Genomic DNA, 57,671 nt, shown 5'->3' with positions numbered 1-57,671 from the left:
CAGTCCTCCGCCGCGGTGCGCGAGGTCTTCGTCCGGCTGTACGAAGAGGGCCTGATGTACCGGGCCCAGAAGCTCATCAACTGGTGTCCTTCGTGCCACACGGCGCTCAGCGACCTGGAAGTGGAACACCAGGAGAAGAACGGCTCCATCTGGCACATCCGCTACCCGGTGAAGGACACCGACCGCACGCTCACCGTGGCCACCACGCGCCCGGAGACGATGCTGGGCGACACCGCCGTGGCCGTCCATCCGGAGGACGAGCGCTACCAGGACCTGATTGGCAAGCACGTGGTGCTGCCGCTCAGCGGCCGCGAGATTCCCATCATCGCGGACGCCGAACTGGTGGATCCGAAGTTCGGCACCGGCGTGGTGAAGGTCACGCCCGCGCACGACTTCAACGACTACCAGACGGGCCTGCGTCACAAGTTGCCGATGCTGTCCATCTTGGACGAATCGGCCCGGATGACGAAGGAGACCGGCAAGTACGCCGGCCTGGATCGCTTCGAGGCGCGCAAGCAGGTGCTGGCGGACCTCCTGGAACTCGGGCTGCTGGAGAAGGAGGAGCCGCACAAGCTGTCCGTCGGCACGTGTCAGCGCAGCACCACGGTGGTGGAGCCGCGCCTGTCGCCGCAGTGGTTCGTGAAGATTGAACCGCTGGCGAAGCCGGCCATCGAGGCGGTGGAGCAGGGCCGCACGAAGTTCGTCCCCGAGTCATGGACGAACACCTACTTCCACTGGATGCGCAACATCCACGACTGGTGCGTCAGCCGCCAGCTCTGGTGGGGCCACCAGATTCCCGCGTACTACTGCACCGCGTGCAGCCCTCGGTTGGGGGACGACACCGACCTGCCGCTGGATTCCGCGACGGTGAAGGTGGGCGGCGTGGACTTCGCGCGCGCGGAGCCGATTGTCGCGCGTGAGCAGCCCACGTCCTGCCCGAAGTGCGGCGGCGCCACGTTCATCCAGGACCCGGACGTGCTGGACACGTGGTTCTCGTCCGCGCTGTGGCCGTTCTCCACGCTGGGCTGGCCTCGCAACACGCCGGAGCTCCAGACGTTCTACCCGACGTCCGTCATGGAGACGGGCCACGACATCATCTTCTTCTGGGTCGCCCGGATGATGATGATGGGCCTGCACTTCATGGGGGATGTGCCCTTCCGCACCGTGTACCTGCACGCGATGGTGCGCGACGAGAAGGGCGAGAAGATGTCGAAGACGAAGAAGAACGTCATCGACCCCTTGGACGTCATCCTCGGCGCCCCCGCGGACAAGCTTGAGCCGACGCTCAGGAACAAGTTCCCGCAGGGCATGCCTGCCTTCGGCGCGGACGCGCTGCGCTTCACGCTCGCGTCGCTCACCCAGCAGGGCCGGGACATCAAGCTGTCCATGGACCGGATGGCTGGCTACAAGGCCTTCTGCAACAAGCTGTGGAACGCCAGCCGCTTCGCCCTGATGAACATGGGCGAGTTCACGCTGGATGAGCGTCCGCTGAAGGAGCGTCCGTTGACGCTGGCGGACCGCTGGATTCTCTCGCGGCTCCAGCGCGCCACCACCGAGGCCCGCGCCTCGCTGGAGACGTACGGCTTCGCCGAGGCGGCGTCCACGCTGTACCAGTTCCTGTGGGCCGAGTTCTGCGACTGGTACATCGAACTGGCCAAGGGCTCGCTCTACGGCACCGATGAGCAGGCGAAGGACTCCGCGCGCGCGGTGCTGGTGTACTCGCTGGATCGCATCCTGCGGCTGCTCCACCCGTTCATGCCGTTCATCACCGAGGAGATCTGGCAGAAGCTGCCGATGTCCCGGTCGGTGGACAGCATCATGATCGCGTCGTACCCGGAGCCCGACGCGGACCTGGTGGACGAGGCCGCCGAGGCGGAGATGGCCCCGGTCATCGCCTCCATCGAGGGCCTGCGCACCATCCGCGGCGAGAGCAACCTGTCGCCCGCGACGAAGGTGAAGGCGGTGGTGCAGAGCCCGGACGCTCGCACGCGCGAGCTGCTGGAGCGCTGGCGCGCGTACCTGATGCCGCTGGCCGGCCTGTCCGACGTGGAGATTGGCGCGCCCGGCACCAAGCCGCCGCAGGCCGCCGCCTTCGTGGGCACGAACCTGGAAATCTACGTGCCGCTGGCGGGTCTCATCGACCTGGACGCGGAACGCGACCGCCTCCGCAAGGAGATTGCGCGCACCGAGCAGGAGGCCGCTGGTGTGCTGCGCAAGCTGGAGAACCCCAACTTCGTGGCCAAGGCGCCCCCGGACGTGGTCGAGAAGGACCGCGCCCGCGTGGAGGAGTTGAAGGAGCGCAAGGCCAAGCTTCAGGACCATCTGCAGCGCATTGCCCCGGAGCCCGCCATGCCCGCAGCGCCGCCGTCCGAGAGCCGCACGCCGACCGAAAGCGTTGAGCCGACCGAGGCCGACATCGCGACCGAAGCCGACGTCGCGACCGAGCCCGTCACGCCGCCCGAGAGCGCTGCTCGATTAGAGACGCCGCCTCCGGCCGAGGGGGGGGCTGAATACGAGACGCTCGCCGAGTCCACCGAGGAGGAGGAGGCTGCCGCCGCTCCGGCCGAGGTGAAGGCCGCGCCGGATGCGGAAGCCGAGGAGAACGTCGACCTGGCGGAGGAGTTGAAGGACGAGCTCGAGGCCGTGGGCGGCGTGCCCGAAGCCGCGGACCCCCAGGTGCAGGACGCCCTGGAGAAGCTGCGCGCGGGGACGAAGGAAGGCCTGTCTCCGGCCGACCATCATGACCTCGGCGTTGCGTACATGAGCATGGGCCTCGTCGACGACGCGATGCGGGAGTTCAACACGGCGCGCGCCGGTGGCGACGCCCGTGAGGTGCCCGCTGCCGCCGAGCAGACGGTGGCCTCCACCGCGAAGGCCGTGGTGAAGGCCACCCTGGCCGCCGTGAAGAAGGCGTCGTCCATCGCGAAGGACACGGTGGTGGCGGCTGTCTCCGCTTCCGACGAGGACGAGGAGCCTGCCGCTCCGGTGAAGGCGCGTCCCGCGAAGAAGGCCGCGGGCAAGAAGGCGCCTGCCGCTGCGAAGAAGGCTCCGGCCAAGGGCGCGAAGGGCGCTGCCAAGAAGGCCGCTGCGAAGAAGGCTCCGGCCAAGGGCGCGGCGAAGAAGGCCGCTGCGAAGAAGGCTCCGGCCAAGGGCGCGGCGAAGAAGGCCGCTGCGAAGAAGGCTCCGGCCAAGGGCGCCGCGAAGAAGGCTGCCACGAAGAAGTCCGCCGCGAAGAAGGCGCCTGCCAAGGGCGCGGCGAAGAAGGCCGCTGCGAAGAAGGCTCCGGCCAAGGTCGCCGCGAAGAAGGCTGCCACGAAGAAGGGGGCCGCGAAGAAGGTCGCTGCCGCCAGCAAGAAGCCGGTGAAGAAGGCGGCGGGCCGGAAGGCTCCCGCGAAGAAGGGCACCGGGGCGAAACCCAAGGCGCGGGCAAAGGCCCGGCGGTAGCAGGAGGAGACGTGCAGCAGCAGGATTACCTCGACCGGCTCATCGCGCTCGCACTCGATGAGGACCTGGGGGCGGCGGGTGACGTCACCTCGCAGGCCCTCATCCCTCCTGACTACGAGGGCAGCGCGGAACTGGTCGCCAAGGAGCAGTTGGTGCTCGCGGGACTGGACGCCTTCGTCCGTGTCTTCAAGACGGTCGACCCGAACGTCGAGGTGGAGCTGTTGCGCCGCGACGGTCAGGAGATCAAACCGAAGATGGTCGCCGCGCGGTGTTACGGCCGGATGCGCTCGCTGCTCGCGGCAGAGCGCACCGCGCTCAACATCGTGCAGCGGGCCGCGGGCATCGCGACGCTGGCGCAGCAGGCCGTCACGTCCGTGCGTGGCTCCAATCTGCGCGTCCTGGACACGCGGAAGACGCCGCCGGGAATGCGCACGGTGGCCAAGGAGGCCGTCCGCATGGGCGGTGCCTCCAACCACCGCTTCGGCCTCTTCGACGGCGTCCTCATCAAGGACAACCACATCGCCGCCGTGGGTGGTTCCATCGCGGAGGCGCTGCGCCGCGCGAAGCTCAACGGGCCTCGGCTGACAAAGGTCGAAATCGAGGTCACCAACCTCAAGCAGCTCGCGGAGGCCATCGAGCACGGCGCCGACGTGGTGATGCTCGACAACATGGACGACGCGCAGATTCGCGAGGCCGTGAAGCTGGCGGCGGGCCGCGTGCCGCTCGAGGTGTCGGGCGGCGTCACGCTGGACCGGCTGCCTCGGTTGGCGAAGCTGGGCATCGACTTCGTGTCCATGGGCGCGCTCACGCACTCCGCGCGGGCCATGGACCTGTCGCTGGAAATCACCGCCGCGGCGAAGCGGCCCGCGCGCAGCAAGCAGCCGAAGCCAGCGTAGCGTGCGGACACGGAGGCGCTCCTGGCTCCAGCGCCTCCGCGTCGAAGGGCGTCCCGGCATCCCGCCTGGACGCGCTGAGCCCTCCCTTCACGGCATACGGACCGCAGCGGACGGCGCCGTCAGAGCGCGTGTCCGCTGCGCTGACGCGTTCGCTCACTTGCCCGTGAGGACCTCCGCGCGGGGCTTGCCCTCCGCCGAAGCGGGCATGCCCATCTCCATCAGCGCCGACAGGGTCGGGGCGAAGTCCACGGGGTCGATCTCCTCCAGGTACAGGCCCGGCTTCACGCCCTTGCCCGCGAAGAGGACGGGCACTTGTGAATCATAGGAATGCGGCGTGCCGTGGCTGGTGCCGGTGGGGATGTAGTGGAGCATGTGGAAGGGCCGGAGCATGAAGAGCACGTCGCCGCTGCGCCCGGGGTAGTAGCTCTTGCGCATGAGCGTCAGGTAGCCCTCGGTGTCCGGCGCGGTGAACAGGTCATCATGGGCCACGGCCGTGATGACCGACGGGTGCTTCGCCAGCCACGCCGCCGCCGCGCGCCGCACCGCCACGTCCACCGCGCCCCCCTGGTGCGTCTTGCCGCCCAGGTACACGTCCAGTTGTTCGAGCGTGGCCGTCACGTCGCCGCCGAACTGCTGACGCAGCGCCTGCGTCAGGCTCTCCGCCAGCTCCCTCGAGCTCACCCGCTTCGCGGCCAGCCCCTTGGCGGCCCACTGCTCCGGCATCGCCGCGCCGCCGTGGTCCGCGGACAGCGCGATGACCAGGTTGCCGCGTCCACCCGCCGCGCGCTCGGCCGCGGCGATGAGGTTACCCATCGCCTTGTCCAGCCGCAGCAGCGTGTCCTGCATCTCCCACGAGTAGGGCCCGTACTCATGGAACACCAGGTCCGTGCCGCTGAAGCTCACGGCCAGCAGATCGGGCACGTCGTCCTGGCCCAGTCCCTCGCCGGCGATGGCCGCCTTGGCCGCCTCCACCAGCAGGTCATGCGAGTCCGGTGAGAGGGCGAACGCCTGGTAGAAGGTAGGGCCCGGCGACGGCAGCCCGCCGTCCAGCGGGTGGGGGAAGGTGCGGCCCAGGCCGTAGACGTCCGCCTCAGCGAGGCCTTCGTCCTCGCCCACGTACTCCGCGGCCGGCCGCATCAGCTCCCACTTCTTGCCGAAGGACGCCTCCGGCAGCTTCCGCGCGTTCAGCGCCTTCAGCCACGCCGGGAACTCCTTCGTGTACCAGGTGCCGGTGACGAACTTTCCCTCGCCCTTGTCGAACCACCACGCCTGTCCCGCACGCCCGGCCAGGGCGATGGACGCGTGGGGTTTGATGGACAACGCCACCGCCTTGCCGCGCTCCTGCGTCGTCACGCGCAGCCGGTCCGCCAGCGTCTCCACCATGAGGTGGGCGGGGCCGGAGTCCTGGCCCGGCTTCAGCGGCACCTCCAGCACGGGGTGGGCCGCGTCCGCGAAGGCCATCACGCGCTTCATCGTCGAGCGGTCCACCCACCGGTTGTCCACGATGCCGTGCCGCCAGGGGTTGGCGCCCGTGGAGAGGGTGGCGTGGCCGGGGGCGGTGCGGCATTCGGCGTAGCCGTAGCGCGCATAAGGAAAGTACGCGCCCTGGTTGATCAGCTGGTGCAAGCCGCCCTTCAGGCGCGGACGGTTGCGTAGCAACACGTCGCTGCCGAGCGCGTCCACGCTGATGACGAGCGTCAGCCTGGGAGGTCGGGCAAAAGCGGGCAGGGTGGCCAGCGCCACGGCAAGGGAAAGTGCACGAATCATTGGGATGAGAACCATCTCCGCCGGGATGGTGAGAAGCAACCAACAACGCGTGTCACTGCTTGGACGCCGCACATCGCGCTGTTAGGGTCGCTCGATTCATGGTCGAGGCCCGCCTTCGCGTCATCTACGGCGACACGGATCAGATGGGTGTCGTCTACTACGCGAATTACTTCCGCTATTTCGAGTTCGCGCGCAGTGAGTACTTCCGCGCCCGGGGTGGCAGCTACGCCGAGCTGGAGCGCTCTGGTGCCCTGCTACCCGTGGCCGAGGCGAGCTGTCAGTACAAGGCATCCGCGCGCTACGACGATCTGTTGGTCATCCAAACCACCGTGAGTGAGTTGCGCCGCGCGTCCATCGTGTTCACCTACGCGCTGTTTCGTGACGGTGCGCCACGCACGCTGCTCTGCACCGGTATGACCCGTCACGCCTGCGTGGGGCGGGACGGCAAGCCGACGCGGCTGCCGGACTCCCTCATCCGGCTGCTCGAAACGACCGGGCCTTCCCCGGGCTCTTCCCCTTCCACCTGAACCCTTCCGGCATACGCAAGGAGCACACACATGGATCGCAACCTGGCAATGGAGGTCGTGCGCGTCACCGAGATGGCGGCCATCGCCTCCGCACGACTGATGGGCCGCGGCAACAAGGACGAGTCGGATCAGGCCGCCGTGGACGCCATGCGCCGCGCCTTCGACGCGCTGCAGATTGATGGCACCGTCGTCATCGGCGAGGGCGAGCGCGACGAGGCGCCCATGCTCTACATCGGCGAGAAGGTGGGCAAGCGGGGCGAGGGTGCGCCCGAGGTGGACATCGCCCTGGACCCGCTGGAGGGCACCAACCTGTGCGCCTACGGCCGTCCGGGTTCCATCGCCGTGGTGGCCATGGCGGGCAAGGGCGGGCTGCTCAACGCCCCCGACACGTACATGGAGAAGATGGCCGTGGGCCCGCGCGCCCGGGGCGCCATCGACCTGCGCAAGACGCCCACGGAGAACCTCCGTTCCATCGCGGAGAAGATGAAGGTCTACGTGGAAGACCTCACGGTGGTGGTGCTGGACCGCGAGCGTCACACCGACCTCATCAAGGAGATTCGCGCGGCGGGTGCCCGCATCCGGCTCATCGAGGACGGTGACGTGGCCGGCGCCATCGCCACGTGTTTCGAGGACACGGGCGTGGAGGTGCTGATGGGCATCGGCGGCGCGCCCGAGGGCGTCATCGCCGCGGCGGCCATCCGCGCCACCGGCGGTGACATGCAGGGCCGGCTGGTTCCCCGCAACCAGGGCGAAATCGAACGCGCCAAGTCGATGGGCATCACCGACATCTCGAAGATCTACACCGCCGAGGAGCTGGCCAAGGGCGAGGTCATGTTCGCCGCCTCCGGCGTCACCACCGGCGACTTCCTCAAGGGCGTGCGCTTCTTCGGCGGCGGCTGCGAGACGCACTCCGTCGTCATGCGCAGCAAGACGGGCACCGTCCGCTTCATCCAGTCGGTGCACAAGTTCGACAAGAAGCCGGGGTACGCTTTCTAGGCCGCAGCTCCCACCCTGACTCACGTCCCCTGGAGACACCCATGCCTGGCGCCTCGCGAACCATCGTCGTCAACGCCCCCATCGAGAAGGTCTTCGACGTCATCACCCAGTACGAGCGGTACCCGGAGTTCCTCCCCGAGGTGAAGGGCATCCGGACCGAGAACCGCAAGGGCAATACGGTGGACGTCCACTACAAGGTGGATGTGGTGAAGACCATCAACTACTCCATCCACGTCACGGAGGAGCGGCCCACCCGCATGTCCTGGACCTACATCAAGGGTGAGTTCATGAAGGACAACCGGGGCAGCTGGGTCCTGGAGCCCGAGGGCGAAGGCAAGACGAAGGCCACCTACACCGTGGAGATGGCCCTGGGCGCGCTGGTGCCCAAGAGCGTCGTCTCCGCGCTGGTGGAGACCTCGTTGCCGAAGATGCTGGACGCCTTCAAGCGCCGCTTCGAGGCGCCCTGAATCACACCTCCGGGCGGCTTCTTGGCGGGCGACTCCACCATCGCCCGCCGGCCGTCAGGAGTCTTCGGAGACCCGGATGCTCCGCGCGCCGCAGCAGGCGGGCGGACGAGGCCAAATCGAAGGGGCTTGCGACGCCGGATACGAGGAGTATGCCCATGGGACGGTCCGCTTGCGGGCCGCTTCGAGGGCATTAAAATGAACACCATCCCGACGGATTTTCGGCCTCCACGACATTTCTGCCCTGGGTGCCCTGGCCCGGGTGTCGGGTGGCAGACGAGCAACCGTGCGAGATGGCTGCAACGTACCCAGCGCGGAACCGGGGTTCTTAATTTGCATCTGATATTGGTGGAAATGGTATTGGGGCGGGATGGGCGTACATCGGGGTACGTAGGCTGAGGGAGACGGAAGACCCATGCTCGACGCCTTCATCATCGAAGAAATCAAGCGCCGTGAGCGCCGCCGTGAGGAGCATGACAGGCCGGTGGTGGAGCTTCCGCTCCCCGTGCCGGATGACCGCCCGCGTCGCCGCACGGAGACCGAAGACGACAAGCCCCAGCGGGGCGTGGTGGTCATCGACCTGCTGTCCTGACCCTGGCGAGCGGCCTGACGGCCGCGCCAGTGTGTCCCCGAGCCCGCGGTGGCGGTCCTTCCCAGGACGGCCCCGCGGGCTTCGCGCATTCAGGAGCCCTCAGGCGTTGCTCAGGGCCAGCAGGTGCCGGGGGTGATAGACATCCCACAGTGGCCCCTTGACGGTGCTCAGGGCCTCCAGGACCTGCTTTCGCCACTCCTCGGGCAGGGCCTGCTCGCCATGGAAGGCGCCCACGAGCGCGCCGGTGATGGTGGCGTGGGCCTCCGTGTCGCCGCCCCGGTGGACGACGTCCAGGAGCGCGGCCTCGGCGCTGGGGGCGTGGAGCAGCTCCCAGAAGGCCAGCCGGAAGGCGACGCGCACCGCGTGCAGGGGGCGGTGGAGGTGCAGCTCCGGCCCGTACAGCATCGGGTCCTCTTGCTGGGCGATGGCCAGGTCCTCGCGCAGGAGCGACGCGGCGAAGGACACCTCCTGCACGTAGTCACTGGCGGAACGCCCGAGCGCCGCGCCGGCCAGCAGTAGGCCCGACTCCGCGGCGGGGATGAGGTCGGCGGCCTTGAGGCCCGCGCCATGGGTGACGGCGTGGCCGATGGCCGCGTTGAAGGCCGCGCAGGCGAGCTGACAGCGTGGGTCGAAGTGGGTGAGGGCGGAGTCCTCCAGCGAGGCCTGGGTGAGCGCGTGGGCGTCACCCGCCAGGTACACGCCCAGCGGCGCCGCGCGGGCCAGGCTCCCTGGGTCCGCGGGCTTCCGGTACGCACGCAGCCACACGCGCCTGCCCGCGCCCAGGGGCGGGAATCCCGACGTCTGGCAGTCCTCGAAGACCTCCGCCATGGGCTCGCTGACGTCGAAGGCGTGCGGCTGCCAGGCGCGGTAACGACGCAGTGCGTCCGCGGCATCGTAACGCTTCATGGCCCGGAGGCTGTGGCTCAGGCAGGCCGCGAGCTGGACCTCTTCTGTCACCTGGCCGCGACGCAGCTCATGCGGACCACCGCCCATCAGCTTCATGTAGGGCCCCTCCGCCTGCTTGGGAAAGGGAACGGCCATGAAGGGCCGGTGCGCGGTGGGGACGGACAGGGCATTGCCCACGGCCATGCCGAGCAGCGCGCCGCGGCGCCGTTGAGCGAGCAATGGGTCAGGCCCCTTCAAGGCGGGGCGGCGTTGGGGCGGAGGCATTCGACGGGTGGACACTGTAGCAGCGCGGGCCGCGAGCACGCTTGCCCGACCCGGAGGGCTCTTCTAGAAACGGCAACCTATGACCGAGATTTCTCAGATTCTGGCGCGCGAAGTGCTCGACTCCCGTGGCAACCCCACCGTGGAGGCGGAGGTCCAGCTTGCCGGAGGCGCTCGTGGCCGCGCCGCGGTGCCGTCCGGTGCGTCCACGGGTGAGCATGAGGCCATCGAGCTGCGCGACGGCGACAAGCATCGCTACCTGGGCAAGGGCGTGCAGAAGGCCGTGAAGAACGTGGTCGACGTGCTCGCGCCCGCGCTGGTGGGCATGGACGCGGCGGATCAGTTCGCGGTGGACCAGCGGATGCTGGAGCTGGACGGCACCGCCACCAAGGGCAAGCTGGGTGCCAACGCCATCCTCGCGGTGTCCATGGCGGCCGCTCGCGCCGCGGCGGACGCGCACGGGCTGCCGCTGTACCGCTACGTGGGCGGCGTGCAGGCGCGCACCCTGCCGGTGCCGCTGATGAACATCCTCAACGGCGGCGCGCACGCGGACACCCGCGTGGACGTGCAGGAGTTCATGGTGGTGCCCGCCGGTGCGTCCTCCTTCGCGGAGGGCCTGCGCTGGGGCGCCGAGGTGTTCCACGCGCTGAAGAAGATTCTCAAGGGCCGCAAGCTGGCCACGGGCGTGGGCGACGAGGGCGGCTACGCCCCGGACCTGCCGGCGAACGAAGAGGCGCTGAAGCTCATCATGGAGGCCATCGACCAGGCGGGCTTCAAGGCTGGTGAGCAGCTCTTCCTGGCCCTGGACGTGGCGGCCAGCGAGTTCTTCGACAAGGGCAGCAAGAAGTACAAGCTGAAGGGCGAGGGCAAGGAGTACGACTCCACCGGCCTGCTCGAGTACTACCGGGGCCTCTCGGAGCGCTATCCCATCATCTCCATCGAAGACGGCATGGCGGAGGATGACTGGGAGGGCTGGAAGAAGCTCACCGACGCGCTGGGTTCGCGCATGCAGTTGGTGGGTGACGACCTCTTCGTCACCAACGTGGAGCGCCTGGGCCGCGGCATCGAGACGGGCACGGCCAACTCCATCCTGGTGAAGGTGAACCAGATTGGCACCCTGACGGAGACGTTCGACGCCGTGCGCATGGCGCACCGCGCCGGTTACACATCCGTCATGAGCCACCGCTCCGGCGAGACGGAGGACACCACCATCGCCGACCTGGCCGTGGCGCTGGACTGCGGGCAGATCAAGACGGGCTCCGCGTCCCGCTCCGACCGCGTGGCCAAGTACAACCAGTTGCTGCGCATCGAAGGCGAGCTGGGGGCCGCGGCCCGCTACGCTGGCAAGTCGGTGTTCCGCGCCTTGAACCAGAAGAAGTGAGCCCGTGAGCCACAAGCCCAAGCGCATCCTGGTTTCCAACGACGACGGCTATTTCTCAGAGGGGCTTCAGGCGCTGGTCGAGGCCGTGAGCCCCCTGGGGGAGGTGTGGGTGGTGGCTCCCGACCGGGAGCAGAGCGCCGCCTCCCACGCCATCTCCCTGCACCGGCCGCTGCGCATCAAGGAGGTGCGGGAGCGGTGGTTCGCCGTCGACGGAACCCCCGCGGACTGCGCTTATCTGGCGATCAACCATCTCCTGAAGGATGATCGCCCGGTACTCATGGTTTCCGGCATCAACCACGGCGCGAATCTGGCCGAAGACATCATGTACTCCGGCACGGTGGCCGCGGCGATGGAGGGTGCGCTCCTGGGCGTGCCCGCCATTGCCTTCAGCCTGGTGGCCCGGCGGAACTTCGACTTCGCGCCGGGGGCCCGGTTCGCCCGTTCGCTGGTGTCCAGTGCCCTGTCGCGTCCGCTCCCGCCGCGGATGCTCCTCAACGTGAACATCCCTGGGGGTGTGGAGCCGGAGGGCTACGTCGTCACCCGCCAGGGCCGTCACTCGTACGGCTTCGAGGTGGTGGAGAACGAAGACCCTCGTGGCCGGAAGTACTACTGGATTGGCGGTAGCGACTACCAGCACGAGGACATCCCGGGCAGCGACTGCAATGCCGTGTTCCGGGACAAGCGCGTCTCCGTCACTCCGCTGCACTTCGAGCTGACGGACCATGGCCGGCTCCCGGACCTCTCCGGGTGGCAGGTCGATGGCTTCAACCGGCATGAACCGGACGGTGCCTAGCGTTGGCGCCGTGCGTGTCCAGCCGAGCGCGTGGGGCGCTCCGGGTGTTCCTCCTGGCCGTGCTGCTGAGCGGCTGCGTGGGCACCCGGGCATCCTCCGTTGCCGGGCCGGACACCGGGTTGGACGCCGTTTCGCGTGAAGAGGAGACGGCGGAAGTCACCGACGCGGCGGAGCGGACCACGCCGCTGCCGTTCAATCTGCGGGGCGTCCACGAAGAACCGGAGTTGGTGGCCGTGCGCCACCGCGTGGCACCGGGCGAGACGATGTACCGCATCTCCCGCACCTACGGCCTCACGGTGGAGGAGCTGGGGGCGGCCAACGGCATCAAGGCGCCGTGGGCGTTGGCGGTGGGGCAGGAGCTCACCATCCCCGGTGTCGAGCGCAGCGTGCCGGTGCGGGCCCTGGCGGAGGCAGACCCGGAGCCGGTACGGACCTCTACGTCGGCTGGGGGGCGGCGCAGCGTGCCGACCCTGGGGCGCCGTGAGGAGCCCCCGTCGCGCAGCCGGTCCATGTCGCGTCCGGCGAGCGCCGCGGGCCGGCCTCGTGTGGCCACGCAGGGGCAGCTCGACTGGCCTATGAGGGGCGTCCTGTACGGCCGCTTCGGGAAGAAGGGGAAGGAGCCGCACGACGGCATCGACCTGGCTGCGCCCTCCGGGACGCCCGTGAAGACGGCGCAGGCAGGCACGGTGCTCTATGCGGGCGAGCAGCGTGGCTACGGCAACATCGTCATCGTCGAGCACACGAACAAGCTGATCACCCTGTACGCGCACAACCGCGACCTGCGCGTGCGCACCGGACAGAAGGTGCGCCGCGAGCAGGTGATTGCCACCGTCGGCGAGTCGGGCCGGACGTCCGGGCCCCATCTGCACTTCGAGGTGCGCCTGGACGGCAAACCGGTGGACCCGCTCGACTTTCTGGGGCCGATGCCCTCCTCGTAGGCGAGGCGGCGCGGGCCCGGCTGCCTTCCTGCTCCAGGCGGCGGGGCAGGGCGCTACGTCGTGTGACGTCTGGGCCTCGGTGCCGGGCCCGGGTGAAGGTAGAGTGCCGGCCCGTGTCGCGCTTCGTGTCCTGGTGGCTCTCCTGTTTCGTCTTGCTGGCTTCGGCGGCGCATGCCCAGGCGCCAGCCCCTGTGTCACAGGCCGCCGCGGTCCAGGCGAGCACGACCGATGCGGCCGGGCCCGTCGTCGTGGCGGTGCTGATGCTGGAGGCCAACGAGGCGGGCCGTGACGCGGCGCCGGGCGTCACCTCGCTCATCACCTCGCGGCTGGCGGAGTCGCCGCGGCTGCGAGTCCTCTCGCAGTGGGACGTCGAGGCCGCCCTGGACGACGAGCGCCAGCAGCAGCTCCATGGCCTCAAGACGTGTGACCGGGGAGACTGCCTCCAGGAACTGGTGGCCCTCACCGGCGCCCGCTACGTCGTGGCCGGCCGCCTGGACCGCTTCGGCGACCAGTACCTGCTCACCGCCAACCTGTTGGACGCCGCGGGCGGGCGGATCCTGGCCCGGCCTCGCGCGGAGGCCCCGGAAGCGGAGGACCTGCTGCGCACCGCGAAGGCCGTCTCCGACCAGCTCTTCGCCGCGCTCGCCCCGCCGGAGGAGTCTGTGGCGGCCCGCCCGCTGCTGGGGGGCTCCGCGCGCACGGGGGGCGGAGGCCTGCTGCTGGGCCTGCGCGTCAACAACAACTTCATCGAGAAGCTCTCCAACGTGAACCCCGGTGGCGACATCGAGGTGGGCTACTGGTTCCACCCCGAATGGGTCGGCTTCCTCCAGGTGGGCTTCAGCTACGTGCGCTCCACGCAGGACGGCGTGCGCAGTGGCCTCAACGTGCTGCCCAGCGTCGTGGGCGCGCGCCATTACCACAACGTGGAGAAGTCCCTGCGGCCCTACTGGGGTTTCGGCCTGGGCGTGCAGCTGTCCTTCGGTGACTTCGGTATCTTCCAGTCCACCGGCCCGCTGCCCACCGTCGTGGGCTTCGCGGGCCTGGAGTACCTCATCGCCGGTTCGGTGGGCTTCCAGGTCGAGTTGGGCACCAACATCGCGCAGGCGGTGCTGGGGCTTTCGGAATCGAAGCTGGGAGACGGCCTCAACCTGGACCTCAACGCAGGCATCGCGTACCACTTCTGAGCCTCGGAGCCCCTCATGTTCCCGCGACCGCGCGCCCTCTCCCTGATTGCCCTGCTCGCCCTGACGGGCTGTGACGACGAGACACCTCGCGTCAAACCGAAGGACCACGCGGAGGGCCTCTACGTCAAAGGCACCGCAGAGTACCTCCAGGGCCACTTCGACGCCGCCCTGGCCTCCTTCGAGGCCATGCAGCAGATTGCCCCGGACGACCCGCGCCTGCCCGCCGCGCGCGGCGAGGTGTACCTCTCCATGGGCCGGCTGACGGACGCCGCCGCCTCCTTCGAGGCCGCCCTCAAGCTGGAGCCCAAGCGCTCCACCAACTGGAGCCGCCTGGGCTTCATCCAGACGCAGCTGGGTCAGGTGGTCGAAGCCCAGAGCTCACTGCGCAAGGCCCTGGCCCTCTTCCCTCAGGACTTCAACGCCCTGGAGTCGCTGGGCGACCTGGACCTCAAGAAGGGTGACCACGACGCGGCCGTGCGGCACTTCACGCTCGCGTCCAACGCGGCGCCCTCCCCGGAGCAGAAGTCCGCGCTCATCATGCGCGCGCTGGACGTCCTGTCCTCGAAGCAGCGCTACCCGGAGCTGCTGGCCGCTGCCCAGAAGGCCGTGGATGACGGCATCCACACCGCGGACGTGCTCGCCACCCTGGGAGACGCCCTGGTGCGCGCCGGCAGCCTCACCGAGGCCGCCAACGCCTACCGCGACGCCGCCAGCCGCTCGCCTCGGGATCCCACGCTCTGGGAGCTCGTCGGCGAAATTCAGATGAAGCTGGACAAGCCCGGGGACGCCATCAGCGCGTACAAGGAGTCCCTGCGCGTGAAGGACCGCGCCATCGTCCACGTGGCGCTGGCCCGTATCCACCTGGCGAGGAAGGACGACTCGGCCGCGAAGGAGGAGCTGGCCGCGGCGCTGGAGTCCGTGTCCGGCCAGGACATCCGTGAGCTGCGGGAGCTGGCCAGCCTGCTGGCCTCCATGGACCGCAAGCCGGACGCGCTGCGCATCCTCGCCAACCTCAGCGCGGAGCAGGACCACGCGAAGGACGCCGAGCTGCACGTCGCCACCGCCCAACTGGCGCGGGAACTCAAGGAAACCGGCGTCCTGCAGGCCGCCTGCGCGCGGGCGACGGCGGCTGACGCCACCCTGAAGAAGTGCCCTTGAGCCACGCCCGGGCCAGGAAACGGCCCGGGACGGGTGGGGTGGACTACGGGGTGCGGCCGCCCTGGAGCTTGCGGTACACGCCCACCACCTGGCCCAGAATCATCGTGGACCGGAACTCCGCGCGGCTCACGTAGATGGGCTGCATGGTGGCGTTGGCCGGCTGGAAGCGGATGCGGTCCCCTTCCGGGTAGTAGCGCTTCACCGTGGCCTCGTCCTCGATGAGGGCCACCACGATTTCACCCGGCTGGGCGGACGGCGTCTTCTTCACGAAGAGGTAGTCCCCGTCGTGGATGCCGTCGTCAATCATCGACTGCCCCTTCACGCGCAGGGCGAAGACCTCGCGGCCATTCACACCTCCGAGCAGGAAGCTGTCGATCTTGACGGAGTCCTCCATGTTCTCCTGCGCCAGCAGCGGCGCGCCGGCGGCGACCTTGCCCAGCAGGGGAATCTCCACCATGCCCGAGTCCTTGCGAGCCCCCAGGCCGAGCAGCAACCGCGCGCGCTTGGTGGCCACCAGGGAGCGGCTCTGCTGCTCGCCCCGGTTCAGATAGCCCTTGCGCTCCAGCGCCTTCAGGTGGTCGTTGACGCCGTTCGTCGAGCGGATGTCCATGTGCTCCCCGATTTCGCGAATCGTCGGCGGGAAGCCCCGGGTTTCCGTCTCCTTGACGATGAAGCTGAGAATCTCGCGCTGGCGTTCCGTGAGCTCTTCCATGCGCTCCCTCACTCGTCTGCCGTCCTGCCGGGGAGTCGTTCCCCCCAGGCAACAGGCTTTCAGTGTCACTCTCCCTGAACAGACGTGTAGAGTCAACTCGTCCGGTGTCACCCTGCACACTCGCGGTGTGCCCCGTTCCGTCCTGTTTCCCACTTCTTGAGGTGGGGGGACGAACTCGACGTACACTTCGGCCGCTTTGTCCGAGCTCCGCCACACGCTGCTCTTCGTCGACGACGAGGCCGACGTCCTGGACATCCTCACGCGGATGTTCCAGCGCCGGTACCGCGTCCTCACGGCCCGAAGCGGTTCCGCCGCGCTGGAAATCCTGAGAAAGGAGCCGGTGGACGTCCTCATCACGGACCAGCGGATGCCCGAGATGACGGGCATCGAACTGGTGGCCACCGCGCGCGCGGAGGGCTTCGACGTCACCGCGCTGCTGCTCACGGGGTACACCCACCCGGACGACATCATCGCGGCCATCAACCAGGGGCAGGTGTACCGGTACATCACCAAGCCCTGGGACGTGAACGACCTGCTCATCACCGTGAAGAACGCGGTGGAGTACACGCAGCTGCGCAAGGACAAGGAGCGGCTGATCCGCCAGCTCCACCAGCGCGTGGAGGCGCTCTTCGTCCTGTACGAGGTCAGCCGCGCCAGCGCGAATGATCCGGCCAGCTACGACAACATCATCGACCGCGTGCTCATCGCCGTGGCGCGCGTGCTGCCGTACGACTGCGGCGCGGCGCTCATCGCACCGGACGAGGCGCGGAGCGCGACGCTGCGGCTGCGTTGTCAGGGCATGGTGGGGGAGAAGGCGCTGCTGGGCGTGAAGGAGTCCATGCTCGGTGCGTACCGCAAGAGCAGCGGCCTCCTGCTGCCCGAGGACCGCGTCATCACCCGCGTGGCGGGCACCACCACCCAGGACGCGGCGGCGCCGTCGGTCTACCCCAGCCAGCTCACGGTGAACCTGGTCGCCGGTGGTCGCCCGGTGGGCATGCTGTCGCTGTTCAGCCAGCGGCCGGACGCCTTCTCCGAGGACGACGGCGTGTTGCTGGACGTGCTCGCCAACCAGACGGCGGACGCCATCCAGTCCCTGCGCTCGGCGGAGGAGGAAGCCCGCCATCGCATGGAGCGGATGGTGGAGTCCATGGCCGACGGCGTGGTCCTCACCGACGAGAAGAACGACATCGTGGTGATGAACCCGGCGGCGCGGCGGCTGCTGCACGCGGGGGAGAACCCCGAGGAGCAGACGACGCGGCTGATGGAGGAGCGCCTGGGCTTCCAGCCCTTCCACCTGGTGCGCGGTTGGGAGTACGGCGGCGGGCAGGTGCTGCGCGAGGAGGTGAAGCTCTTCGACCGGCACGTCCAGACGACGGTGACGCCGGTGACGGACGCGCGCAACACGCTGCGTGGCGTGTGCGTGGTGCTGCGCGACATCACCGAGCAGAAGCGGCTGGAGGAGCGCAAGGATGAGTTCGTCTCCATGGTGAGCCACGAGCTGCGTACGCCGCTGACGTCCATCTCCGGCGCGCTGGACCTGGTGCTCAACTTCATGGCCGGCGACATCAACGAGCGGCAGCGCCGCTACCTGTCGCTGGCGCGGGACTCCACGGAGAAGCTCAACGCCATCGTGGACGACCTGCTGGACCTGTCGAAGTTCGCCAAGGGCCGGCTGCGGATGAACTTCGAGGTGTCGTACCTCGACGAGCTCGTCCAGCGGGTGGTGGAGAAGTACGGCCCGGCCTTTGGCGAGAAGCGCGTGCTGGTGAAGCCCGTGCTGCCGCGCCATCCGCTGCGCGTCCTTGCGGACCCGAACCGCTTGGACCAGGTGCTCAACAACCTGCTCAACAACGCAGTGAAGTTCACCCCGGAGGGCGGGGAGGTGCGGGTGGAGATCCACGCCACCTCCAGCCTGCCGGGCTACGTGGTGGTGTCCTGCTGGAACAGCGGAGACCCCATCGCGGAGGAGAGCCTGGAGCGCATCTTCGACCGCTTCGAGCAGGCGCGCACCAAGGCCAACCGCACCGTGCGAGGCACCGGCCTGGGGCTGGCCATCTGCCGCAACATCGTGGAGGCCCACGGAGGCCGCATCTGGTGCGAGCCGTGTACGGACGGCGTGCGCTTCATGGTGGTGCTGCCCACCGAGCCGCCGCCGGAGCTGCGCCGCGGCGACGACGTGGCGGACGCCATCCAGCTCCCGCGCCGGCAGGAGAGCCGCGGCCGGGTGCTCATCATTGATGGCGAGCCCGAGGTGGCCTTCATCGCGAAGGCGCTGATGACCGGGCGTGGCTACGACGTGCGGCTGGCCTTCGACGCGGAAGACGGCCTCGCCGCCGCGCGCCGGTATGCCCCCGACACGGTGATGGTGTCCGTGCGCCTGCCGGACGTGGACGGGCTGCGACTGGCGGAAATCCTCCGGCACGACCCGGAAACGCGCCGCGCGCCGCTGCTGGTGTCCTCCGCCTTCGACGAGCGTCAGCGCGCCTTCCGCGCGGGCGCGGATGCCTTCCTGGTGCGCCCGTTGGCGCCGGACAAGCTGCTGGCCACGGTGGACTCGCTGGTGCGCGGCCGCCAGGGCCCGGCGCACGGCCGCGTGCTGGTGGTGGACGACGATGCGAAGATCGCCGCCATCTGCCGCGAGGTGCTGGAGAACATCGGCTTCGACGTGGCGCTGGCGGGCTCCATCGAGGAGGGACGCCGCTCCCTGCGCGAGCGCCGACCGGACGTCGTGCTGCTGGACGTGACGCTGCCGGACGGAGACGGCTTCGTCTTCCTGGAGGAGATCAAGGCGGAGAGCGCCGGTGGCCACATCTCCGTCATCTTCATCTCCGCCCGCGCGGAGACGTCCTCCAAGGTGCGCGCGCTCAAGCTGGGCGGTGACGACTACCTCACCAAGCCCTTCGACGCGCTGGAGCTGGGCGCTCGTGTGGAGAGCGTGATGCGGCGCAAGGAGCAGGAGCTGTCGGCCTCTCCCACCACGCAGCTCCCGGGCTCCACCGCCATCGAGCGCGAGGTGCAGCGGCGCCTCTCCGCGCGCCGGCCCTTCGCCTTCTGCTACCTGGACCTGGACAACCTCAAGGCCTACAACGACTACTACGGCTTCGCGAAGGCGGACGGCGTGGTGCGCCAGACGGGTGACCTGATGCGCGAGGTGTTCGCGCAGGACGGCGCGCCCGGTGACTTCCTGGGCCACGTGGCCGGTGACGACTTCGTCTTCATCACCTCGCCGGAGTCGGTGGACCGCATCTGCCAGAAGGCCATTGAGACGTTCGACCGCATCATCCCGCTCTATTACGACCGGCAGGACCGGGAGCGCGGCCACATCGAGGCGGAGGACCGCTACGGGGAGAAGCGGCAGTTCCCCATCATGAGCGTGTCCGTGGTGGCGGTGATGACGGACGGAACGCAGGACCATGCGGAGTTGGCGCGGCGCGCCGCGGACATGAAGAAGCGCGCCAAGGCGATTGCGGGCTCCGTCTTCCTGCGCAGTGACCAGGAGCGGGTGGTACGCTCCGTGGCCGGATGAGGCTCTACCAGCAACTCGTCCTGTTCATGCTCGCCGCGACGGTGCTTCCCCTGGCCGCGGTCGGCTTCCTGTTGCTTTCGCGCGCCGAAGCCGAGCTGGCCGCCCGAATCGACGCGGAGCAGCGCGCGCAGGCGGTCGCCACCGCCGAGTCCGTGGGCGCCACCATGATGGAGGTGGTGGACGCGCTGGCCCGCTCGGCGGAGCTCATCGACTGGCAGGCCGCGAGCGACGCGGAGACGCAGGGCGCGCTGCGGCTGCTTTACGGCCAGTCTCCCGCGGTGAGCGCGGTGCTGAAGCTGGACTCGGAGGGCCAGCCACTGGGCGCGCCCGTCTTCCGTGCGCAGGCCATCGACGGGCACCCGGCCTTCTCCCTGGAGTCCCTGGACCGGCTGGTGCGCTCCATTCCCGTGCAGACGCTGCGAGGCGGCGGCAAGGGCCAGGCGGCGCTGGGCAGCGCGTACGTGCACTCGGACGACGGGCGCTCGGCGGTCGCCGTGGCGGTGAAGCTGGCGGAAGGTGAGGGCGCGCCCTTCGCCGTCGCCGAGGTCGTGCTCCATCCGCTGGAGGCGGTGCTGCGCAGGCGCCTGGGCGAAGGGCTGGGACGCATCCACCTGGTGGACGAGGAGCGGCGCGTGCTCGCCAGCACCGCGTCGGAGCGCCGGGGGCAGGCACTGGCGCCGGAGCTGAGCGCGCACCTGCTGGCCCCGGCGCTGCCGCTGACGGCGCTGGTGCGCAGCTTCCGCGTGGAGTCACCGGCCCGGCGGGTCAGCGTGGCGCGCGTCCCCAACGGCATGCGCTTCGACGTGCTGGTGGAAGTGGATGAGTCCACCGCGCTGGCGCCCGTGCATGGCATGCGACGCACCGTGCTGTTGTCCATTGGCGCCACCTTCCTGGTGCTGCTCGGGCTGGGAGCCCTCTTCACGCGCCGCCTCAACGTGCGGCTGGCGGAGGTGGTGCGCGGCGCGGAGGCCTATGGGCGTGGCGAGCTGGACACGCGCTTGAAGGTCTCCGGCCAGGATGAACTGAGCGAGCTGGCCACCACCTTCAACCGCATGGGCGAGGAGCTGGAGGCGGCCCGTGCCCGGATGCTGCGCTGGAACGACGACTTGCGCGTTCGCGTGGAGGAGGCCACCGCGGACCTGAAGGCGGCCCAGGCGCAGTTGGTGGAGGCGCAGAAGCTGGCCGCGGTGGGGCAGCTCGGCGCGGGCGTGGCGCACGAAATCAACAACCCGCTGGCGGGCATCCTCGGCAACGTGCAGCTGCTGATGCTCGACCGAAGCGCCGCCGACCCGGATTTGGAGTCGCTGCGGAAAATCGAGCAGAGCGCCAAGCGCTGCAAGGAAATCACCCAGAACCTGCTGCGCTTCTCCCAGCAGCGCGAGCGCGCGGAGCTGCGGCCGGTGGACTTCAACGCGGTGGTGCGTGACGCGCTCAGCCTCACGGAGCATCAGCTTCGCGGCGATGGCGTGGCGCTCACCAGCGTGCTGGGAGACGGGCTCGCGCGAGTGCGTGCCGACCCGGGGCACTTGTCGCAGGTGGTGCTGGCGCTGGTGTCCAACGCGCGCACCGCGATGCTGAATTCACCCGAGAAGCGGCTCACCCTGCGCACGGGCGAAGTCGGCGGCTTCGGCTTCCTGGAGGTGGAGGACACGGGGAAGGGGATTGCCCCCAACGTCCGCTCCCGCATCTTCGAGCCCTTCTTCACGACGAAGGACGTGTGGTCCAACGTGGGGTTGGGGCTCAGCGTGGCCTGGCGTGTGGTGACGGAAGCGGGCGGGAGCATCGAAGTCCGCTCGGAAGTCGAGCAGGGCAGTTGCTTCACCGTGAAGCTGCCGAAGGCGTGAGGCCCCTTGGGGGGCCTGTGATAGCTAACGAGGCTGCCCATGGCTGATTCCCGCCCATCGCGCCGTCAGGCGCCTTTCTTCATTGGCCTCGTGCTGATTCTCGCGGCGTTGCCAGTGGGGTGGTTCGTCTTCCTGCGCCCGCCACCTCCGCCGCCGCTTCCTCCCGCCGCGCCGCCCGTCGTCGAGGCGCCCGTGGCGCAGAAGCCGCTGGTGCTGGAGCTCACGCAGGTGTCCGGCAAGGTGGAGGTGCAGAACACGGACGGCTCATGGCGCGAGGCCACGGTGGGCATGGCGCTGCGCCGGGATGAGCGCGTGCGCACCGATGACGGTTCGTACGCCATGCTGATTGGCGGCGAGGCGGTGGAAGTGCACATGGACCCGGGCACGGAGATTTCCGTGGACGAGCTGACCGAGTCGCTGTCCCGCATCCTTCTCTCGCGCGGTATGGCCACCGCCGTCGTGCGGCCGGGGCAGCGTCACACCTTCGAGGTGAAGGCGGCGAACGCGGACGCCAAGGCCACGTTGCAGCAGGCCGGTGCCTTCACCATGAGCAACAACGGCGACGGCACCGTGGCGGTGGGGACGCGTGAAGGCGAGGTGACGCTGCTCGGTCAGGGCAAGGTCGTCATCGTCCGCGCGGGACAGCAGGCCGTCGTCCGCCCGGGGCAGGCGCCGTCGGAGCCGTCACCCATCCCCACCAGTCTCCTGCTCAAGGTGGACTGGCCCACCGAGCGCACCCGCCGCGAGCGTGAGCTCGTCGTGCGCGGGCAGACGTCACCGGGCAGCCGCGTGGAGGTGGATGGCGTCAGCGTCAAATCCGATGCGGAGGGAAACTTCCAGCGAAAGGTGGTTCTTCGCGAAGGCCGCAACACCGTCGATGTCCAGGCCTATGGCGTGGGGCGGACGCAACAGAAGGACAGCAAGGACGTCGTCGTCGACACCACGCCGCCACCGCTCAAGACGGATACCGAGAACATCTGGAATCAGCCGCGCGACGAGTGACACAGCAGCCGTGGGTGCGAGCGGGTGTTCGCCTTGACCCACGGCGAGGGGGCTCCCTACACTTCGGGGAGGATTCATTCCTGTTCAAGGGCAATCCCGGGCGAAAGCCCAGGTGCGCAAAGCCGCGGGGCCTGAAGTCCGGCCGGCCGTGACCGCCGTGGGAAGTCAGCACCGGACAAGTTCCGGGCCCACTGCGCCTTGGGCGGGGCATGGGTCTTCATTTCGGAACCCCCGGGAGGTCCTATCCGATGCTGCGGACACTGGCCCTGAGTTGCTGCCTGTCTTCCCCGCTCGCCTTCGCCTCCACACCGGAGCTCCGCACCCTGACGGGCACCCTGCACGTGGTGGCCGGCGGCCCGGGTGACCAGACGGACCCGCACGTCAGCGGACCGCTGGTGGCCTATACGAACGAGTCCCGCGGCACGAGCGAGATTCGCTACCACGACCTGCGGACCTCCGCGGATGCGGCCATCCCCAATGGGGGCGCGTTCGACTTCGTGTCGGACATCTCGGACGGCACCATCGTCTTCACGCGCGTGAGTACGTCGAGCGCCATCTACACGTTCGACGTGGCCGTGGACGCGGCGCCGCGGGAGCTGGCACCGGAGGCGGGCAGCAGCCGGCGCTCCGCGGTGATTGGCGGCCGCACGGTGGCGTGGCAGGACTTCGGCTACACCGGCGTGACGTCGCAGCCGGAGATTGCCGTGTATGACCTGGACCAGGGCACGCTGACCCGGCTCACGGATGACACGTTCCAGGACCGTGCGCCCGCGGTGTCGCCGGATGGCTCGACGGTGGTCTGGGCCAAGTGCGACGAGCAGGGCCTGCGTTGCGACATCTGGCAGGCGCGGCGAAGCGCCTACGGCTTCAGCTCACAGGCGCTGACGGGCAGCGAGGGCGAGGAGTCGCAGCCGGACACCAACGGGGACATCGCCGTCTACGCCAGCACGCGGACCCTCGATGGCGTGACGGACCGGGACATCTACTGGAAGCCCCTGAACGGCGGCACGGAGCAGCGGCTGGCGCTGCCGGGCATGGACGCGAATCCCAGCATCAGCGGCTCGCTGATCGCCTTCGAACGCAGGGACCCGGTGAAGAACGACTTCGACATCGTGCTCTACGACTTGAGCACCGAGACGCTCTACGCCATCACCGAGACGCCGGAGAACGAGAGCCTCACCGACCTGAGCGTGGATGCGGACGGCACGGTGCGCGTGGTGTGGACCGTCTCGGAGAACGGCGACTTCAACGTCCATGCCTTCACCTTCAAGTTGGATGATGAGCCCGGGTGCAAGCTCGCGGCGGTGGACACGCCGTCCCCCGAGGCGGTCTGCGCGCGGCCAGGTACCTGGCCGCTGCTCGCGGCGCTGGAAGTGGCGCGCACCAGTGGCCAGCCCAACGGCGTGGCGCTCGGGTTCGCGGGCACGGGTGAGGGCGTGTTGTGCGTGGACAACGGCTACAACGGCGAGGACTCCACCGCGGGCTGGGTGTGGATCAACGGCCGCGAGCTGGTGGACCCGTCTCGCTTCAAGCAGGGGGTTCCACTGGTGGCCACGCGCGCGCCGCTGGATGGGCACAACTCGCTGGCCGCGCTCATCTCCGGCAAGCCCGGCAGCGCCTTCCGGCTGCGCGTCTATGGTCCCCCCACCGTGTGTCAGCCCGTGGCGGACACCTCCACGGGAGCCCGCGTCATTCCGGGGCGTGCGCTGAAGGCGGTGTCATCTTCGTCCTCGGCGGTGTCGCCGGCGACCTTCGTGCCCGAAGGGCCGGTGCATGACACAGCGCTTCGGGGCTGTAGCACGGGCGGTGGGCCGTTGACGCTTTCCGGGGTGATCCTGTTGCTGGCGTGCTGGCTGCGCCCGAGCGCGCGGATGCGGAAGGCGCTTCGGCACAGCCACCGTGCCCTGTAGACTGACGCGGCCCTGAACCGGTTTCTCCTCTTCGGATTGTTGCTGCTGTGTGCCCCGGCCTGGGCGGACACGCTCGAGATACTCGGGCCGTCGTCCGCCGTGGCGCCGGATGGATTCCCCGTGGCGCTCGTCCGCAAGGATTCGGCGGGCCGTCCGGTTCCGATGGGAAAGCCTTCGGTGCAGGCAGACGGCGCGGAGCTGCGAGAGGACACCACGGAGCCGCCGCTGCGCACGTTCGTGGTGACGCCGCGTCCGGGCGCGCGTGACGTCGTGGTCCGCGCGAGCGTGGATGGACTGTCGGCCCAGGCGCGCTACGTGCTGGGGCCACCAGCCGCCGAGGTACGGCTGGCGCTGGAGCCGCCCGCACCCGTGAAGGGCAAGGACACGGAAGCGCGGCTCACCGTCCAGTTGGTCCGGCCGGATGGCACCGCGGATGACAGCGGCGCGCCGCCCGTGGTGCGGGTGAGCGTGGGCCGCGTGGAAGGGCTGGAGCGGACGGGGCCGGGTACGTATCGCGCGCGCTACGTCCTGCCGGACACGCGTTACCCCGAAGTGGCCATCCTGGTGGCCTTCTCCGCGTGGCCCAGTCCTCAGTCGGTGCATGGGGCTTACGGGCGCGTGCTCGTTCCGCTGGCCGCGTCCGTGAATCTGCCGGGAACGACGGAGCCCGACGCGGAGATTGCCATCGACATCGCGGGCCAGACGTTCGGTCCGGCGGTGGCCGGGCATGACGGCCGCTTCCGGGTGCCCATCATCGTGCCGCCCGGACATCGCATCGGGCAGGGGCGGGTGGTGGACAAGGTGGGCAACGTGCGGCGGATGCCCATCGACCTGAGGCTGCCGCCCACGGATGGCCTGGCCTGTGTGCTCCAGCCGCAGCGGCTCCCCTCGGACGGCGTGTCCCAGGCCCGGCTGGTCTGCGCGACGAGTGATGCCATGGGCCAGCCCGTGGGCGATGCGCGCGTCACGACGCAGGTCCGCCACGGCACCTTGCGCGGCCCCACGCGCGCGCCGGGAGGATTGCTGGAGTGGCGTTACACCGCGCCGCGGAAGTTGGTGAACGACGAGCGCATCGAGGTTGCGTGGCCTCAGCGCGGGCCCGGCTCGCGCGAGTCTCCGGCGCTGGAGTTGGTGCAGGGGCCCGTCGCGACGACCCGCCTCGAAGTGGGTGAATCGCTGGTGCACCACGGGGCTCGCACGCGTGTGGAGGTGACGGCGCGGGATGCCTTCGACCGTCCCCGGCCGGGTGCGACGGTGGAGCTGAGCGCGCCGGTGGGAACCTTCGCTCCGACGGAGGAGCGACAGCCGGGGACCTTCATCAGCGCCTGGGCTCCGCCGGCCACGGGTGCGGCGACGGAAGTGGACCTGCGTGCGCGTGCGTGGGGGCCTTCGGGCAATGAGCCGGCGCGCATCACCGTGTGGCGGGCCGCGGGCGAGCTGTACGCGGGCGTGTCCGACCTGGCGGGTCTGCCGGTGCCGGGCCAGCCGCTGCGTGTGGATGGCCGCGAGGTGACGACGGGCACGGACGGCACGGTGCGCCTGGGGCCCGCGCGCGCGGGAACGCTGGAGATTTCGCACGGCGTGTGGACGGGCCTGACGCGGACGGTTCACGTGTTGGGCCCGGATGGGCCTGTGTTTCCGTTGGAGCGCCCGTTGGTGTCGTCCGCCGCGTCCCAACGCGTGCGACTGGCACCTGAGATTCCGGTGAACGTGCGGCTCGAGGTGAGCGGGGCTCGGGTGACGTACTGGGTGGAGGATGCAAACGGGCAGGTGCTGACGGGGCGCGAGGTGTTCGTCTCGCTGACGGGTGGTCAGCGAGCCGATGAGCGGGTGGAGGAGGGGCGCACCTCCTTCACCGTGCGAGCGCCGGGACCGGTGAGTGTCTCCGTCGCGGATGTCGCCACGGGCGTCACGGCGTTGGCCGAGGTGCGCCCATGATGCGAATGTTGGCCTGCCTGTTCTCCGCCGCGATGCTGGTGCCGCTGAGCACCTGGGCGCAGGCGCTGTCGCAGGACACTCCGTCGCAGGCCTCCACCATCGCGGGCCGGGTGTGCCAGGACGTGGACGGTGATGGGCTGTGCGGCGCGGATGAGCCGGGCCTGCCCGACGTGCGGTTGGTGCTCACCACCGGCCGCGATGTCCGCACGGACGCGCGGGGCCGCTTCCACATCACCGGCGTCGATGCCCGCGTGCCGGATTCGGTGGGGGGGCTGCACCTGCGGCCAGGGCGTCAGCGGTTGAAGGTGGACACGCGCTCGTTGCCGGTCTCCAGCCGGGTCAGCCCGGAGGCGGCGACGGTCGAGGTCCCCTGGGGCGCCGTCGTCCTCCAGGACTTCGCCGTGCGCAGCGTCGCGGTGGAAGCCGCGCCCGTGCAGCTCTCCTTCACCAAGACACCGCCCATGGCGGAAGTCGCGCCAGGGCAGGGCGTCGTGCGCTTCCGTGTCGCAGGACAAGCCTCCGCAGGCGACGCCGTCACCGTGTCAGGGGTGGCAGCCCAGGTGGACGAGAAGGGCGCATGGCAGGCGCAGGTGCCGCTCGTCGCGGGAGAGAACCCGCTGTCCATCACCGCCACGGGGGCCCAGGGCACGGTGCGCCTGTACCGCCAGCGCGTGGACGTGGTGCCGCGTGACGGCGGCTGGTTGGTGGCCCCCAGGCCGATGCTGCCCCTCGCCACGCTCCAGTTGCCCGCGGGCAGTGACGCGCCCGCGGCCAGTGGCGCCTCCCGCGTGCAGGTCGAGGCGCCCGTGGGGACGCGCGTCCGCACGCCCGAGGGCGAAGTCGTGGTGGGGCCCGAAGGCCGTGTGGATGTCCCGGTGGTGTTGTCCCCGGGGCGCAACCAGGTGTCCGTGCGGCTGTCGCCGCCGGATGCTCCGCCTCGTGACGAGACGCTGGAGATTGTCGCCGCGGTACGTCCCTTCGCCGTGGGCCTGCTGGACCTGGAGGCCACCTATGCGCCGCGAAATGGCGACGTGCAGTTGCGGGGACGCGGCTCTGCTCACGCGGAGCTCCGGCTGGGTGCGGTGGACCTGGTGGGCGAGCTGGACCTGCGCGACACGGATGGCCGCACGTTGAACGGTGCCAGCCTGCCGGACTGGCTCCGCCCGCGCATGCCGGAGCGCTTCGACCGCGCCGCCGACCCGGACCTCGCGCCCGCGGAGTGGGGTGACGACTCGGTGTCACTGACGCCCAATGCCTCGGAGGCACGTCTTCGGTTTGAGGCGCGCCACGCGGAGCACGGCCGCGCGGGCCTGGGCACCTACCGCGCGCAGCTTCACGACCGTGAAGTGGGCCGTTATCACCGTCCGCTTTTCGGCCCCTACGCGGAGGTTCATGCCGGCGAGGAGGCGGCGCGCGTGGGCGTGAAGGCGTTTGGCGGGAGCCTGACGGACCCGGTGCGGCAGGTGTCCGCGGTGCCCGCGCACGAAGAGCTGCGCGCCACGGGCGGAAGCCTCTACTACCTGGGCGCGGCCTCGGTGGCGGAGGGCTCCGAGTTGGTGCGCGTGGAGCTGCGGGACGGCGTCACCGGCCTGCCGCTGGGCGAGCGGCACCTCATTCGCGGCATCGACTACGACATCGACTACTTCGCCGGCCGCATCCTCCTGGCGCGTCCGCTCTCCTTCCTCGCGGGCGAAGCCTGGCTGCGGACCAGCGCGCCCACGGAGTCACCCGAGCCGGTGCTGGTGGTGGACTACGCCGCGCTGCGCACCGCGGACGCGGGCGACACAGCGGGCGGTGAGGTGTGGGGCGAGTGGCGCGGCTCGCGGGTGGGACTGGGCGCGGTACGCGAGGGCCGGGAGGGACGGCCGTACACGCTCTACACGGGACGCGCGAGCACGGCGCTCGGTGGTTACCGCATGGCGGCGGAAGTCGCGTCCAGCCGTGGCACCGCCGTGGATGCTTCGTTCTTCGGCGTCTCGGATGACGGTGGCCTCAGCTTCATCCGTCCCCGGCAGGACGTGGGCACCGGCGCGGAGGCCCTGAGTCTCCAGCTCTCAGGCCCCGGGCTTCACGGCGAGGGCACGGTGAACGCGGCGTTCCGCCTGCGCGGGCGGGGCTTCTCCGATGGCGCACACACCGACGCAGCGCGCTTCCGGCAGTCGTCAATCCGTGTGAGCCAGCCGCTGGGCCGGCTCCGGTTGACGTTGCTGGCGGACGAGCGGAGCTCGGCCGATCCGCGTGAGCCGTTCGTGGACAGCCCGTTCTCCGCTCGCGTCCTGGCCGCGGGTGTGGGGTGGGAAGAGGCACGGTGGGGCGTGCGTGCGGAGGTCCGTGACTCGCGGTTGAACGCGGCGCGGGTGGCGGGCGTGGGGCCCACGCTCTTCGGCGGTCGCACCTCCGCGGGCGTGGCGGGCTCGCTGCGGGTGTTCGAGCGGCTTCAGCTTCGCGCAGCGCACCGTCAGGCCCTGGCCCTGCATGGCGAAGGGCCCGGACGCTTCGATGACACCTTCACGTCCGCGGGCGTGGATGTCGAGGTGGACCGGACCACGCGCGCTGGGGTGTTCGGAGGCTGGGGACCGGAGCTGGGCCCCCGGGCGTGGGCCAACGTCGAGTCGCGGCGGGGGCAGGACGTGTTCTACGGCGGTTACTCCGTCGACGTGGACGGCCCTGACTTCGGCGCGGGACGGACGCTGACGGGCGCCCGCACGGAGCTGCCGGAGAGTGGCACCGCGCTCTTCGTGGAGGATGTGGGCTCGCACGACGCGACGGCCGTGCGGCTGGCTCGCGCCGTGGGCTTCCAGCAGCAGGTGACGGGCGGTTTCAGCGTGGGCGCGCGCTACGAGCGCGGCGTGCGCAGCCTGTTGGACGTGGACAGCCCACTGCGGCGCGAGGCGGGCGGTGTCTTCGGGCAGCTCGTCCTGGCGCGCTTGCGGCTGGACGGGCGTGTGGAGCTTCGCCGGGAGGAGGGCACGCCGGAGCGAGGCGCGGCCACCGCGGTGGACCGTCTGCAAGCGGTGGTGGCGCTGGCCGCGCAGGCGCAGTTGCTGGAGGACGTGACGGCCTCCGGGCGGGTGGACTTCGCGCGCACCGTCAACGCGGACGTGCTGGAGACGCGGCTGGTGGAAGGCTACGCCGCGGTGGCGTGGCGGCCGGGGCCCTGGCTGGTGGTGGCGCGTTACGGCATCACCCGCGAGCTGTTGCCCGGCGTCCGGTCCGCCTTCGGAGACCGGGCCTTACAGACCCTCTCTCTCTTGCCAGCGGTGCGCCTGGGCGACCGGCTCTCCGTGGCGGCGGGCCTGCATGCGGGGCACACCCGGGCGGAGGACTCGGGGCGTTGGGTGTGGACGGGCACCCTCCGTCCCGCGGTGCGAATCGTGGGCGGTCTGGAGCTGGGGGCAGAGCTGGCACGGCGGACGGCGTCTCCCGAGGGCGAGCGGCTGACCGCGCTCCGTGCGGAAGTCGCCTATCGGGTCGATGAACGGCTGCGCTTGGCCACCGGGTACACACTCCTGGGCTTCAGCGGCTTGGGTTTGTCCCCCGACTCGTCGGACAATCAGGACCGGCTCTACCTGCGAGCCGAAGTGGCCTACTAGGAGCAATCCGTGCGTCCCCTCGTCATCATCAGCCTCTGCCTGGGTGTTGCCACCGCGGCACGCGCCGACTGGGACGTGAATGAGGTGCCGGGCATCGCCCGCAGTGTGGACGTCTTCGCTCCGGGCAGCTACTCGGTGAGCACCTCGACGCAGACGGAGCTGTTCGAGAACGGCATCCAGTCCGCCGTCTTCCTGCACAGCGACGTCTTCGGCACGTTCTTGTCTCCGATGGGCTGCTTCGCCGTCGTCGTGCGCCCGGGTGACGTCATCAGTCACCAGAACTGCCGTGCGGCTGGAAACATCATCCCCCCGGACCCGGTGAACACCGTGGTGGGTATCCGGCGGGTGAAGCACACCCCGTCTGGTACGGGCTATGCCGCGGTGGCCCTCTCTGACGGTGGACTCTCACTGCTGACGGCGTCAGCGGGGCTCGCAGGCCCCACGCCCTGGACGTTGCTGAGCGCCGGCGCGGGCCTCCTGTCCTCCACGGACGTGCTGGGCGTGGTGGAGACTTCGGATGGCGCGCCCCATGCGCTCTTCAGTGTCACCGGTGTCACCCGGACGGAGTTCCTCTGGTACACGCGGGACAGGCGTCAGGCGCAGATGGTCGTGCCGTCGCACCTGACCAGCGAGGCTCCGCTCACGGTGGACCTCTTCGCCGGAAGCGGACCGCATCCCATCGCGTTGTTCGGCAATTCGGACGGCCTGTTCCGCGGACAGTTGGACCCGGCCGGGACGACCTTCTCCGCCGTGATGTTGCCCGACGGCATGAGCGACGTCAGCATCACCTCGGTGGACGTGAACACGGGCAACGGCAGCGTCCATGGCGAAGGCTTTGGCCTCGCGGTGGGCGTGGATCCCAGCGGGGAGCCCGTGGTGCTGGGGGCCGTGCCCGCGAGCAGCGCGGACAACGCGGGGACTCAGTGGCGGGTCCACCCGGTCTTCGAGGGCTCGGCGCTTCCGGGCGCTGCGCAGGCGACGCCGCTCGAGGTGTCGTGCATCGGCTCCTCGTTCTGCCTGTTCATCCTGGACCAGCCGAGCTTCAACGTCGTGACGTACTTCAACGCCAACGCCCCCGTGCTGGACGTGGGGCCCTCGCCCATCGTGGTGAACGAAACGGGGACGGCGACGGCTCGGTTCTCCGCCACCGACGCCGACTCCGATGCGGTGCGCGTGTCGGTGGATGCATCGTCAACGCCGGGCGCCGACCTGGTTGGCGTCAACATCGTGGAGCACCCCGACCAGCTCGACGTAACGCTCGTTCCGCAGCGGCCCGTCTGCAAGGACGAAGAGGGGCTCCTGCGGGTCTACGCCTCGGACGGGCTCGCGTCCCACGACGTGCAGGCCACGGTGGCCTACCGGGTGGTGAACACCGAAGGGCCCGAGCGGCCCACGGTGTTGCCCTCACGGGAGTCGACCACCGCGTCGGGCGCGTCGCGGGTGTTCACCGCGCAGCCGGCGAGCGAGGCCTGTCCGGCGGTGCGCTACGTCTGGTCTCCCGTCTCAGGACAGTCGGGCGCACCGCTGCTCTCCACCGATGGCGGCGCCCAGGCGACCTTCACGCCGCCGGAGGTGCTGTGCCAGGAGTCGGGTACCAGCTACGCGTACGAGGTCCGTGGCGTGGATGAAGGCGGCCTGACGTCCAGCGCCGCCGCCATCTTCACCGTGGACGTCGCGCCCTGGGGCCGGCCGCTGGTGCCCTTCGCCTCGGGCTGGGAGCGGACGCTCACGTCGGGCCCAGGGGCCAGCGTGGACGTGGTCCCCGATGCGCTGCACACCTGCGAGGGGACGTCCGGATTGCCGACCGTGGACACGGAGTGGCGGCTGAGCGCTTCCGGTTCGGGCATTCCCGACGGTGTCACCGTGAGGACCGCGGACGGAACGGCCGTCACGTTGCACTCGCCGGTGTCGAGTGAGCGCCTGCGTGTCGAGGCCGCGGAGTGCGCGCACGGGACGCTGGCCCTCACCGCCAGGAATCGCATTCCCGTTACCGGCGGTGGCACGCAGGACAGCGCTGACGCCGAGCTCCGCGTTCGGGTGGAACCTTCCCTGGAGGACGTGGCCACGGGCAGCCTGGAGCTGGGCGTGGTGCCGTCGGGCGAAGGGGACGTGGACATCGCCCTGGACACGTCGCTGAACTGCGTGGACGCGCGCACGCTGAAGGCGCGGATGTTCCTGGAGACCCTGGGCGGCGAGGCACTGGATTCAGCGGTGGTGCCGGTACCCGGGACGTGGCGCCCCGCGCTCCCGCGCTCCTGCACCCTCGAGTCCTACCGCGTGCGCGGCGAGCTCTTCGACGACAGTGAGGGGCCGGTGCGAGAGGGCGGGCGTGCCCAGGTGGAGATTCCCAACCAGCCCCTGCCGGCGCGGCTGGGAGCGCTTGAAGCCGGGGCCCTGGTGGCACGCTGTGGCGAAGGCGCGAGCGCCACCCTGACGCAGACGATTCCGGCCAATGCCTGCGGCGACGTGGCCATCTCCTGGTCCCAGGTGGCGGGGCCCGCGCTGTCAGAGGTCTCCCTGGCGGGCCCGAGCGTCACGGTGAGCACGCAAGAGACAGGGCTGGAGGCGCTGGTGGGCCAGGCCATCACCCTGCGCGTCCTCGCCGACGCGGGTGGCAGCAACACCGCGACCACGGATTACGTGCTGCCGATTACCTCCGAGCGCTTCGTGGACGTGCGTCACGCGATGGAGTCGCCCACGGCATCGGAGAAGGGGCTGGTGGGCGTGGTGGTGGAGCTGCGCAACACCTCCGAGTGCGAGGTCGGCGGCCTCCACTACCTGGAAAACGTGGACGGGCTGGAGTGGGTGCCCGGCAGCGTGAAGCTGGACGGCGTCGCGGTGGAGGCGCGGGCGGCGGACGGTGGCTTCCGGGTGGAGGACATCCGGCTGCCCGCGCAGGGCACGCAGACGCTGACGTACGTGGGCCGCTCGCCGCTGCTGTCCACGCCGCGGCTGGGCGGGGAGATGACCCTCAACGGCGTGCCTGTTTCGGGGGATGCCGCGGTGCCGCCTCCGACGTCGGGATGCGGCTGCTCGGGAGGGGGTTCGGGCGCGGCCGTCTTCGGGCTGGCGGCGCTGGCGCGGGTGCTGCGCCGCCGGAAGTAGGGCGGTGGTTACAGCCCGAAGCTGATGCGGTGACGGCGGCTCGGCGTGTCGGGCCGCTCCTCCAGTACACCGAGGAGCTCCAGTCCCCGCAGCGTGGCCAGCGTCTGCCGCTCCGGCAGGTCGGTGAGGGCGAGCAGGTCCTCCACCGTCTTGCTGCCGTCCGCATACGCCAGCACCAGGGCCTGGGCCCCTTCGAGCTTCAGCTCGTGCAGGCCATAGGGCGCATCGGCGGTGGGGAACAGCCGGCGCGAGCGCGGCATGTGCCGACGCAGCGTCACCAGCGTCTCCGTCTTCGCCACGCCCTCCAGCACCAGGTCACCGGGGAAGACGGACAGCTTCACCAGGTCCGTGCGGCGGGGGCGCATGGCACTGAAGCCGTAGCCGCCTTCCTTCCACGTGAAGGTGGACCAGATGATCTCCTTCACCTGCTCCACCAGCAGTTGCTCTCGTTGGGCCGCGTCCATCAAGCCCATGCGCAGCATGGCCTCGCCGGTGCGCAGGCCGTGCTCCTTCGCGAAGGCGGCGACCTCGGCGAGCCGGGCCTCGGGCAGCACGCCCTGGCGGATGCAGAAGCGGCCGAAGCGCTCGGCGGCGAGGTTGGACGCGGCGTATACGACGCGACCAGACTCGAAGTAGACGACCTTGAGCACCTGGCCCTGCTGAAGCTTCAGCTCGCCGTGGTGGCGGGCCTCGTAATAGGCGTTGAGCAGCCGCGCGACGGTGGCGTCCTCCAGGACGCCGCCCAGGGACCAGTCGGGCAGCGCGCGCTTGGGCGGCGGCGGAGTCGAAGGCGCGGTGCTTTCGCTCCAGACCTGCTCGCGCCTGCCAAAGGGCAGGGGGAGGGCGTGCTCCGTGTCCGCGGGCTCTGGCAACGGGTCGGTACTGGGGACGACCTGCAGGGGCTCGGCGGCGTCGCTGGGCTCAGGGGGGAACTCTTCCAGCACGATGAGGTCCTCGGTATCGAGCAGCTCGTCCAGCAGCACGCTCTCCGCGATGGGCGGGGGAGCGCGGGGTTGAGGTGCAACGCCACCGGCCTGCTCCAGGGCCTCCATGACGGTGATGAGCTCGAACGGCTTCTCGAAGAAGCTCCGGGCGCCGTGGACCTGCACGGCCTCCTGGGCGAAACGGTCCCCTTTGTACACACCGCTGACGGCGATGGCGGGGATGCCATGGGCACGCAGCGCGGCCAGCACCTCGCTGCCCCGGATGTCCGGGAGCAGGAGGTCCACCAGGGCCGCGTCCCAGTGTTGTCCGGGGCCGAGCGTCTCCAGCGCGGCCTCTCCAGTGGCCGCGGCTTTCGCGTCGTGTCCCCGGCTTTGCGCCAGGGCGACGATGAGGGAGGCCAGCTCGTGGTTGTCTTCGACGATGAGCAGTCGCGCCATGGGCGCGCAGACCATAGCATCCGCGTCATGGACGTTCAGGGCTTCCACCACGTGGCCATCCAGGCGCGGGACATCGAGTGTGTCACCGGCTTCTACAGAGACCTGCTGGGCTTTCCGGAGTTGACCCGTCATCTCCGCCCGGACGGCTCCTTGCGGAGCATCTGGGTGGGCGTGCCTGGGGGCGGCTTCCTGGCCATCGAGGCGGCGGGCGGCGAGCCCGTCTCCACGCCGTTCCGCCACGAGGCGCCGGGCCTCCTGATGCTGGCGTTCCGGATTCCGAAGGCCGCTCGGGCGGGCGTGGTCGACACCTTCACCCGCGCGGGTGTGCCGCTGGAGCATGAGACGCGGTGGTCGGTGTACGTCCGGGACCCCGAAGGCAACCGCGTGGCGCTCAGTCATCACCCGGAGGACTAGACGCACCGTCCCACGGGTGCGGGTGTGCTTGCGGAGCGGGACGGGGCACGGCTACAAGCGGCCCCATGCGCCTGGGTGAGCAGCTCCTGAAGGATGGTCTCGTCACCGCCGAGGGACTCGAGGAAGCGCTCGAGGCCCAGGTGGTGCATGGCGGGCGGCTGGGAACGAACCTGGTGGAGCTGGGCCTGCTGTCGGAGGTGGACCTGGCGAAGGCGCTGGGCAAGGTCCACAACAGCGCGTTCGCGTCCGGGGAGATGGTTCCGGATCCCAAGGCGATGGAGCTGGTCTCCTCGAACCATGCGGACGACAAGGAGTACCTGCCCATGCGGGTGGACGCGACGCGGCTGAGCATCGCCGTCGTGAACCCGCACGACTTCTCGACGCTGGACGCGATTGCCTTCAAGACGGGCAAGCGCGTGGTGCCGGTGGTCATCCCCGAGTTCCGGATGAACCAACTGCTGCGCCGTTACTGCAAGGCGTTCCGGCCGCTGCGCGCCATCGACATGAACGCGGTGCGTCCGCGTCCCTCGGCGGGCTCGCAGGCCGAGCTGGCCAAGGCCGCGGAGACGCCGCCAGACTTGATGAGCGAGGAGGAGTTCCAGTCCGTCTACGCCTCCGCCTTGCGCGGTGGCGCCGACTATGACGGGGACATGGGCGAGGAGGAGATCATCACCGGCGTGGAGGTGCTGGAGGCCGCGCCCGAGCCTCCGCCCGCGACTGTCCGGCCGCAGGTGCCCGTGGCTCCGCCGCCGCCACCTCAGGCCGTCGCTGTCCCACCGCAGAGGGTTCAGCCGCCCGTGCCGCCCCCGGCGCCCGAGCTGGGCGGTACGCCACCGCCTGTGCAGGTGCCGCGCGCGCCGGAGCCGCCGCCGACGCCGCTGACCTTCGCGGAAGCGCAGGCGGAGCTGGCGCGCAGCTCGGACCGCGAGGACGTGGCGCGCACGGTGCTGCGCTTCGCGCTGGGCAAGTGGAAGCGGAACCTGCTGCTGTCGGTGCAGGGCAGCCTCGTGACGGGCTGGCACGGCATGGGGGTGGGGGTTCGCGACGCGGTGGTGCGCCGTATCGGCGTGCCGCTTCGGGAGCAGAGCACCTTCCGGCTCGTGCGGGACACGCGCTCGCACTACATCGGGCCCGTCCGCCGTGATGCGGCCATGGGCGTGTTCTACAAGCTGCTGGGGGACGGGTTCCCGAAGACGGCCGTCATCCTCCCGCTGCTGGTGCGCGGCAAGGTCGTGCACCTGCTCTACGTGGACAACGGCCCGGACCAGCTCACTCCGCCCGACGTGGGCGAGCTGCTCATCCTCTCGCAGAGCGTGGGCCGCTCGTACGAGGCGATGATGCGGCGCCGCAAGAGCGCGTAGGACGTCGCGCGCTCGCGGCGGAATGGCTCAGGTGGACAGCTCCTCCACCTGGAACGTCATGCCCGCGCGGCGCAGCCGCTCCACCAGTTGCATGCCCATGGCGGAGACCGGCGTGAGCACGCCGCCCGTGGTCGGATTGTCGTCGAAGGCGAGGCACAGCGCGGACTCGGCGAGCATCCGGGACGTGGCCGCGTAGCCCGGGTCTCCCTGCGCCGCCACCTTGCCCTTCAGCCGCACCTGTTTGCCCGTGCGGGGGGAGGTGCCTTCGCCGCGAAGCTGCGCGACGAAGAAGCCTTTCTCCCGGGCCTCCGGTGACGGGCCTTCACCCGGCGCGGGCAGGACCTTCTTCTCCAGCAGCGTGCGCAGGGGCTTCACCTGCATCGCGGCGACGACGCCTCCCAGGCCCGCGGTGACGCCCGTGGCGCGCAGCAGGCCCTTGGGCCCGGCGCCATAGCTGGCGACCTCCGCGTACCGGAAGTTCTCTCCCCACGGGTGACCGAGCAGCGCGTTGCTGCGCCGGACGACGCGCGTGTTCACGGTCGCCATGAAGAACGGGCCGGTCCACTGGCCCAGCTCCTGGCTGTAGTGGATGCCCAGCGCGTCCTTGGACTCGGGCCGCCAGCGGCCTGGGACGGGGTCCAGCGCATGGGGGTGGGCCATGATTCGCCGCACCGAGCGGTCCGTTGAGGCTTCTTCCATCGCCTGCACCATGCTCGCGGCCGTGCCACCGCTGGCGCCTCCGCGCATGGGACCCATGTAGAGGCGGACGGCGTCCAGGTGGCCGTCGTGGCGCTCCCGCATGTGCTCCTGCATCATCAACACGCCCAGGTCCGACGGAATCGAGTCGAAGCCACAGGTGTGGACGATGCGTGCGCCGCTCTGCCGCGCCTGCTCGTGGTGGGCGTCAATCATTCGCCGCATCCACTGCACTTCACCCGTCAGGTCGCAGTAGCTGACGCCAGCCCGAACACACGCCGCGACGAGCTCGCTGCCGTAACGTGCGTAGGGGCCCACCGTGGTGCAGACGACGCGGGTGCGAGGGACCAGGGCATCCAGCGACGCGGCGTCGCGTGCATCCGCGACGAGCAGCGGTAGCTCCGCGAAGGAGGGCGCAATCGCCGCCAGCCCCTGCCGGACCTTCTCCAGCTTGCCGAGGTCGCGTCCCGCCAGGGCCCACCGTGCGCGGTGGCTGTCCTGGGTCCTTGCGAGATATTCGGCGACCAGTCGCCCGGTGAAGCCGGTGGCGCCCCAGGCGATGATGTCGAACTCGGTGGCGGAGGTGTTCATGGGCGCGGGAGTCTGGTCGCGCCCCGAAAGCACCGCAACCGCGGCGTGAAACGAGTGTTCACGCCGCGGAGATTGCTACCTCGGTTACTCCTCTTCGGGGTTCTCGAAGTTGACGTCGAAGGTGACGCGCTGGCCCGGCTCCACCTTGAACGTCTTCTGCCACCGGGAGTTATTCACGATGACCAGGAGCTGGTGCGTGCCTTCGTACAGGTCCAGTTCCTCGATGGGCGCGGCACCGATGAGCCGACCATCCACCGTGACGATGGCGCCCTCCGGGGCGCGTACGTTCGCGAATCCCTTGTTGAGGAAGATCTGCTGCGAGGAACGGCCACCCGCCGGCACGGTGATGACCCGTGTCGTCTGGATGCCGAGCACCGGGTTGCTGAGCGTCAGCACGTGACGGCCCGCGGGCACGGCCGCGGAGACCGGCGTGCGGCCCAGGTACTGGCCAGGAATCGAGACCTCCACGCGCGGGTCCACGGTGACGTCCAGCGTGCCCATGGGAATGCCGGCGTCCACGGGGCCCGCATCCAACGTCACGCCAGCGTCGACGGGCAGGGCGTCGGTGACGCCCGCATCCTCGAGCTCGGACTCGATGTTGGAGGGCAGCCGGCTGAGCACGACGGCCCCCGCGCCCACCGTGAGCGCCAGACCGACGCCTACGAAGGCCATCCAGCTACGTGACGGCTTCTGCGCGGCAGGAGGCGTCGTGGGGGCCGCGTGTGCGCCCGTGCCCGTCGGGCCGGTGGGCACAGCGGTTCCTGCTGAGGCTCCCGGGCCCGTGGCGCTGGGATGCGCCTGAGTGCCTGCGCCGGACTGATGGTGTGCGCCCGCGCCGGAGTGGGCCTGTGCGCCAGCCTGCGAAGGAGCGCCCGCGCCGGACTGTGCCTGTGCGCCTGCACCAGCCTGTGCAGGAGCGCCCGCTCCGGACTGCGCCTGTACGCCTGAGCCTGAATGGGCCTGAGTGCTTGCGCCGGACTGATGCTGTGCGCCCGCGCCGGAGTGGGCCTGTGCGCTTGCGCCCGCCTGTGACTGGCCACCTGCACTGGACTGAGTCTGTGCGCTCGCGCCGGAGTGGGCCTGCGCGCCAGCCTGAGACTGGCCACCCGCACCAGCCTGCGCCTGACCACCCGCACCGGACTGCGTCTGGGCCCCCGCCGAACCAGTGCCGGACTGCCCAGCGCTGCCCGCAGCCGATGCTGCCTGCGCGTTGCCACCGGCCGCCGAGCCACTCCCAGCCTGCGCCCCCGAACCATCAGGCGAGCCGGAGGCATGCAACTGTCCCGGCAACTCCGGCCACTTCGCGGGCATCAATCCCGGGGGCAGGGCGCCGCGCGCGAGGAACTCCGCCACGGCGGGCGGAGAGATGCCAGCCTTCTGCATCACCTCGGCGATGCCCGTTTCAATCACCCGCCGCCGCGTCGCGCGAGCCTCGCTCTCGGGCGGGAAGTACTTCGACAGGAACTCCGAGAACTCCGCATGCGTGGGCAGCGAGCCGACGGCCTCCACCACGGCCTCGCGGAACGCGAGCGCCGTCGGATACCGCTCCTTGGCCCGCTTCGCCGTCGCCCGGCGCAGCACCGCGTCCAACTTCAGCGGCACGTCCTGCGCCATGGGCGGAAGCGAACGCGTGAGCACGGCCTTGTCCGGGTCCGCCGCATCCTTGAAGGGAATCTTCCCGGAGAGGCACTCGTGCAGCACGAGTCCCAGGAGGAACACGTCCGACTGGACGTTGACCGCCTCGCGTCCACCGAGGAGCTGCTCGGGCGCGCTGTACAAACGCCGGTTCTTCACGCGCTTGCCACCGCGCTCACGCGGAGCCACGCCGAGCGCGCCATAGCCCGTCACCTTCGTCAGACCGCCGAAGGAGATCATCAGCGTCTCGGGCCGGACGTCACCGTGCACGAAGGGCGTGCCGTCGTCATTGCCAGCGACGTGCGCGTAGTGCAGACCCACGGCGGCATCCGCCACGACGAGCGCCGCGAAGTGCGGCGGCAGGCGGGGGTGGGCCTCCAGCAGGCGACGCAGGGGCTCGCCGTCGGCGAACTCGGTGACACGGGCCAGTCCGCCATCCTGCTCGGCCAGGGCGTGGACACGGAGGATGTGCGGATGCTCGAAGACGAGCGCGCGAGCTGTCTCGCGACGCAGGGTCGCCTTCAGCTCGGGGTTCTGCACGACATCTTGCGGTGCCCAGATGAGCACCACGGGACGGGGAGACGCGCCGTCCTCCAGGGCGAGTCCGAGGAAGGCGCGTGAGCCTTCCCCGGCCAGCAGGGGACCAAGGGATTGGTAACGGACGGAACTCATGACACCGCATGTTAGTGCGAGTCACGCGGGTCCTGAAATACGGGGAGCCCGTCGCCCTTTTCCGGCAGCTACAGCCGGTAGCCTGCTTCCCGTTCGAAGGGCAGCGTCACGTGGTAGCCGTAGCGCCCGCGCCGCACGAGCAACAGGACGCTACGTCCCCGTCGCGCGGTGAGCAGGGCCTCCCGGAAGGCGTCGTTCGTCGTCACGGGCTGGTTGTTCACTCGGAGGATGATGTCTCCGGGCTCCAGCCCGATGTCCGCCGCCGCCGAGCCCTGACGCACGCCGGACACGGCCAGGCCGCCGCGAATCTCCTTTACGCGGAGTCCCAGCCGCTCCCACGCCAGCCCCTCGACCATGCGAGCGGGGAACTCCACCGGCGTCACCTGAACGGTGCGCAGGCCGCCGTCGCGGAAGAGCACCACCGGGAAGGCGGAGCGGGCAGGGTAGCCGCGCACGCGGGTGTCGAAGTCCTCGGCGTCCTGGATGCGCGAGCCGCCCAGCTCCGCCACCACGTCCCCGCGCTTCACTCCCGCCTCCGCGGCCGGACTCCCTGTCTCCACCGCCGTCACCAGCGCGCCATAGGCCCGGTCCCACCCGAGCTGCCGGGCGACGCGGACCGGCAGGTCGGCCGTATCGATGCCCACCCACGCCGGGCGCACCTTTCCGAAGCGGGTCAGCTCGTCGACGATGCGGCGCACCTTGTCGGCCGGAATCGCGAAGCCGATGCCCTGCGCGCCGCCGCCGAAGATGGCGGTGTTGATTCCGATGATTTCCCCATCCACGTTGAGCAGCGGGCCGCCCGAGTTGCCCGGGTTGATGGCGGCGTCCGTCTGCACGAAGTCGTTGTAGACGCGATTGTCGGCGCGGAAGGTGCGGCCCACCGCGGAGACGACGCCCGCGGTGACCGTCTTGCTCAGGCCGAACGGGCTGCCGATGGCGACCACCGTCTCGCCAATCATCAGGTCGGAGCTGGTGCCCAGCTTCGCGATGGGGAGGGCCTCCTTGGCATTGACCTTGAGCACCGCCAGGTCGTTCGCCGCGTCGCTGCCGATGACCTCCGCTTCGAACGAGCGGCCATCCGCCAGGATGACGTGGATGGCGGACGCGCCCCGGATGACGTGGTCATTGGTGACGATGATGCCGCTGGGGTCGATGATGGCGCCGCTGCCCAGGCCGGAGATTCTCTGACGCTCCGGCTCCGCGCCCATGCCACCGAAGAACTCCTCCAGGGGAGAACGGCGTCCACGGAAGCGCGACTCCACCTCCTGCTCGGTGCCGATGTAGACGACGGCGGGGGAGACTTTCTGCACGACCTCGACGATGGCGTCTCGCCGCCGCGCCAGGTCCGCGTTCGCCGTGCCCGAGGTCAGCAGGGCCACCACCAGCAGGCTCCACCTCATGACTGCGTGCTTCATTCCAACCCTCCGTGCACCGCCAGGGATTGTCGAGCGAAGGACATTCTGACTGTTGGGAAGGCCGCAGCCTACCCGGGCCCCCTGGATGCGGTGTCTCGCTCTTCATAAACCACTCCGGTCATCCATGAACGATTGCATCTCTGGGATGCACGTCCTCTCGGGGTCTCAGTACACCGTGGGAGTGGATTGTTATCCTGGCGGCGCGCAAGCAGTCGCGGCGTGCCGAGGCGAGGGAGTGGAAGCATGAGTCTCGTCCTGGTCGCGGACGATGAGCCAGCGGTGTTGGAGGTTCTCAGTCAAGTCGTGGAGGACCTGGGCCACGACGTCTTGAGAGCGCGGGATGGCGAGGAGGCGCTCGGCCTGGCGCGTGCCCGGCATCCTCAGCTGGTGGTGACGGACCACATGATGCCGCGGTTGAGCGGCGTGGAGCTCTGTCGCCGGATGAAGCAGGAGGCACAGCTCAAGGACGTGCCCGTCATCCTCCTCAGCGCGGTGCTGCCCCAGGGCGCGCCGGAGGCGTTCGCCTTCCTCCACAAGCCCTTTGAAATCACCGACTTCGAATCGGTCATCCACAAATCGCTGGCCGCCTCGCCGGAGCCCCGGATGGAGGCGCACGCGGCGTCCCCCTTGGGCGCGCTGGGGCAGTGGGTGGCGCAGGCGCTCCAGGGCCCGCTCGAAACGGCCCGCGAGCAGCTTCGCCGGTTGGAAGGCACGCCCTCCGTGGACCGCGCGGCGCTGGACACGCTGGCGGCGCAGCTCCAGTCCATGGAAGCCGTGGGGCGTCACCTGCGCGAGCTGGCGTGGCTGTCCTCGGGCGAGGCGACGCTGAAGCGAATCGACACCGACGTGGGCCAGCACCTGCGCGACGCGGTGGCGGCACATGGCGCACACGTCACGTTGGATGCTCCCAAGGAGCCAGTCCACGCGCAGGTGGACCCGCCGCGCATCCGGCAGGTGTTCGACGTGCTGCTGGCGAACGCGGTCCGGCAGGGGGACGCGGCGGTGGCGCTCGAAGTCTCCCAGACACAGCTCACGGTGCGCGTGAAGGACGCGGGGCCGGGGCTGGCCGCGGAGGCGCTGGCCCACCTCTTCACGCCCTTCCGGACGGATGCGAAGGGCGTCTGCGGACCGGAGCTGTACGTGGCCTCGGAGCTGGTGCGCCTGCAAGGGGGCGCGCTGTCCGTCCAGTCACGACCCGGCGAGGGCTCCACGTTCAGCCTGATGCTGCCCAGGAGCACCTGACGCGCTCGTCCCGGGCAGGTGCCGTTCGATGGCGTCCACCAGAGCCTGCTCATCCTCCGCCGCCTGGAAGCGCGCCTTCATGCGCTCCAGCTCGCGCCGGTACGATGGTTGTTCGACGACCGCGTCGAGCAGCGGAACCAGGGTGTCGGGCGTCAGTGTGCGAAGGTCCGCGCGCTGCCCCAGCCCGTGGTGGACGACGCGAGCCGCGATGCCGGGCTGGTCGTATTGGACGGGCAGGACGACCATGGGCACGCCGAAGTAGATGCACTCCTTGACGCTGTTGAAGCCGCCGTGGGTCACCATGGCGGACGCGCGGCGCAGCATCTGGAGCTGGGGGACGCGCGTCACGGACACGAGATTGTTCGGGACGGGGCCAGGGAGCGTCTCCCGCCATTCATTGGTGGCCACCACGAACTGCCACGCGGGCCGCCGCCGCGCGGCCTCGGTGACGGCTTCGTGGAAACGCCGGGCCTGCTCGGGGGGCATGGCCATGGTGCCCAGCGAGCACAGGACCAGGGGGCGCTCCGGGCTCAGCCGCTCCCAAGGGAAGTCGGGCTCCTTGCGCTCCAGGTCGATGCACGGCCCCGTGTAGTGGACGTCGATGGAGAGCTGCACGCCACTGAACTCCACGAACTCTCGGGGGCAGAGGACGAGCATGGGGTCGTGCTCGCCGCTGAGGCGCCCCGCGAAGTCCAGATGCTCGGGCGGATAGCCGTACTTGCGCGCCAACGCGTGCCGGTAGCGGAGGTCCGCCGGCTCCAGTCCGACCCAGCTACGCCAATCCTCCATCTTCGATGCGAACAGGATGCGGCCCCAGTCGAGCGCGCCTCGGATGACGCCGGAGAGCTGGCCATCCGGGATGACGTTGGAGGTCGGCGGCGGCGTCATGAGCTCCCACCGCATGGGGATGCTCGTGTTCAACACCAGGGTGGGAACCTGGTGGCCGCGGAGGACGAGGAACGGCTCTGGGAGGAGGACATCCGTGAGACCCAGGTCCGGCCGCGTCCGGGTGATGATGGCGTCGAGCTCCCCCTGGAGCACCGACTCATACATCTGGTTCTGCTTGCGCAGCACCTGCAGCAGGTAGCGCACCCGCTTCAGGCCCTTCCACTGACTCACCCGCTCCTTGACCTCATCCTGGAAGCCCAGGGGGAACAGGTGTTCGAAGAGGCACTCGAAGTCGAACCCCTCCGCGCGAATGAGCGCCTCGGTGTCCCGGATGCCGCAGAAGACAATCCGGTGCCCCCGCTTCTGGAGGGCCCGGGCGAGCTTGAGCGAGGGATTGATGTGCCCACGCTCGGGCAGGGGGCAAACGAGGAGGGTCGACATGGAGGCTCCTGGCGGTGTGGCCTGAAGCCTCCAGGGGCGTGGCGAGACGTCAGGCCTGCTGCGACTTCAGCATCCAGCCAATCATCTTGTACAGAAGCCGGGCGCCGACGTTGCCGTCCCACTCGCCGCCATCGGGGTCGGGGGCCACTTCGGTGAGGTCGAAGCCCACGATGGTGCGCCCGGAGCGGACCACGCCGGCGATGAGGGCCACGGCCTCGGCGAAGGACAGTCCGCCGGGCACCGGGGTGCCCGTATGGGGGCAGAGCACGGGGTCCAGCCCGTCGATGTCGAAGGACAGGTAGACCTGCTTCGGGAGCAGGGCGACCATCTCATCCACCTGCCGGTTCCAGGGCACGCCGTCGAAGCGCTTGTTCTGGAGGGTGGCGTCGAAGAAGCCGTGCACGCGGCCGTTGGAGTCCGCGATGTACTGGTGCTCCTCCGCGCTCATGTCGCGCAGGCCGACCTGGACCAGCGTCTTCACGCCGGGGATGCGCTCCGCGACGTTGTACATGATGGACGCGTGGGACCAGGTGAAGCCCTCGTAGGCCACGCGCAGGTCGGCGTGCGCGTCCAGGTGCAGCACGCCCATGCCGGGGTACTTCTCCGCGTGCGCGCGGATGATGCCGTAGGAGATGGAGTGGTCACCGCCCACCGCGGCCACGCGCTTGCCCTGGTCCAACCAGTGCTTGGTGGTGCGGTAGACGTGCTCGTTCATCTGGTCGCAGAGGACATTCACGTCCTGCGCGGCCTGAATCAGCGCGGCCTCGCCGGAGTGGATGCCACCGGCCTCGATGACGACCTGGGCGCGCTCCTTGGCGCGGGTGTTCCAGTCGCGCAGCTCCTGGGGCTCGGGGAGCATGGCGATGCCACGCTCGTAGGGACGACCCGTCTCCACGTCGAAGAGGTCGACCTGCCGGCTGGCGTCCAGGACGGCGGTCGGCCCCTCGGACGTGCCACCGCCGTAACTGGTGGTGGCCTCGAAGGGAACGGGGATGAGGATGACGTGCGCCTCTTCCGGGGAGTGGGGGAGGCCGAACACGCCGGAGTCCGGCTGGGCGGCGGCGCTGGGGTCGAAGTGGGTAGCCATGGCGGCGCAGGATAAAGGCCCGGTGTCGGGGCGCAATGGTCTGTTACTTCTCGATGCGTTCCTTGACGTCGAAACGCCCGGCCAGCACCTGATGTTTCTCAATCACCAGCCGGTCCGCCGTCAGCACGCCCCGGACGTCCAGGCTGTAGTCGTTGTAGAAGGCGTCTACGGTCGAGGCCTTGAGGTTCCCTCCGATGATGACGGGGCCCTCGGTCTGGAAGCTGTCGCATTCGAAGTCACCGCCCACGAAGAGCTGGCACCCTTCGAAGTTGGATGCCTTGCCCTTCACCGTTAGGTTCCCCGTCACCAGGAGCGACAGCACCTTCAGGGGGCCCTCCACCACCAGGTCGCCGTGGTGGACGAAGGGGTTCTTGGACACCTTCTTGAGCGCCTTGCTCGCGGGGGCCCACGTTCTTGCTGTGCCGCGAGGCGCGGGCGACGGAGAGCACCGACCTGCCCCCCTCCGTCTTCAGCCGAGGGTCGATGCCCTGCTCGATGAAGAACCGCACGACGCGGTCAGCGCCGAACTCCGCGGCCCGGTGAATCGGGAACTCGTAGTTCGAACCCTCCCGGATGTCGGCGCCGTACTCCATGAGCAACTGGATGACGTCGACGTTGTTCTGGGTCACGGCGATCATCATCGGCGAGTGCCCGTTGATGGTCTTGAAGTCCAGGCTGACGCCGCTGGCGAGCAGTATCCGGATTTGAGCCACCACCTCGGCGTTCTTGCGCTCCGCCTTGGCCAGGCTCTGCCGGTACTCGGCCTCCGGCATTTCGACCCGGTGATAGGTCTGGATGTAGTGGAGGTCGTCAATCTGCCGGATGAGCTTTTCGAGCTCCAACTGCTGCTCCGTCATCGAGTCCGTTCCTTCAATGTGCGATGTGGCTCACGCCCACCGCACCACCAGCTTGCCCACCGAGTCATTGCCGGCCATGCGCTCCAGCGCCTGCCGGATGTCCGCGCGCGGCACCACCGCGTCTATCACGGGCCGCAGCGCCCCTGTGCGGAACAGCGGCAACAGATGCCGCTCCGCGCTCTGCGCCAGCGCGATCTTCTCTTCCAGCGGACGGCTGCGCAGCACGGTGCCGGTGACACGCAGCCGCTTCGTCAGCACCGTGCCCAGGTTCACCTCGGTGGCCGCGCCAGCCACCAGCCCCACCAGCATCAGCCGCCCCCGGGGAGCCAGGGCGTTCAGCGTCTCCGGCACGTAGCCGCCGCCCACCAGGTCCAGGCACAGGTCCGCGCCCCGGCCGCCTGTCTCCTCGCGCACCGCGTCCGCGAAGCGCGGCGGCTTGGTGTCACACAGCACCGTGCGAGCCACGCCCCAGTCGGCCGCGCGGGCCAGCTTCGCCGCGTTGCGGCCCGTGCCCACCACGCGCGCGCCCATGGCCTGACAGATGAGCGCCGCCGCCGAGCCCACGCCACTGGCCACCGCGTGGACGAGCACCGTCTCGCCGGGCTTGAGCTCGCCCTGGAGCACCAGCGCGTCGAACGCGGTCAGGTACGCCTCCGGAATGGCCGCCGCGTCGGTGAAGTCCATGCCGTCGGGCATGGGCATCGCCTCTCGCTCGTGGGTGACGAGCAGGTCCGACCACGCGCCCCCGCCCACCAGTCCCATGACGCGGTCGCCGGGCTGGAAGCGCCGTGCGCGCGGGCCCACGGCCACCACCTCGCCCGCGTACTCCAGGCCTGGAATGTCCGGTGCCACGTCCGGTGGGGCGGGGTAGTGACCACGAAGCTGCAGAAGGTCCGCCCGGTTGAGCGCGGACGCCCGCACCCGGACCAGAATCTCCCCTGGGCCTGGGACGGGCTCGGGACGTTCTTCCTCAGCGAGGACCTCGGGGCCTCCCGGACGGGTGATGCGAAGGACCTTCATGGCAGGCGCCTCCCTTGGAATGGCGGGCACGAAACATCCTGGCTCGCGAGAGCGTCAACGCTTATCTAGAACACCGTCCATCATGAGCACGCTGACGTGTCCCATCTGCCAGAAGCCCGTTCCCCCGCGCGGGGAGAACGCTGCCTTTCCCTTCTGTTCCAAGCGCTGCCGCGCCGTGGACCTCGGCCGGTGGCTCGGCGAGGAGTACCGCGTCCCCGACCGGCAGGCGGATGAGCAGGAAGACGAGCTGCCCGCCGACAGCCACCCGGCACGCCAGCACGGCGACGCATGAGCGGCTTCGTCGACCTGCACTGCCATCTGCTGCCCGGCGTGGATGACGGGGCACGTACGCTGGAGGACGCGCTGGAGATGGCGCGCGCGCTGGTCGACCTTGGCTTCTCCACCGTCGCCCCCAGTCCACACGCGCGCCCCGAGTACGCCCCCGTGGAGGTGGTGGACGTGCGCCGTGCGGAGCTGGCGGAGGCCCTGGAGCGCGAGCGCATCCCGCTGGCGTTGGGGCGCAACGCGGAGAACGTGCTCGACGATGCCTTCCTGCGAGGCCTCAGCACGCCCCAGGCCCGGAAGCTGGGCCCGGGCCGCTACGTGCTCGTGGAGCTGCCCTACACCGCGCCCGTCCCGGCGCTGCCAGACATCCTCTTCCGCATCCGCACCAAGGGCGTGGTGCCGCTGCTGGCGCATCCCGAGCGCTGCCTGGAGTTCGAGCGGAAGGGCCGCGCCGCGGAGGCCGTGCGCGCTGGGGCACTGTTGCAACTGGATATCGGTGCGCTCATCGGCCGCTATGGCGGCACGGCGAAGAAGCTGTCCCGCGCCTTCCTGGACGACGGGCTCTATGCGGTGGGCGCCACGGACCTGCATGGGCCCGTGGGGGCCCGCGTCTGGGTGGGCCGCTCGCTGGCGGAGCTGCGGAGCAGGGCAGGGGAGGCGCGCTTCGCCCGTCTCATGAGGGACAATCCCGCGATTTTGTTGGCCGGGGAGTCACTGGAGTCCGACCCGGACTGACGGTATACCCGGCCCCTGTGAAACGTGCCGTCAAACTCCTGGCCAGCCTCCTGGTCACCTTTCTCTTCATGTGGTGGGCCTTCCGGGACACGGACTGGGCGACGCAGCTGGCCAGCCTGAAGTCGGCCAACTACGCGTGGCTGGTGCCGTACTTCGGCTGCCTGATGGCCATCCACGTCTTCCGCACCCTGCGCTGGGGCTGCCTTCTGTCGGGCCTGGAGCAGGTCCCGTTCCGAAAGCTGAATGAGGCGTCCGGCATCGGCTTCATGATGCTGCTGGTGCTGCCCTTCCGCTTGGGCGAGTTCGCGCGGCCCTTCCTCATCGCGCAGCGCAGTGGCATCCGCCGCAGCGCGGCGATGACGTCCGTGGTGCTGGAGCGCATCGTGGACGGCCTCTTCGTGGCGGCGATGCTGCGAGCGCTGCTCTTCTTCGTGCCCACGGAGACGCCGGAGATTCGCTACGTCAAGCTGGGCTCGTGGCTGATGTTCGCGGTGTTCGGCGGCGGTCTGGCGTTCCTCCTCTTCGGCCTCTGGCAGCAGCAGCGCACGGTGAATCTGGTGCGCGCCACGGTGGGCCGGCTGGCGCCGCAGGTGGCGGACAAGGTAGCGGACATCGTCGACACCTTCGTGGGCGCCATGCGGCAGTTGCCGAAGGGGCGGCAGGTCGCGCTCTTCTTCCTCTATACGGCGCTGTACTGGGGCGTGAATGGCGCGGGGATGTCCATGCTGGCCAACGCCTTCGACTGCTCGGGCGCGGCGCCCGGCACCGTCTGCGAGCCCATGGACCTGACGCTCTTCCAGGCCTACGTCGTGCTAGGCGTGCTGGTGGTGGGGCTGATGATTCCGGCGGCGCCGGGGATGATGGGCACCTTCCAGGCGGCCACGAAGGTGGGCCTGAGCCTCTTCCTTCCGGCCGCCGCGGTGAATGCCAGCGGGCTGGCCTATGCCAACGTCATGTGGCTGAGCCAGACGGTGCAGCAGGTGGGCCTGGGCCTCATCCTGCTGTCCATGGGGCACCTGTCGTTCAAGGACATCGCCGGCAAGCTGGACGACAAGGACGGCGAGGCGGCGGCACCTTCCGCCTGACGCGGGGGCCGCCTCTCGGCCCCGGATGTCGTGTCGATGCGGCTTCCTACGGGGTGGGCGACGACGCCTGCCCCGCCTCCGCGGGAGCGGCTTCCGTCTTCGCGGGGGTGGTGTCACCGCTCTTGCCCGTCACCACGCCCTTCACCTTCTCCATGGCGGCCTTCGGGTCGATGTTGCCCTTGAGGGTGCCGAACGGCGTGTCGATGACCTGCTCCCGCTTCTCCGAGGAGGCGTAGCCCTCTGGCGCGCACAGGGCCTTCGCGCTGTCGCGCACGGAGACGACCGGGGTGGTGATGGTGGTGGAGTCCTCGGTCGTGGCCTTGGCGACGAGCTTGTCGTCGCGCATCAGCACGCAGCGGTCCTCGCCGTAGTACCAGGCGGTGGAGCTGTCCGGGAACTCCTGCGCGCGCGTGGGCCCTGAGCCCATGGCATCGACGACCTGATGGGACGACATGCCCGGGTAGAGCTTGTCGAAGCCGGAGGTGGCACAGCCGGCGGCGGCGAGCGCGAGTGCGGCGCTGACAATCGGGAGACGCATGGGGTGTGGGGCTCCTTCCGAAAAGGAATCGCGGAGCCTACCTCGGCGTCACGTCCGGCCTCCAGGTGGGGGCCGGACGCATCGTGTCAGAGTTCCTGATCCAACCAGCGGACGATGGCCTCGCGAATCGAGGCCGGCCGCTCGGAGTCCAGTCGGGTGCGAGGCAGGCGGGCCGCGTCGGCGTCGCGCAGCATGGAAGCGGGCATCAGCTCACGCGTGCGAGGAAGGGATGCGCGGGGCGCGACGGCGGCAGACCTCATGACTGGCCTTCCTCCTTGGGCGTGCCGCGGCCGTACTTGCCGAGCAGGTCTTCCACGGCCTCGCGCAGGTACTCGCTCTGGTGGATGCGGGTCCGCCGCGCCAGCTCGCGCAGCTTCTGGACCTGCTCCTCGGGGACCAGGACGTGGGTGGAGACGATGTCGGCATCCGGGCCTCGGACGTCGACAGACACTTCCGTGGCCGCCGGGGACGACGGAGCCTCGGGGCTCAGGGGACTGGCGCTTCCATCCTGCATCGGACTTCCTCCGGGCGTGGCTGCTACAGGCCGCTACCTGCCTGTCCGCGGCATTAGGCGGGCGGACGGGCACGCCGTCAAAAAATGCGCCGGGGGCCAGGGGCTCGAGCCGTGCCGCACCTCGCGTTGACAGGGCGGTATCGCGCTGCTACTTCGCCGCTTGCCTTAGGGGAGTAGTTCACGCCAGCGGCGCTGGCGGCGGGAAGCTCGACACACTGGCTGGAAACGGCCCGGGCCCCCACCTCGTGATGTTCGCGAGACGAACGAGACCTTCGGACAGGGATTGTCGTTTCTTCCTGGCCGAGGTCCGTCGTGCGCGCGTGCTGCCCTGGCGTCTCCCACGAGTCTGAACCCCGGCCCTGTGTTTGCGAGGGAGTCGTCATGTTGGAAGCGCTCGTGGGTTCGTTCGTGTTGGTGGCCGCCAGTGAGATGGGGGACAAGACGCAGTTGCTCGCGTTCTCCCTGGCCACGCGGTTTCGCAAGCCGTGGCATGTGCTGGCGGGCATCTTCGTCGCCACCGTCGCCAATCACGCGCTGGCGTCCAGCGTGGGCAGTTGGGTGTCCGCGCATGTGCCGGCGAAGTGGATGGCGCTGCTCCTGGCGGTGCTCTTCATCGGCTTCGGTTTGTGGACGCTCAAGCCGGACACGCTGGATGAAGATGGCGGCAAGCCGCCGCGCTTCGGCGCCTTCCTCACCACGGTGGTGCTCTTCTTCCTCGCGGAGATGGGGGACAAGACGCAGCTGGCCACCATGGCCGTGGCCGCGCGTTATCAGGCGCCCATCACGGTGACGCTGGGCACCACGGCCGGGATGATGCTGTCGGACGGCCTGGCTGTGTTCCTGGGGGACCGGCTCGCCGGGCGGGTGCAGATGAGTTGGGTGCGGTGGGCCGCCGCCAGCCTCTTCTTCATCTTCGGCGCCCTGTCGCTGTGGACGGCGCTCCGGATGTCCTGACGGCTGGGACGCGCAGTGTGAATGGGACGATGTGACGGAGAAGTGTATTGCGCTTCATCACGGGAAAAGCTCCCATGTGAGAGGTCTGGGATGACCCGGACCTTTCTTCAGGAGCTGGAATGCGTTCCCCCATTCGTTTCTCCGCGATGATTCTGATGAGCGCCCTCATGGGCGCGGGTTGCAACGGTGCCCAGCCGCAGGACCCGCCGGTCGAGGCCGAGGTGATTGCCGAGACGGCGGAAGTGAAGCAGGGCGCCGTGGGCGACGTGGTGCTGCGCTGTGACGAGTTCCAGGGCGGCACGCACCTGGAGGTCGTCCAGACGGCGACCGGCTTCGAGGCCGCGTACGTCTCCGAGGAGTACGACCCCTGGGATTGTCGCTGCACGTACACGAAGCGCGAGATTCTGGGGCAGTACAACCAGTGCCGCCGGTCCACGGTGGACCCGCGCATCATGAACTGCTACCGCATCGAGCCGAGCGGCACCATTGGCAAGGTGGTGCTGTCCACCACGCGCGTGCAGAAGACGCAGATGGTCATCGGCAGCAGCACGACGGTGAACTACAGCGAGCTGAGCGTCGCGGCCATCAACCAGGACCCCGGCCAGACGCCGCGCCGTGACTACGTCTTCCCGCTGAGCGACTGCCAGTAAGCCGTTCCAGGGCCGGGGAGGCGTCGAGCCCCGGCCTTTTTTCGTGGGGGGAGGCGATGATTCCGGGGGCGGTGGGGCGTCTCACTCGCAGGAACCCATTCCCTGGAGGTCATCGTGGCATCGCAAGCTTCCCCGAAGGATCCGGCACCGCGCGGTCCCCATGTCGTCGTGAGTCTGCCGACGCGGGACCTGGAGCGGGCCTTTCGGTTCTACCGAGAGGGCCTCGGCTTTCGCCTCGTCGTCGAGACGGCGGACGGCACGATGCCCGAGCCCGTCCACTTCACGCTCAACGCGGGCGTCAGCCTGATGCTCATCCCCACCGGAGGCTTCGGCTGGGTGGCGGGGGGCAACAAGGTCGCGGAGCAGGGCGCTTCGGAGTGCATCCTGAGCCTGTCCCTGGAGACGGAGGTGCAGATCGAGGCGCTCTTCGCCAAGGCGCGGGAGGCTGGCGCCGAAGTCGCCGCCGAGCCGAGCCAGAAGCCCTGGGGTTACTCCGGGACGTTCAAGGACCTAGATGGCCACGTGTGGATGCTGGAGAAGGGGCCCTGAAAAGAAAAACCCCGGTGTCACCGTGAAGGTGACGCCGGGGTAGTGGCCAGGGTCAGACTTGAACTGACTACCTGCGGATTATGAGACCGCCGCTCTAACCAGGTGAGCTACCTGGCCGTAAGTGAGATGCAACCTACGGCTTTTACTGCGGAACTTCTACTCCCTCAATACTGCCTCTCCAGTTGTTGTGCAACTTGTACGGACTTCGTACGGACTGGAGAACTGACATGCCCCGGTGGACGGGAAAGTGGGCCGGTGGCCGGACCTACGTGAACAAGCAGGGCGGCACCGTGTGGGTCCTCGAAAAGCAGGTCCACGGGCGGCTCTATACCACACGGCTTGCCGTGGGCAACGAGAACGACGCGCTGGGGGAGCTGGCGCTGTTCAAGCGGGACCCGGACGCTTACATCGCCAGGGCCCAGGCGGCAGGGACTTCCCCCGAGCGGGAGGCCGCCACCTCGCCGGTCTACATGGACCCCGAGCGGGTGGGGCGGTTCCTCGAACACCTCAAGCGCCAGGGCCGGACGGAGCGCCACCGGAAGAACGTCCGGAACTACCTGGCGCAGTGGGCGGAAGCGCTCTTCGAGAAGGACCTGCGGACTTTCCGGCTCCAGGACCTCAAGCAGGTGCTGAACGGCTGGTACGACGAGGCGAGGAAGGAGATCGTCGCCAAGCGCCACCGCATCGCGGCCATCAAGTCGTTCTTCTCCTGGCTGCGCGAGGAGGAGGCGGTGCTCACCACGGCCGAGGACCCCACGCTCGCGCTGAAGGTGCCGCCGGCCCGCCCGGAGAAGGCCATGCGGGACAAGGGGTACTCCATGCGGGACGTGGAGCGCCTCTATGCCGCCATCCAGGGGTGGGAGTCCAAGAAGTACGGCTGGAAGGGGACGGGCCGTGTCACCGACGTGCAGCCGGTGCGGGACGTGCTGATGCTCCATGCCAAGTGCGGCATGCACGGCACCGAGATTGACCGCCTGGCTCGCGGCGAGGGCAAGGTGAAGGTGCTGCAAGGGCAGGGCGCCATCGCGGGCACCACCACGTTCGTCCACAAGTCGGGCCGGGTCCACGTCCAGTCCGTGGATGTGCAGGCCCTGGGCGCCGCCTTGCGCCTCCAGGCCCGGGGTTCGGCTCCGGCGGACTGGTGGATCCGACAGGTGGTGAAGCGGGCGGCGAAGTCCATCGGCCTGGAGCCGCTGCGCATGGGGGAGCTGCGCCACAGCTTCGTCACCTGGGCTGCGGAGTGCGGGGTGGAGGTGAAGCCGCTGGAGGGCGGCGTGCCGCTCTCCCGCATAGCGGCCACCATCGGGCACCAGTCCGCGGTGACGACCAAGAAGTTCTACGAGGGCGTGAAGGTCCCCCCGATGATCCAGCTCCCAATCCGCCTGGAGCACCCGGAGGATCCCGTGCTGCTACTCGACCGGCAGCTTCGCGATGGCAGTCGCCAGTGAACTCGCATCCTTGATGCGGGACTTGGCGGGGGCGGACTTCGTCGGCTGTGCAGCCCGGGCTGAGATACCTCCGGCCTGCAACAGCGCCTCCACGGAGGACTTGAGCACCATGCGCCTCCTGCCGAACTTCTCAGCGGCTTGAAGTCGGCCCTCATTCAGCAGCTCGTACACCTTCGTGGTCCCGCAGCCCAGCATGGCGCCGGCCTCCTTCACGGTGCAGGCGAACTCTGGGTTCGGGGTGGTCGAGCCAGGGGACGTTTCCGGCTGGCGGACTGAGGGGACCGGCAGGGCCAGGAAGTTCGAGCCCGCGCTGAGCCGCGCCAGCAGGAGGCGGTTCACCTCCACCGCGCGCTCTTCGACATCAAGTGGCTTCCTGCACTCCACGCAGGGGGCGTCCAGTTCCTGCTCGGTCGGAGGGCGATATGGATGCCACTCCCACCACTCGACGCATCGCCGACACACCCAGCCCTCGGGACGGCCCAGCATCATGGGAAGGGGGAGACGGAGAAAATCTGGCGGTGGTGGAGGCGGTGGCGCGCAGGCAACTCCCCTGGGAACGGCAGGAAGGCGACGGGGCCCCTCGCTTATCGGCTTCGGTCCGTCGTCCGGCACTTCGGCGTTCCCTGCGGGTGGCAGGAGGCCCGTGCTTGATTCACCCACGCGCTTCGCCATCACTCGTCTCCTCAACAGGGAAACAGTAAGACGGCTGGCCACCTCCATCACCGAGGACGTATCCGGCAGGACGGGCCCCAGAGGGGCAAGCACGGGTTGGCGGGTCGCTACCGGGATGATGCGCCTGCCGCCTGCCGGGTTGATTCATTGAGGAGCGCACGGGCAGCAGCGTCAGCCCTGTTGCGATGCCCAAGAGGAGCGGGGCCATGAGCGACACACAGACGGGCGGTATGCCCAGCAGCGGCGGACGGAGGAAGATTCCCTATCATGCGCGTCCTCTGCCGCCCCGGCTTCCACTGCCCACAGGGAGCGTGCTGGACGCATGCCCGTATCTGGACCTCGTGAACCACTGGCTGAAGACCGTGAAGAGCGTGCAGGACTTGGTGAGGGCCTGCCACCATGCTCCCTCAGCGTACTGGCAGGAGGCCCTCATTCACCACTACGGGGACATCGGACAGATGAGTGACGAGGAGTGGGCTTGGCTGTTGCGCCAGCCGCTCGGCATCCATGAGGGGCATCCGCTCTTCAACCTCCGCCAAAGGCTGAAGGAGATTGACGAGGGGCTCAAGCCTCCTTCCATCAACGAGGAAGATACCCTCATCATCTGGGGCGCCTCCTCGCTGAAGGGCAAGCCGTTCTATCGAACGGTTGGGGTGCTGCTGCGGAGCGAAAGACTGCGTACGGCCATCAGGCACCACCCCGAGCACAGCCTGCCCGACTATCCCAGCCTCATCCGGGCATGGGCAGAGGCCAGTGGCGTCAGAGATGGCAATACCCTCCGAGGACTGGAGAGACAGCTCGCCGGCTTTAGGGACAACCTGCTCAACGAGCATCCTGACCAGCTTTTCGCCAAGTTGGGGCTCAGCAGCTTGGAATCGGCCCGTCAGGTGAGCCAAACGCACGGCCCCAGGGTTGCCTTTTACCTGTTTCGTTGTTTGCAGCGGATAGCCGCATACATGCAGTGGGACGCTCAGGCCCAATGCTACCTGGTCCGCTGGAGATCGACATGGCTGCGCGGCTCAAAGACAAATCAAGATGCAATTCCGGGAGCCTCCACACACGCCCAGTTCCTCATGGAGTTGTTGCGGCGCCATGTCTTTGAGGCAGAGCCCTACGAGAACTACTCGGCGGGCCACAAGGCAACCACTTACAAACTCAAGTGGGTCCCACAGACCGGCCCGTACACCGAGGAGGACGTGGCCAGGAGACTCGGGCTTGAGCTGGAGGACGGGAAGCGGGTACGCAGGAAGAAGTCCGGGCTTTTCGATCAGCAGTGCCCGCGCTCCATGTAGGTTTCGATCGCGATCGCCGCGATCGTTTCGCCGCGCTTTTTGAGGGTCGTCTCCACCTGGGTAAGAGGGAGGCCCGAGGAGGGGGGCAGTTTTAGTGTCGCGAGGGGGCAATTTTGCTGTCGCTCTACAAGCACAAAGGCAAGCCGTGCGGGCTTGCCCAGTTGACCAAGAGCTTGGGCCTGCTCAGGTCGACGCTGCACCAGTGGGCCGGACCAAGCCGACGAGGCCGAGGGCAAGGGCATAACCGACGCGCACCGCAGTTCGTCCTCGAGATGATGAGAAAGCAAGCGAATGAGCAGACGCGCGCTACCTACTCACGTCCGAGGCCCCAGTTGCGCTCAGGATCGTTGGTGCGATTCGGGGCGGGGCGATCGCCCGCATAGAAGGAGCCATCGCTGCCGCGGTAGTCGATCCACCGGGCAACGACCGACTTCCCGGAATTCGAGCCCATCTCTCCACGGTCCACCTGGAACGTCACGCCCCGATGCCGGAGGGGGTGCGCTTCGAGCCATGACCAGCGAGCGTCGCCAACCCCGTAGGGACACCGTGCCTGGCGGAGCGCGTCCAGTTCCCTGAGCAGTTCGTGCGACGTCGGCAGCATCTCGACCATCGCGTCCAGTTCGTCGTCCGTCAGTGCGACCCAATCGACCAGGGACTTCGGTAAGTCGCCGGGCTGCGTCCCTTTGCGCAGCGGGAGCCCACCCTCGTAATACGCCGCCACTAGAGCCCGAGCTCCAGCCGGGTACACGAGGACCATGCTCCCATACTTTGTCGAAATCTCGCGTGCGGTCGGCCACCGCCCTGTTGATGACCGAAACGCACCGGCTCGGCGAAGGATGTCAGTCGCGGATTCCTGCGCGCCGCGTTTCAGTACGCCGGGCAGTCGCGCGAGAAAATCCCCCAGTGTGTAGCGGAGAGTCGCCATGGTGAGCATGTTAGCAAGCCCGATGAGGGACTGTGGGAACGGTCTCTAATGCGCGGTTCCCATGTTCGAGCGCTACCCGGAGCGCCTCGGTGTTCAAGCCAGCGCCTCCTGATTACGAATCGGGGCTGGGCAGGGGCAACCTTGTGCTCTTCCCTCTGAAGATGGCCTGTCCCGACCGGCTCTTGCATGTCCTGAGTGGGGGAAGAAAACCTGCGGCGGCCCCCACTCCCCAACTCCGGTGGAGCGCCAGATGGCCCGGAGCGCGAGCCCGCTCCATCCTGGAGCACCTGAGACTGGCCACGCAGCCTGTGAAGTGGCCCTAGGCCCTGTCTGACGGATGCAGGTGGCGCAGGCAGGAATGGATGAGCGCCACCTGCACCATGGCCACGTAGTTGACCGCGAGCGTGTCATATCGCGTGCCGATGGCTCGGGGCTCCTTGAGGTGCCCGACAGAGCTCTCGATGATGTTGCGCTGGCGATAGAGCTCCTTGTCGAAGCGAGCGCGGCACCGGGCGTTGGCGAGGGGCTGGTCCGCACGGCAGGGCAGCACCGCGCGCACGTGGTGGGCGCGCGCCCAGCGACGGACCGGACCGAAGCTGTAGGCCTTGTCGCTCACCAGGACGTCCGGCCGCTGGCGAGGACGGCCTCGCGGACCTTGCACTCGCACTGCTTCCAGCGCGGGGAAGACTCCCTCCAAATCACTGGCCTGCCCCGCTGTCAGTGCCACGCTGAGAATGCGGCCATGGCGCTCGCAGGTAAGGTGGAGCTTGGTGGAGAAGCCCCCTCGGGAGCGGCCCAGGGCGTGGTTTCGGGGCTCGCTTGGGCCCCCTTTTGGCCCCCTCCGGCCGCGGCACGCGAAGCACGCACCACGGACGAGTCGACGAACAGGATACTCATGTCCAACTCGTCTCTTTCGGCCAACTGCGTCTGGAGCGTGCGCATCAGGCGCAGCCAGGTGCCATCTTTTCTCCAGCGCACAAAGCGGTCGTAGACGGTCTGCCAGGGCCCATAGCGCGAGGGCAAATCGCGCAAGGGCGCCCCGGTATGCAGCCGCCAGAGAATGCCATTGAGAATGGTGCGGTGGTCCTTCCTGGCACCACCCCGGCCCTGACGCGGCAGCAGGGGCTCGAGCGCCCTCCACTGCCGCTCGTTCAACTCGTAGCGCATCACGCCAGCTCGCCTCCTCTAATGAGCTTCAGCTTGTCGAGTTAAGAGGTAGGCCGGCGTGAGCGAAGTAGGCGCGGAGGGTGGCAGGGCGGTGCTGGAGCCGCCGAAACTCCCTGCGCGCCTGTCGACGCAATTCCTCAATGCTTCCAGGCAGAGTGTTGAGCAGGGCCTTCTTGACGCTCGCATTGCACTGCTCTTCGGGATTGAGGTCCGGGGTGT

Annotated in this window: 48 protein-coding genes and 1 tRNA gene (1 of these 49 running past the window's edge); 29 read left to right on the top strand and 20 right to left on the bottom strand. The window is 69.3% G+C overall.

Annotated features, from left to right (window positions below; translation table 11 throughout):
• Both FL344_RS17160 and nadC read left to right on the top strand, forming a co-directional pair.
• A protein-coding gene (locus tag FL344_RS17160) for a valine--tRNA ligase (protein ID WP_141619285.1) crosses the window boundary here: on the top strand, window positions 1-3,444 show its 3' portion. Its footprint begins 459 nt before the window's first position; the window shows 3,444 of its 3,903 coding nt (coding positions 460-3,903); the start codon falls outside the window, past its left edge; the stop codon is at window positions 3,442-3,444.
• An 11-nt stretch (window positions 3,445-3,455) separates the two neighbouring features.
• Entirely contained in the window at window positions 3,456-4,340 is an 885-nt protein-coding gene (gene nadC, locus FL344_RS17155; RefSeq protein ID WP_090490856.1) for a carboxylating nicotinate-nucleotide diphosphorylase, read from the top strand.
• A 153-nt stretch (window positions 4,341-4,493) separates the two neighbouring features.
• Here nadC and FL344_RS17150 read toward each other — a convergent pair whose 3' ends face one another.
• The gene (locus tag FL344_RS17150; RefSeq protein WP_194863138.1) at window positions 4,494-6,107 is read right to left on the bottom strand and encodes an alkaline phosphatase family protein; all 1,614 of its coding nucleotides are present in this window, start codon (window positions 6,105-6,107) and stop codon (window positions 4,494-4,496) included.
• 98 nt (window positions 6,108-6,205) lie between these two features.
• Here FL344_RS17150 and FL344_RS17145 point away from each other — a divergent pair, with 98 nt between their 5' ends.
• From FL344_RS17145 to FL344_RS38545, 4 genes are all read left to right on the top strand, one after another.
• Window positions 6,206-6,634, top strand: coding sequence for a thioesterase family protein (locus tag FL344_RS17145; RefSeq protein ID WP_011554454.1), 429 nt, complete (start codon window positions 6,206-6,208; stop codon window positions 6,632-6,634).
• 30 nt (window positions 6,635-6,664) lie between these two features.
• Complete coding sequence (glpX, locus tag FL344_RS17140) at window positions 6,665-7,630, top strand: class II fructose-bisphosphatase (protein ID WP_090490853.1); 966 nt, start codon at window positions 6,665-6,667, stop codon at window positions 7,628-7,630.
• A gap of 41 nt (window positions 7,631-7,671) precedes the next feature.
• The gene (locus FL344_RS17135; protein WP_090490852.1) at window positions 7,672-8,097 is read left to right on the top strand and encodes a type II toxin-antitoxin system RatA family toxin; all 426 of its coding nucleotides are present in this window, start codon (window positions 7,672-7,674) and stop codon (window positions 8,095-8,097) included.
• A 412-nt stretch (window positions 8,098-8,509) separates the two neighbouring features.
• Window positions 8,510-8,686 (top strand): hypothetical protein, encoded by a 177-nt coding sequence (locus FL344_RS38545; RefSeq protein WP_002639449.1) that lies wholly within the window; start codon window positions 8,510-8,512, stop codon window positions 8,684-8,686.
• A 99-nt stretch (window positions 8,687-8,785) separates the two neighbouring features.
• Here FL344_RS38545 and FL344_RS17130 read toward each other — a convergent pair whose 3' ends face one another.
• Complete coding sequence (locus tag FL344_RS17130) at window positions 8,786-9,829, bottom strand: ADP-ribosylglycohydrolase family protein (protein ID WP_141592141.1); 1,044 nt, start codon at window positions 9,827-9,829, stop codon at window positions 8,786-8,788.
• A gap of 106 nt (window positions 9,830-9,935) precedes the next feature.
• Between FL344_RS17130 and eno the strand changes: the two genes are divergently transcribed.
• The 5 genes from eno to FL344_RS17105 all read left to right on the top strand — a co-directional run bounded on the left by eno (window position 9,936) and on the right by FL344_RS17105 (window position 15,307).
• Window positions 9,936-11,234, top strand: a complete 1,299-nt coding sequence (eno, locus tag FL344_RS17125) for a phosphopyruvate hydratase (protein WP_011554450.1) — start codon at window positions 9,936-9,938, stop codon at window positions 11,232-11,234.
• A 4-nt stretch (window positions 11,235-11,238) separates the two neighbouring features.
• Window positions 11,239-12,027, top strand: coding sequence for a 5'/3'-nucleotidase SurE (surE, locus tag FL344_RS17120; protein WP_141592115.1), 789 nt, complete (start codon window positions 11,239-11,241; stop codon window positions 12,025-12,027).
• 2 nt (window positions 12,028-12,029) lie between these two features.
• Entirely contained in the window at window positions 12,030-12,965 is a 936-nt protein-coding gene (locus FL344_RS17115) for a M23 family metallopeptidase (RefSeq protein WP_141592116.1), read from the top strand.
• A 62-nt stretch (window positions 12,966-13,027) separates the two neighbouring features.
• Complete coding sequence (locus FL344_RS17110) at window positions 13,028-14,149, top strand: hypothetical protein (RefSeq protein ID WP_141619283.1); 1,122 nt, start codon at window positions 13,028-13,030, stop codon at window positions 14,147-14,149.
• Window positions 14,150-14,164: 15 nt separating this feature from the next.
• Window positions 14,165-15,307, top strand: a complete 1,143-nt coding sequence (locus FL344_RS17105) for a lipopolysaccharide assembly protein LapB (RefSeq protein ID WP_141619282.1) — start codon at window positions 14,165-14,167, stop codon at window positions 15,305-15,307.
• 43 nt (window positions 15,308-15,350) lie between these two features.
• Here the strand turns inward: FL344_RS17105 and lexA are convergent, their stop codons facing one another.
• Window positions 15,351-16,019: a transcriptional repressor LexA gene (gene lexA / locus FL344_RS17100; protein WP_011554445.1), complete on the bottom strand. Its 669-nt coding sequence runs from the start codon at window positions 16,017-16,019 to the stop codon at window positions 15,351-15,353.
• Between the two features lie 196 nt (window positions 16,020-16,215).
• Between lexA and FL344_RS17095 the strand changes: the two genes are divergently transcribed.
• From FL344_RS17095 to FL344_RS17065, 7 genes are all read left to right on the top strand, one after another.
• Window positions 16,216-19,545 (top strand): response regulator, encoded by a 3,330-nt coding sequence (locus FL344_RS17095; protein WP_141592119.1) that lies wholly within the window; start codon window positions 16,216-16,218, stop codon window positions 19,543-19,545.
• Complete coding sequence (locus FL344_RS17090) at window positions 19,542-21,389, top strand: sensor histidine kinase (protein WP_141619281.1); 1,848 nt, start codon at window positions 19,542-19,544, stop codon at window positions 21,387-21,389. Before FL344_RS17095 ends, FL344_RS17090 begins: the two co-directional genes overlap by 4 nt.
• A 39-nt stretch (window positions 21,390-21,428) precedes the next feature.
• Window positions 21,429-22,391, top strand: coding sequence for a FecR domain-containing protein (locus FL344_RS17085; protein ID WP_141592121.1), 963 nt, complete (start codon window positions 21,429-21,431; stop codon window positions 22,389-22,391).
• 248 nt (window positions 22,392-22,639) lie between these two features.
• Window positions 22,640-24,301: a hypothetical protein gene (locus FL344_RS17080; RefSeq protein WP_228565123.1), complete on the top strand. Its 1,662-nt coding sequence runs from the start codon at window positions 22,640-22,642 to the stop codon at window positions 24,299-24,301.
• A gap of 36 nt (window positions 24,302-24,337) precedes the next feature.
• Window positions 24,338-26,239, top strand: a complete 1,902-nt coding sequence (locus FL344_RS17075) for a hypothetical protein (RefSeq protein ID WP_141619280.1) — start codon at window positions 24,338-24,340, stop codon at window positions 26,237-26,239.
• On the top strand, window positions 26,236-29,832 hold the full coding sequence (locus FL344_RS17070; RefSeq protein ID WP_141619279.1) for a flagellar motor protein: 3,597 nt from the start codon (window positions 26,236-26,238) through the stop codon (window positions 29,830-29,832). Before FL344_RS17075 ends, FL344_RS17070 begins: the two co-directional genes overlap by 4 nt.
• Window positions 29,833-29,841: 9 nt before the next feature.
• On the top strand, window positions 29,842-32,937 hold the full coding sequence (locus FL344_RS17065) for an MYXO-CTERM sorting domain-containing protein (protein WP_141619278.1): 3,096 nt from the start codon (window positions 29,842-29,844) through the stop codon (window positions 32,935-32,937).
• An 8-nt stretch (window positions 32,938-32,945) separates the two neighbouring features.
• Here FL344_RS17065 and FL344_RS17060 read toward each other — a convergent pair whose 3' ends face one another.
• Window positions 32,946-34,334: a response regulator gene (locus FL344_RS17060; RefSeq protein ID WP_141619293.1), complete on the bottom strand. Its 1,389-nt coding sequence runs from the start codon at window positions 34,332-34,334 to the stop codon at window positions 32,946-32,948.
• Between the two features lie 12 nt (window positions 34,335-34,346).
• On the opposite strand from FL344_RS17060, the gene FL344_RS17055 reads away from it, so the two are divergent.
• Together FL344_RS17055 and FL344_RS17050 are read left to right on the top strand one after the other, a co-directional pair.
• Window positions 34,347-34,733, top strand: a complete 387-nt coding sequence (locus FL344_RS17055; RefSeq protein ID WP_141592125.1) for a VOC family protein — start codon at window positions 34,347-34,349, stop codon at window positions 34,731-34,733.
• A gap of 65 nt (window positions 34,734-34,798) precedes the next feature.
• The gene (locus FL344_RS17050) at window positions 34,799-36,094 is read left to right on the top strand and encodes a general secretion pathway protein GspE (protein WP_141619277.1); all 1,296 of its coding nucleotides are present in this window, start codon (window positions 34,799-34,801) and stop codon (window positions 36,092-36,094) included.
• 27 nt (window positions 36,095-36,121) lie between these two features.
• Here the strand turns inward: FL344_RS17050 and FL344_RS17045 are convergent, their stop codons facing one another.
• The 3 genes from FL344_RS17045 to FL344_RS17035 form a co-directional block, all read right to left on the bottom strand.
• Complete coding sequence (locus FL344_RS17045; protein WP_141619276.1) at window positions 36,122-37,381, bottom strand: trans-acting enoyl reductase family protein; 1,260 nt, start codon at window positions 37,379-37,381, stop codon at window positions 36,122-36,124.
• An 84-nt stretch (window positions 37,382-37,465) separates the two neighbouring features.
• Complete coding sequence (locus tag FL344_RS17040) at window positions 37,466-39,688, bottom strand: PEGA domain-containing protein (RefSeq protein ID WP_141619275.1); 2,223 nt, start codon at window positions 39,686-39,688, stop codon at window positions 37,466-37,468.
• A 68-nt stretch (window positions 39,689-39,756) separates the two neighbouring features.
• Window positions 39,757-41,103, bottom strand: coding sequence for a trypsin-like peptidase domain-containing protein (locus FL344_RS17035; protein ID WP_141619274.1), 1,347 nt, complete (start codon window positions 41,101-41,103; stop codon window positions 39,757-39,759).
• Between the two features lie 243 nt (window positions 41,104-41,346).
• On the opposite strand from FL344_RS17035, the gene FL344_RS17030 reads away from it, so the two are divergent.
• Window positions 41,347-42,345 carry a response regulator gene (locus tag FL344_RS17030; RefSeq protein ID WP_141619273.1) on the top strand — a complete coding sequence of 333 codons (999 nt, stop codon included), beginning with the start codon at window positions 41,347-41,349 and terminating at the stop codon, window positions 42,343-42,345.
• On the opposite strand, the gene FL344_RS17025 is transcribed toward FL344_RS17030, so the two are convergent.
• The 5 genes from FL344_RS17025 to FL344_RS17010 are packed head-to-tail and all read right to left on the bottom strand — an operon-like array spanning window position 42,292 to window position 46,638.
• Window positions 42,292-43,674, bottom strand: a complete 1,383-nt coding sequence (locus FL344_RS17025) for a glycosyltransferase (RefSeq protein ID WP_141619272.1) — start codon at window positions 43,672-43,674, stop codon at window positions 42,292-42,294. The genes FL344_RS17030 and FL344_RS17025 overlap by 54 nt on opposite strands.
• 49 nt (window positions 43,675-43,723) lie before the next feature.
• Window positions 43,724-44,761: an agmatinase family protein gene (locus FL344_RS17020; RefSeq protein ID WP_141592132.1), complete on the bottom strand. Its 1,038-nt coding sequence runs from the start codon at window positions 44,759-44,761 to the stop codon at window positions 43,724-43,726.
• Window positions 44,762-44,804: 43 nt separating this feature from the next.
• Window positions 44,805-45,008: a hypothetical protein gene (locus FL344_RS39125; RefSeq protein WP_228565122.1), complete on the bottom strand. Its 204-nt coding sequence runs from the start codon at window positions 45,006-45,008 to the stop codon at window positions 44,805-44,807.
• On the bottom strand, window positions 44,998-45,618 hold the full coding sequence (locus tag FL344_RS17015; RefSeq protein ID WP_228565121.1) for an ankyrin repeat domain-containing protein: 621 nt from the start codon (window positions 45,616-45,618) through the stop codon (window positions 44,998-45,000). Before FL344_RS17015 ends, FL344_RS39125 begins: the two co-directional genes overlap by 11 nt.
• Window positions 45,619-45,648: 30 nt before the next feature.
• On the bottom strand, window positions 45,649-46,638 hold the full coding sequence (locus FL344_RS17010) for an NAD(P)H-quinone oxidoreductase (protein ID WP_141619271.1): 990 nt from the start codon (window positions 46,636-46,638) through the stop codon (window positions 45,649-45,651).
• 82 nt (window positions 46,639-46,720) lie between these two features.
• Here FL344_RS17010 and FL344_RS17005 point away from each other — a divergent pair, with 82 nt between their 5' ends.
• The 3 genes from FL344_RS17005 to FL344_RS16995 are packed head-to-tail and all read left to right on the top strand — an operon-like array spanning window position 46,721 to window position 48,743.
• Window positions 46,721-46,930, top strand: coding sequence for a DNA gyrase inhibitor YacG (locus FL344_RS17005; RefSeq protein ID WP_020478355.1), 210 nt, complete (start codon window positions 46,721-46,723; stop codon window positions 46,928-46,930).
• The gene (locus tag FL344_RS17000; RefSeq protein WP_141619270.1) at window positions 46,927-47,658 is read left to right on the top strand and encodes a tyrosine-protein phosphatase; all 732 of its coding nucleotides are present in this window, start codon (window positions 46,927-46,929) and stop codon (window positions 47,656-47,658) included. The genes FL344_RS17005 and FL344_RS17000 overlap by 4 nt, the downstream gene beginning before the upstream one ends.
• A 17-nt stretch (window positions 47,659-47,675) precedes the next feature.
• Window positions 47,676-48,743, top strand: a complete 1,068-nt coding sequence (locus FL344_RS16995) for a lysylphosphatidylglycerol synthase transmembrane domain-containing protein (protein WP_141619269.1) — start codon at window positions 47,676-47,678, stop codon at window positions 48,741-48,743.
• 46 nt (window positions 48,744-48,789) lie between these two features.
• On the opposite strand, the gene FL344_RS16990 is transcribed toward FL344_RS16995, so the two are convergent.
• The 3 genes from FL344_RS16990 to FL344_RS16985 form a co-directional block, all read right to left on the bottom strand.
• Window positions 48,790-49,281, bottom strand: coding sequence for a hypothetical protein (locus FL344_RS16990; protein WP_141619268.1), 492 nt, complete (start codon window positions 49,279-49,281; stop codon window positions 48,790-48,792).
• 86 nt (window positions 49,282-49,367) lie between these two features.
• Complete coding sequence (locus FL344_RS38540; protein WP_194858504.1) at window positions 49,368-49,541, bottom strand: hypothetical protein; 174 nt, start codon at window positions 49,539-49,541, stop codon at window positions 49,368-49,370.
• A complete protein-coding gene (locus tag FL344_RS16985) occupies window positions 49,538-49,795 on the bottom strand; it encodes a ribbon-helix-helix domain-containing protein (protein WP_141592137.1) in 258 nt (85 codons plus the stop codon). The genes FL344_RS38540 and FL344_RS16985 overlap by 4 nt, the downstream gene beginning before the upstream one ends.
• A 381-nt stretch (window positions 49,796-50,176) precedes the next feature.
• On the opposite strand from FL344_RS16985, the gene FL344_RS16980 reads away from it, so the two are divergent.
• The 3 genes from FL344_RS16980 to FL344_RS16970 all read left to right on the top strand — a co-directional run bounded on the left by FL344_RS16980 (window position 50,177) and on the right by FL344_RS16970 (window position 51,948).
• On the top strand, window positions 50,177-50,749 hold the full coding sequence (locus FL344_RS16980) for a TMEM165/GDT1 family protein (RefSeq protein WP_141592138.1): 573 nt from the start codon (window positions 50,177-50,179) through the stop codon (window positions 50,747-50,749).
• A 119-nt stretch (window positions 50,750-50,868) separates the two neighbouring features.
• The gene (locus FL344_RS16975) at window positions 50,869-51,399 is read left to right on the top strand and encodes a hypothetical protein (RefSeq protein WP_141592139.1); all 531 of its coding nucleotides are present in this window, start codon (window positions 50,869-50,871) and stop codon (window positions 51,397-51,399) included.
• A 168-nt stretch (window positions 51,400-51,567) separates the two neighbouring features.
• Window positions 51,568-51,948 (top strand): VOC family protein, encoded by a 381-nt coding sequence (locus FL344_RS16970; protein WP_141619292.1) that lies wholly within the window; start codon window positions 51,568-51,570, stop codon window positions 51,946-51,948.
• Window positions 51,949-51,991: 43 nt separating this feature from the next.
• Here FL344_RS16970 and FL344_RS16965 read toward each other — a convergent pair.
• A tRNA-Ile gene (locus tag FL344_RS16965) sits at window positions 51,992-52,065 on the bottom strand.
• Between the two features lie 110 nt (window positions 52,066-52,175).
• On the opposite strand from FL344_RS16965, the gene FL344_RS39120 reads away from it, so the two are divergent.
• Entirely contained in the window at window positions 52,176-53,396 is a 1,221-nt protein-coding gene (locus tag FL344_RS39120) for a site-specific integrase (protein ID WP_228565120.1), read from the top strand.
• Here the strand turns inward: FL344_RS39120 and FL344_RS38535 are convergent.
• Window positions 53,358-53,780 (bottom strand): helix-turn-helix domain-containing protein, encoded by a 423-nt coding sequence (locus FL344_RS38535; protein WP_194863137.1) that lies wholly within the window; start codon window positions 53,778-53,780, stop codon window positions 53,358-53,360. The genes FL344_RS39120 and FL344_RS38535 overlap by 39 nt on opposite strands.
• Before the next feature lie 494 nt (window positions 53,781-54,274).
• On the opposite strand from FL344_RS38535, the gene FL344_RS16945 reads away from it, so the two are divergent.
• A complete protein-coding gene (locus tag FL344_RS16945) occupies window positions 54,275-55,360 on the top strand; it encodes a hypothetical protein (RefSeq protein ID WP_141619266.1) in 1,086 nt (361 codons plus the stop codon).
• Between the two features lie 310 nt (window positions 55,361-55,670).
• Here the strand turns inward: FL344_RS16945 and FL344_RS16940 are convergent, their stop codons facing one another.
• From FL344_RS16940 to FL344_RS39750, 3 genes are all read right to left on the bottom strand, one after another.
• A complete protein-coding gene (locus FL344_RS16940) occupies window positions 55,671-56,081 on the bottom strand; it encodes a hypothetical protein (RefSeq protein WP_141619265.1) in 411 nt (136 codons plus the stop codon).
• A gap of 523 nt (window positions 56,082-56,604) precedes the next feature.
• Complete coding sequence (locus FL344_RS39755) at window positions 56,605-57,084, bottom strand: IS5 family transposase (RefSeq protein ID WP_255508219.1); 480 nt, start codon at window positions 57,082-57,084, stop codon at window positions 56,605-56,607.
• Entirely contained in the window at window positions 57,003-57,452 is a 450-nt protein-coding gene (locus tag FL344_RS39750; RefSeq protein ID WP_255508218.1) for an IS5 family transposase, read from the bottom strand. The genes FL344_RS39755 and FL344_RS39750 overlap by 82 nt, the downstream gene beginning before the upstream one ends.
• Window positions 57,453-57,671 lie beyond the last annotated feature (219 nt).

The sequence above is a fragment of the Myxococcus sp. AB036A genome (assembly GCF_006547355.1).
GTDB lineage: Bacteria > Myxococcota > Myxococcia > Myxococcales > Myxococcaceae > Myxococcus > Myxococcus virescens.
The sequence above is the reverse complement of the archived record's forward strand: the minus strand, read 5'-3'. Positions and strand labels throughout refer to the sequence as shown.

Coding starts and splice junctions, on each gene's coding strand:
- FL344_RS17150 (WP_194863138.1), bottom strand. CDS start 6,107: ATGATTCGTGCACTTTCCCTTGCCGTGGCGCTGGCCACCCTGCCCGCT.
- FL344_RS17145 (WP_011554454.1), top strand. CDS start 6,206: ATGGTCGAGGCCCGCCTTCGCGTCATCTACGGCGACACGGATCAGATG.
- glpX (WP_090490853.1), top strand. CDS start 6,665: ATGGATCGCAACCTGGCAATGGAGGTCGTGCGCGTCACCGAGATGGCG.
- FL344_RS17135 (WP_090490852.1), top strand. CDS start 7,672: ATGCCTGGCGCCTCGCGAACCATCGTCGTCAACGCCCCCATCGAGAAG.
- FL344_RS38545 (WP_002639449.1), top strand. CDS start 8,510: ATGCTCGACGCCTTCATCATCGAAGAAATCAAGCGCCGTGAGCGCCGC.
- eno (WP_011554450.1), top strand. CDS start 9,936: ATGACCGAGATTTCTCAGATTCTGGCGCGCGAAGTGCTCGACTCCCGT.
- FL344_RS17105 (WP_141619282.1), top strand. CDS start 14,165: ATGTTCCCGCGACCGCGCGCCCTCTCCCTGATTGCCCTGCTCGCCCTG.
- lexA (WP_011554445.1), bottom strand. CDS start 16,019: ATGGAAGAGCTCACGGAACGCCAGCGCGAGATTCTCAGCTTCATCGTC.
- FL344_RS17090 (WP_141619281.1), top strand. CDS start 19,542: ATGAGGCTCTACCAGCAACTCGTCCTGTTCATGCTCGCCGCGACGGTG.
- FL344_RS17085 (WP_141592121.1), top strand. CDS start 21,429: ATGGCTGATTCCCGCCCATCGCGCCGTCAGGCGCCTTTCTTCATTGGC.
- FL344_RS17080 (WP_228565123.1), top strand. CDS start 22,640: ATGCTGCGGACACTGGCCCTGAGTTGCTGCCTGTCTTCCCCGCTCGCC.
- FL344_RS17070 (WP_141619279.1), top strand. CDS start 26,236: ATGATGCGAATGTTGGCCTGCCTGTTCTCCGCCGCGATGCTGGTGCCG.
- FL344_RS17060 (WP_141619293.1), bottom strand. CDS start 34,334: ATGGTCTGCGCGCCCATGGCGCGACTGCTCATCGTCGAAGACAACCAC.
- FL344_RS17055 (WP_141592125.1), top strand. CDS start 34,347: ATGGACGTTCAGGGCTTCCACCACGTGGCCATCCAGGCGCGGGACATC.
- FL344_RS17050 (WP_141619277.1), top strand. CDS start 34,799: ATGCGCCTGGGTGAGCAGCTCCTGAAGGATGGTCTCGTCACCGCCGAG.
- FL344_RS17045 (WP_141619276.1), bottom strand. CDS start 37,381: ATGAACACCTCCGCCACCGAGTTCGACATCATCGCCTGGGGCGCCACC.
- FL344_RS17040 (WP_141619275.1), bottom strand. CDS start 39,688: ATGAGTTCCGTCCGTTACCAATCCCTTGGTCCCCTGCTGGCCGGGGAA.
- FL344_RS17035 (WP_141619274.1), bottom strand. CDS start 41,103: ATGAAGCACGCAGTCATGAGGTGGAGCCTGCTGGTGGTGGCCCTGCTG.
- FL344_RS17030 (WP_141619273.1), top strand. CDS start 41,347: ATGAGTCTCGTCCTGGTCGCGGACGATGAGCCAGCGGTGTTGGAGGTT.
- FL344_RS17025 (WP_141619272.1), bottom strand. CDS start 43,674: ATGTCGACCCTCCTCGTTTGCCCCCTGCCCGAGCGTGGGCACATCAAT.
- FL344_RS17020 (WP_141592132.1), bottom strand. CDS start 44,761: ATGGCTACCCACTTCGACCCCAGCGCCGCCGCCCAGCCGGACTCCGGC.
- FL344_RS17015 (WP_228565121.1), bottom strand. CDS start 45,618: ATGACGGAGCAGCAGTTGGAGCTCGAAAAGCTCATCCGGCAGATTGAC.
- FL344_RS17010 (WP_141619271.1), bottom strand. CDS start 46,638: ATGAAGGTCCTTCGCATCACCCGTCCGGGAGGCCCCGAGGTCCTCGCT.
- FL344_RS17005 (WP_020478355.1), top strand. CDS start 46,721: ATGAGCACGCTGACGTGTCCCATCTGCCAGAAGCCCGTTCCCCCGCGC.
- FL344_RS17000 (WP_141619270.1), top strand. CDS start 46,927: ATGAGCGGCTTCGTCGACCTGCACTGCCATCTGCTGCCCGGCGTGGAT.
- FL344_RS16990 (WP_141619268.1), bottom strand. CDS start 49,281: ATGCGTCTCCCGATTGTCAGCGCCGCACTCGCGCTCGCCGCCGCCGGC.
- FL344_RS38540 (WP_194858504.1), bottom strand. CDS start 49,541: ATGAGGTCTGCCGCCGTCGCGCCCCGCGCATCCCTTCCTCGCACGCGT.
- FL344_RS16985 (WP_141592137.1), bottom strand. CDS start 49,795: ATGCAGGATGGAAGCGCCAGTCCCCTGAGCCCCGAGGCTCCGTCGTCC.
- FL344_RS16980 (WP_141592138.1), top strand. CDS start 50,177: ATGTTGGAAGCGCTCGTGGGTTCGTTCGTGTTGGTGGCCGCCAGTGAG.
- FL344_RS16975 (WP_141592139.1), top strand. CDS start 50,869: ATGCGTTCCCCCATTCGTTTCTCCGCGATGATTCTGATGAGCGCCCTC.
- FL344_RS39120 (WP_228565120.1), top strand. CDS start 52,176: ATGCCCCGGTGGACGGGAAAGTGGGCCGGTGGCCGGACCTACGTGAAC.
- FL344_RS16945 (WP_141619266.1), top strand. CDS start 54,275: ATGAGCGACACACAGACGGGCGGTATGCCCAGCAGCGGCGGACGGAGG.
- FL344_RS39750 (WP_255508218.1), bottom strand. CDS start 57,452: ATGCGCTACGAGTTGAACGAGCGGCAGTGGAGGGCGCTCGAGCCCCTG.